We start from the raw sequence: 55,152 nt of genomic DNA on the forward strand, positions 1-55,152 counted from the left end.
GTTGAGCGGCATGTCGACGATGGTGGTGATGCCACCAGCCGCGGCAGCCCGGGTGGCGCTGGCGAACCCTTCCCACTCGGTGCGCCCCGGCTCGTTGACGTGAACATGCGTGTCCACCAAACCCGGCAGCAACACCTCGTGCGAGCCGAGCTCGACCACGGTGCCGGCGAGCACCGCACCACCGGCATCATAGGAGTCGATCGCCACGATCCGGCCGTCCACCACCGAGACCGAAGCGGCGACCTCCCGTCCGCCGATCACCGCCCGCGAAGCGCGAACGACCAGATCGATCGAATCAGATTGCACTGGAGGCGCTCTGAAGCTCGGACGACTTCCATGCAACATCAGCCGCATCGAGAGCCTCGGCGTCGAGTTCACCGAACAATCTCAATCGGGACAGGCCGCCGTCGGGGTACACGTCCAGTCGCAGGTGCGTGTACGCATCGGCCTCGTTCAGCAGGAAGCGATGACGCGTGTCCGGCTGAACGGCGGTACGGGGCAGAATCTCGCTCCATGCGGTCGGGTCCGTGATGTGTCGGCGACGAGAATCGATGGCGCTGAGTCGAATCCACCCCGGCGCGTTTCCGACGTAGTAGCTGGTGTCGACCTCCACGTGTCGCGGAGCACCGGGTGAAGCGAGGGCGAAGACCGCGAAGTCGTTGCCGCCGTGACGTCGTCGCGAGTTTTCCCAACCCTCGCCCATGTTGCGAGCCCGCCCGGGCAGGATGATGTTGGCCGGGGAGGAGTAGAACGCGTCGGAGCAGTCGATCAGCCGAGCTCCGTTATCGGCGGCCAGCAGATCGACGGTGCCGGCGAGGAACCGCGGATCCTGAACCACCTGGCCGTGCACACGGAACCGGGCAACGCCGCCGTCGGGGTAGATCGACAGACGCACATGCGTCCACCGGTGCCGATCGTCCACCGCATACATGTTCGCAGTGTCACCGGCTGCGGGAGACTTGTCGACGATGCTGTGCCATTCCGCATTCTGCACATCCTCGATGGACGGATAGCCCTCGATCGACGCCGCCTCGACGGAGACGAACGGCGGGTAGTTGCCAGTGAAGTGAGCCGTGTCGACCACGACGCCGTGCACGATGCCGGGGGCTCCAAGTCGCACGATCGCCCAGTCGTGGCCACCCTCGTCACGGCGACGCCGAGTCTCCCAGCCGTCGTACACCTTTCCCTTGTGTCCGAAGTCCGCGGGATCGAACAGCGGAGCGTCCGGCTTGATCAGGTTCTCGCGCTGGGCGAACAGCTCGTCGTTCGCTGCGGAGACGCTGCCGCCGAGCGCCCGAGAGGCAAGGTCGGTCAGCGTGGTGAAATCGGTTCCGGTCATGAAGTTCCTTCCAAAATGTGTGTGGTGGCCAACGTTCGACCTACCTCGTGCAACAACCGAGCCGCGTCACGCATGGAGATCTGCGGGTCCGGCTCCAGGTCGGTCAGCGAATAGGAGGCGGTGATTCCGTAGGGGCGCAATCGATCCAAGCCGACGATGCTGCGTCCCGCCACGGTGATCACCGGGACCCCCGCCGCGCGCGCTGCATGGGCGACTCCGATCGGTGCCTTGCCGTGCAGGCTCTGCTCGTCCAGCGAACCCTCACCGGTGACGACAAGGTCGGCCGACGCCAGAGCGCTGCCGAAGTCGATCAGCTCGAGCACGGTGTCGATCCCCGGCTTGGCCGCAGCACCGAGTACAGCCATGGCACCGAAGGCGGTTCCGCCGGCCGCCCCGGTGCCGGCGAGACCGCTCATGTCGCGGCCGATTGCGTTGCGTACCAGATGCGCCCACTGGCGCATCCCGTGTTCCAGATACAGCAACTCCTGCGGTCCTGCACCCTTCTGTGGGCCGTAGACAGCCGCGGCTCCGGTGACACCGAGCAACGGATTGTCGACGTCGCAGGCCAGCTCGAACACCGCATTCCGGGCCGACGGCAACAGGCCGCTCAGGTCGAGTTGGACTGCACCCCGCAGCGGACCGCCGCCGAGCGCGACGTCGTTGCCGTCGGCATCGAGGATGCGGGCACCCAGCGCGCTGAGCATTCCGGCGCCGCCGTCGGTGGATGCGCTGCCCCCGAGTCCGACGACGAGACGCCGCGCACCTGCCTCCAGAGCGTGCCCGATGACGGTACCGAGACCGAACGTGCTGGCTCCCAGCGCAGCCGGCTGTCCATTCGGCAGCAGCTCGAGCCCTACCGCCGAGGCCAACTCGACGACCGCCGTATCACCACGACGGGCATACGACGTATCGACCGGCTCACCGGTCGGTCCTGTGCAGGTCACTGCCACTCGATCCCACCCGGCGGTGACGGCAGCATCGACGGTGCCGTCACCGCCGTCGGCGACGGGTAGGCACACCGTTTCGAGCGACGAGTCGACCGAGAGCATCCCCTCGGCCACCGCCTGCGCGACCTCCGCCGCCGACAGCGAACCCTTGAACTTGTCGGGAGCGAGCAGAATCCGCGTCATCTCTAGTCCAGCAGGAGCAGCGCAGTGGGGGCATCGGCCGATGTGTTGGCCAGCTCCTCGAACTCGCCGACGTTGTCGATTTCGGTGCCCATCGAGATGTTCGTGACCCGCTCGAGAATGATCTCCACCACAACGGGAACCTTGTGCTCGGACGCCAACGTCCTGGCCCGCACCAACGTCTCGCCGATGAGGTCGGGCTCGGTGACTCGAAGCGCTTTGCAGCCCAGCCCTTCTGCCACTTGAACGTGGTCGACGCCGTAGCCCTTGGGGATACCGGGCTGAGCGTCCAAGGTCTCCTGATGGTTGATGTTGTCGAATCCCAGCTGCACGCAGAAGTCCATGTCGAAGGCGCGCTGCGCCTGCCGAATCAGCCCGAGGTACGAGTTGTTCACCACCACGTGCACGTACGGCAGGTTGAACTGCGCACCGACGGCCAACTCCTCGATCATGAACTGGAAGTCGTAATCACCGGACAGTGCAACGACATTCGCCGTCGGATCGGCAGCCACCGCTCCCAGTGCCGCGGGAATGGTCCAGCCCAGCGGGCCGGCCTGACCGCAGTTGATCCAGTTGCGGGGAGAGTAGACGTGCAGGAACTGCCCGCCCGCGATCTGCGAAAGTCCGATGGTGCTGATGTAGCGGGTGTCGCGGTCGAAGACCTTGTTCATCTCCTCGTACACGCGCTGCGGCTTGATCGGCACGTTGTCGAAGTGCGTGCGCCGATGCATCGTGCGCTTGCGCGTCGCGCAGTCCTCCACCCAGCCCGACAGATCACGCAGCGTGCCTGCCGCCCGGCGCTCCTCGGCGACGGCGACGAACTGCTCGAGGGCCGCCTTGGCGTCGGAGATGATGCCGTAGTCGGGTGCGAAGACACGTCCGATCTGGGTCGGCTCGATGTCGACGTGGACGAACTTGCGTCCCTTGCGGTAGGTCTCCAGACCGCCGGTATGCCGGTTGGCCCAACGGTTTCCGATGCCGAGTACGAAGTCCGAGGCCAACATCGTCGCGTTGCCGTAGCGGTGCGCGGTCTGCAAGCCGACCATGCCAGCGGCGAGACGGTGATCGTCGGGGATGGTGCCCCAGCCCATCAGGGTCGGGATGACCGGCACGTCGAGAATCTCGGCGAGCTGAACGAGCAAGTCGGAGGCGTCGGCGTTGATGATTCCGCCGCCGGCCACGATCAACGGGCGCTCCGCAGCCAGGAGCATGTCGATGGCCTTCTCGGCCTGAGCGCGCGAGGCGACGGGCTTGTGCACCGGAAGAGACTGGTAGGTGTCGGGATCGAAGTCGATCTCGGCCAGCTGCACGTCGATGGGCAGGTCGATCAGCACCGGGCCTGGCCGTCCTGAGCGCATCAGGTGGAATGCCTGCGCGAACGCACCGGGAACCTGGGCCGGTTCGAGCACGGTCATCGCCATCTTGGTCACCGGTGCGGCGATCGACGCGATGTCGACAGCCTGGAAGTCTTCCTTGTGCAGCCGCGCGACCGGGGCCTGGCCGGTGATGGCGAGGATCGGAATCGAGTCCGCCATGGCCGAATACAGCCCGGTGATCATGTCGGTTCCGGCCGGGCCGGAGGTTCCGATACAGATGCCGATGTTGCCCGGAGCAGCCCGGGTGAAACCCTCGGCCATGTGCGAGGCACCCTCGACGTGACGGGCCAGCACGTGGCGGATGCCCCCGTGGTTGCGCATCGCCGCGTAGAACGGATTGATCGCGGCACCGGGCAGACCGAATGCCGTTGTTGCACCTTCGAGTTCGAGGATCTTCACTGCGGCGTCGGCCGCGCGCATCTTGGCCATGTCAGTTGCCCTTGCTCGAGATCGGGGAGCCCGAGAGCCGAGCGACACCGCGGTACAGCGCCGAATGATCCAGGCCGCCATCGCCGTTGGCGCGGGCGGAGGCCATCAGCTGCGCCAGCACGGCGCCCATGGGGATCACGACGCCCGCTTCACGTGCAGCGGAGGTGACGATGCCCAGGTCCTTGTGGTGCAGATCGATGCGGAAGCCGGGCTCGAACGAGCGGTCCAGCATCTTCTGCGCCTTCTGGTTGAGCACGGCCGAACCGGCGAGGCCTCCGCCGAGAACCTCGACCGACGCTGCCAGATCGACGCCGTAGGCCTCGAGGAACGCGATCGCCTCGGCCAGCACCTGAATGTTACCGGCCACGATCAGCTGGTTGGCTGCCTTGACCGTCTGCCCGGAGCCACTGGGGCCCACGTGCGCGACGGTCTTGCCCACGACGTCGAGAATCGGCTTGGCCGTTGCGAAGTCGTCTGCGCTGCCACCGACCATGATCGACAGCGTCGCGTTCTCGGCACCGGCCTGGCCACCGGAGACCGGGGCATCGAGGATACGGAAGCCGCGTGAGATCGCGTCAGCAGCCAACGTGGCAGTGACGTCGGGACGGATGCTGGAGAAGTCGATGATCAGCGCGTCGCGTCGAGCATTGTCGAACACCCCGCCCTCACCGGCGAGAACCTCCTGCACATCCGGAGAATCGGGGACCATGATCGCGATGACGTCTGCGTCATGAACGGCCTTGGCGATGGAATCGGCTGCGGTGCCGCCTGCCTCGACCAAAGGACCGGTGCGATCGGGGGTCAGGTTGTAGCCGACCACCTGATGGCCCGCCTTGGCGAGATGAACGGACATGGGACTGCCCATGATTCCGAGGCCGATGAATGCAATGGTGCTCATGAGAAATCCCTACTTGGTAGTGGTGGCCAGTTCGAGCCACGCGAACGGGTCCGGCTGGGTGGCTTTGTATTCGAGTCCGACGTAGCCGTCGTAACCCCGTGCGGCAAGGCCGGCGAGTTGTCCGCCTAGGTCGAGTGAGCCGGTACCCGGTTCTCCGCGGCCCGGTGAGTCGGCGATCTGAACGTGCCCGATCAGATCGTGGTGGGCATCGAGCGCTGCGGGCACGTCGTCTCCGTTGACGGCGAGGTGGTACAGGTCGGCAAGCAGACGCAGGTTGTGTACGTCCTGTTCACGCGCGACGCGTCGGATGGTGGCGACGGCACCGGCAGCGGACTTGATCGGGTAGGCGGGCGCGCCGCTGACGGGTTCCACCAGCACGACGGCGCCGATGCTGGCTGCGGCCTTCCCGGCGGCGGCCAAGTTCTCGATCGCGACCTCGTCCTGGTCGAGCGGATCGACGCCGTCGATGCGGTTTCCGTACAGGGCGTTGAACGCTGTGGTGCCGAGTTGTTCGCCGATGCCGACGGTGGCGGCGATGTTGTCTCGGAAGGCCTGCACCTGCGCTGGATCGGACAGAATCCCACGATCGCCTGCAGGCATGTCGCCGGCCGCGAAGTTCAGCCCGGTCAGCTGTACCCCGGCATCGCGAATGGCGGACACGAATGCGGTGACATCGGCGTCCGAGGGCACCGGGCCCCCGAACGGCCACCAGAATTCGACGGCGTCGAATCCGGCATCTCGCGCGCGCTGCGGTCGATCGAGCAGAGGCACGTCGGTGAAGAGGATGGAACAGTTGACGGTGTATCGGAGTCGAGAATCAGCAAAGATATTCATGCACAGTGCCTTTCAGTTCTGAGGTTGCGGCAGTCCGCGGTATCTACGCCAGCTGCCTGCGTAGGTGATGTCGGTCAGCTCGTCCGGTTGCGCATCGAGCACCCCGGGGCGCAGGCCGACGCCAAGGACCGAGCGCCCATCCTCGAGCGCCACCACGGTGAGCTCGAGCTCCGGCGGTTCGTCCGGCAGGAACGCCGTCCGGATGTCGTCGAGCGGAATGTCGTACAGCTCGCCTTCGATGGCCGCGCCGGCAGTGTGGTCGAGCAACAGTGCCGGGAACTCGTCACGCACCGAGAAGAAGCGGTAGTTCGGGGTGGTGCGCACTGTCCCCACGAACGGGTGGGACGAGACGTTGTGGTGCAGGCTGCCGCCACGCATCGCACCACCGTTGCAGAAGAGCTCCGTCATGAAGTCGTTCCTCTCGGGCTCGAAGGGTCGGACTCAAAGTCCGTATTGTGGAATATGTATTCCGTTTGATGAACCGAGTGTGGCGTGCGCCACGTGGATCTGTCAAGACCCGAGTGCACGGACCGCGCGACCGAAGTGCCCAATAGCGCAGTGCAGCAACGCCGAACGGATCGACGTGGATGCCTCGAGATCGACCCTTGACACTGCATGTGATCGGTGTCACGCTCACTTGGTGGAATCAACATTTCGTATTGCGGAATCGGATACAGTCGTCGACTTGAACACGGCCTCCGAGGCCGACGCGGCACGCACACTCTCGCTGTGCCTCGACGTACCTCGCTGGGTTCGGGAAGTTCTGAGCGCCCGGCCGTTCACCGACGTGCAGGCCCTGCGCCACGCCATCCATCGCGCTGCGGCACCACTGACAGCCGAGGAAGTGCACCGTGCACTCGCCGTGCACCCGCGCATCGGCGAGAGACCCGACGGAGACGATGCCAGCGCTCGGCACGCGAGTACCGAGCAATCCGGCGTCGACATCTCCGACGCCAGCGTCGAACAACGCCTGAGAGCGGGAAACGTGGCCTACGAGAGGCGGTTCGGGCAGGTGTTTCTGATCAGGGCCGCCGGCCGGGATGCTCACGCAGTTCTCGATGCTCTGCACAGCAGGCTCGGCAACGACCCCGAGACCGAGGCCGCCGTCGTCGAACACGAGCTGCGGGAGATCGCCGAGTTTCGTGCGACAGGAAGTCTCGGCAATGCCTGACGCGAAAAGTCAGGTGACCGCTCACGTGCTCGATGCGGCAAGAGGCGTTCCCGCACAGGGTGTCTCGATCGTGCTTGCCGATCACCACGGCACCCCGGTCGCCGACGCAATCACCGATGAGCAGGGCCGGGTCTCGTCGCTCGGTCCCACCGAACTCGAACCGGGCATCTACCGCCTCACCTTCGCAACCGGTGCGTACTTCGCGTCCCAACACACCGAATGCTTCCACCCGGAGGTCGTCGTCGCCTTCGAGATCACTGCACCAGACCAGCACTACCACATCCCACTTCTGTTGAGCCCGTTCGCTTTCACCACCTATCGAGGGAGCTAGAACCCATGACCATCGTGCTCGGAACAAACCAGTACGGCAAAGCCGAATGCAGACTCGTCCGCATCGACCGCGAGACTCCTCGCCACCGCATCACCGACGTCAGCGTCACCTCGCAGCTGCGCGGGGACCTCGAGGCCGTCCACACCGAGGGTGACAACGCCCACGTCGTCGCGACCGACACCCAGAAGAACACCGTGTACGCCTTCGCGCGGGACGGCATCGGCGCGATCGAGAACTTCGCGCTCCGGCTCGGAAAGCACTTCACCGGCAACTTCGACTGGATCACCGGTGGCCGCTGGGAAATCGAGCAGTACTCCTGGTCGCGGATCCCGAACGGAAGTGCAGGAGTGGAGCCTGCGGAACGACCCGGCCAGGAAGGCTACGACCACTCGTTCGTCAAGGCCGGCGACGAGAAGCGGAACACGATCGTCACGATCGACGGAGAAGACATCTCCATCGTCTCGGGCATCAGCGACCTCGTGGTGCTCAATTCGACGGCGTCGGAATTCTGGGGCTACCCGAAGGACCGGTACACCACACTGAAGGAGACCACGGACCGCATCCTGGCCACGTCGGTCAGCGCCCGCTGGCGGTACCTCACCACCGAGCTGGACTTCGACAAGACCTTCGACGACGTCCGTTCCATCATGCTCGACGCCTTCGCGTCCACTCACTCTCTTGCGTTGCAGCAGAGCCTGTTCCAGATGGGTAAGCAGGTTCTCGAAGCCCACCCGGAGATCGGTGAGATCAAGTTCTCCATGCCCAACATCCATCACTTCCTCGTCGATCTCGAGCCGTTCGGACTCGACAACCCCGGTGAGGTCTTCTACGTCGCGGATCGTCCCTACGGCCTGATCGAGGCCACGGTGGAACGCGACGATGCCCCGGACGCGGGCCGCGCCTGGGATACCGTGCCCGGATTCTGCTAGGAGCGAGGCAACATGAAGCTGACGAAGCGCAAGCCGAACAACAACCGTGCGCCGCATGACCCCGCCCGTCCCGAGGACGAGCGATTGTCGATCGGCAGGTCGTACGTCTATGGATTGCAGCACATCCTGACGATGTACGGCGGAGTCATCGCACCGCCCCTGATCGTGGGCGGCGCAGCGGGACTGACCGGTACCGAGATCGCGCTGCTGGTCTCGGCCGCGTTGTTCGTCAGCGGAGCGGCCACCTTGCTGCAAACCCTGGGAGTGCCTTATTTCGGGGCGAAGTTGCCGCTGGTGCAGGGTATTTCGTTCGCATCGGTGTCGACGATGGTGGCCATCGCGAGCGGGCCGGGTGGCTTGAACTCGGTGTTCGGTGCCATCATCGCGGCCGGTGCCATCGGGATCCTGATCACCCCGTTCTTCAGCAAGATCGTGCGATTCTTCCCACCGGTGGTGACCGGCACGATCATCACCGTCATCGGTATATCGCTACTGCCCGTTGCGGTTCGGTGGGCGATGGGCGGTGATCAGCAGGCCGCCGACTGGGGCTCGATGTCCAACATCGGGCTCGCGGCCTTCAGCCTCGTGGTGGTGCTGCTGGTGAGCAGGCTGGTGCAGGGCACGCTCTCGCGCCTGTCGATCCTCATCGGCATCATCGTCGGCACGGTGTTCGCAGTCCTCGTCGGCAAGGCCGACTTCTCCGGTGTGGGCGACGGTGCCATCTTCAGCCTCCCCGAGCCGTTCGCGTTCGGAGCCCCGACCTTCCAGATCGCGGCGATCCTGTCGATGGTGGTGGTCATCCTCGTCATCATGACCGAGACCACCGCGGACATCCTGGCCGTCGGCGAGATCGTCGGCACCGATGTCGATGCTCGACGCGTCGGCGACGGACTGCGAGCGGACATGGTCGCCACCACCATCGCGCCCGTGTTCGGCACCTTCCCGGCCAGTGCGTTCGCCCAGAACGTCGGTCTGGTGGCGGTCACCGGAATCAAGAGTCGCTACGTCGTCGCGGCCGGCGGCTCGGTACTGCTGTTCCTCGGGCTCTTCCCCGTCCTCGGATTGGTGGTCGCCTCGGTGCCGCTGCCGGTACTCGGCGGTGCGGGCATCGTGCTGTTCGGCTCGGTGGCGGCCAGCGGCATCCGGACGCTGTCCAAGGTGGAGTTCGACGGCAACCTGAACCTCGTCATCGTGGCGGTGGCCATCGGCTTCGGCCTCATCCCCATCGCGGTGCCGGGCTTCTACGCGGCGTTCCCGGACTGGGTCCACGTGGTGCTCGACTCCGGCATCAGCGCCGCGAGCATCGTCGCCGTCGTACTGAACATCGCCTTCAACGTCGTCACGATCGGCCAGAAACCCTCGCCCTCGGTGGTCACCGCTGCACCGCCGGTGGCGACGCGGCATCACCAGTAGTGTTCTATCGAGATCGGTAGAAGCTACGAACATGCGAGGTGGGACTGTGGCGGCAGGTGGCGGGGTGCAGTCCGTGGAGCGTGCGTTCGAACTGCTCGACATCATGGCTGCCTCGGGCGGATCCATCGGGATCAGCGAACTGGCCGAGGGTACCGATCTGCCGATGCCGACGGTGCACCGTCTGATCGGAACCCTCGTCTCGCTCGGCTACGTCCGCCGGCTGCCGTCCCGCCGATACGCACTGGGCACCAAGCTCATTCGTCTGGGCGACAGCGCCTCGAAGTTGATCGGCGGATGGGCCAAGCCGTATCTGGCGGAACTGGTCCGGATCACGCACGAGACGTCGAACATGGCGTTTCTCGAGGACGGCATGGCGGTGTACGTCGCGCAGGTCCCGTCCGAACACGCGATGCGGATGTTCAACGAGGTGGGTCAGCGCGTGTTGCCGCATTCCACCGGCGTCGGCAAGGCGCTGCTCTCGCAGTTGGACGACGATGCCGTCCGCGCGATCGTCGGCCGCCTCGGCATGGCTCCCCGCACCGTCAACACCATCACCACGCTCGACGCGTTGCTCGAGGACCTCGCAGTGATCCGCGAACGCGGCTATGCCATCGACGACGGTGAGCAGGAAGTGGGCGTCCGCTGCTTCGCCGTACCGGTACTCGGTGCCCCGACCCTCACGGCGATGTCGATCGCCGGGCCCACAGCGCGCGTCACCCTCGAATCGGCCGAGCAGTTCGTGCCCCTGCTGATCTCGGCCGCCGAGCGACTGGCGAAAGACCTTGCCGGGAATGCCCCAGCACCCTAGTCCCGCAACACCTTCGCATCACGTGCGAAAGTTGTGACCTCCTCCGTCAACCACACGTGCGCCGGAACAGCGCCACCGAGAAGCTCCCGAGCCAGCGACGGCGAATCCCCGATCGGCACATCGCTGCCGGCGATGATGATGTTGCCGTAGCGCCTGCCCTTGAGCATCGCCGGATCGGCGACGATCGCGAGGTGCGGAAAGACACTGCGAAGAGTCGCCGCCTCCTGCTTCGCGAGCGAGAGATCCCGGCGGTCACCGCAATTGACGACGTACATGCCGCCGGGGGAGAGGACGCGTCGAACATGGGCGGTGAACTCGGCCGTGAGCAGCGGGGCAGGAGTGACCGCTCCCGCGAACACATCTCGCACGATGAGGTCGCGACTGTTCTCGCTGAGCGTCTCGGTGACCGCCCGAGCTTCGCCGACGCGGATGCGCAGCAGCGGTGCCCGCGGTAGGTCGAACCATTCGCGTACCAATTCCGAGAGCTTGCCGTCGAGCTCCACCACCACCTGACGCGCCCCGGGATATTCCGCGGTGAACGAGCGCGCCAGGGTGCACGCCCCGCCCCCGAGGTGCAGCGCCCGCAGCGGAAAGCTCGAATCCCACTGCGACCGAACCAGGCCCGAGATCCAGCGCATGTACTCGAACTCGAGCACCGTGGGGTCGTTCATGTCGATGTGCGAACTCGGGACGTCGTTGACGTTGACGACCCACCCGTCGTCGGAGAACGCGTCACGAACCAATTTACAGGTGCCCGAATCGATTTCGAACACTCCGGGCTGGAGGGAGCCGACCGGTGCCGACGCCCGTTTCCTACCCACGTTGGCCTTCGAGCCGGAAGTCCTCGAAATCGAAACCGGGGGTGACGGTGCAGCTGACCAGACTCGGTTCGTTACCCATCGGACGCGCCCGCTGCCACACCGACGGCGGCACGATCTGCTGCGGCGAATCGGGCCCGACCAGTAGCGAGGTCACCGCCCCAGGCTCGTCCCCTGCGCCACCGAGATCGAGTTGCACCGGACTACCCCGGTGGTACAGCCACATCTCGGTGCCGCGGACGGTGTGCCACGCCGACTGCTGACCGGGCATGAGCAGGAACAGGATTGCCGTGCCCGCCGCTCGCGGGCCGGGGTAACCGTCGGGCAGGAGCTCCTGCGGGATGGTGACCTCGCTGCGCCAGGTCTCGCGGAACCAACCACCCTCGGGGTGGGGTGCGAGGTCGAGGGCCTGAGCCCAGTCGGGCAACGATGTCATGCACGCAACCCTAGTCAGTCCATGGAGACAGTCAGTCCGTGGCGACCTGAACCCGGAACCTGTCGCGTTCGGTGTGCAGGCTCCACAGCTGCTCGGCGAGTGCCTCGGGGCTCTTCCTCGGATCGCTACCGTCGATGGCACCACCGATGATCAACTGCGACAACTGGATTCCCTCGGCGGCCAACTCCTCGTTGAGCAGCTGCGCGTATGCGGCCTGGCCTGCGAACGCGATGGAGGTGCCGGTGACCGTACGCCCGGGCTTGACCGCAGAGCCGCCGTTGACGAACAGAATCGTGCCCTTGTTCTCGCCGAGGAACCGCATGCCCGGCAACACCTGGTGTACGGCGGCGATCGGTCCGTAGATGGAGAACTCGACCGGCCCGACCATGTCGGCCGGGGTGGTCTCGAGCACGGGCCGCATGAAGTCCTTCTGCGGAAGCGGGCTGTATTGCAGCACCTCGATGGGTCCGAGTGTCTCGGTGACCTGTTCCAACGCCGACGCTATCGAGGCCGGATCGCGCACGTCGGCGACGAAGCCCTTGGCGGAGATACCGTCGGCAGCGAGCTGATCGGCGAGAGCGTCGACACGGGCCTGATTGCGGGAGATGAGGCCGACCGAGAAGCCCTGCGCGCCGAACTTGCGCGCGACTGCTGCTCCGAGACCTGCACCTGCTCCGACTATTGCTATCGATGTCATGTCGAATGCAAGGACCGAGACTCGAAGACTATTCCGACGACCGTCCCGAGCAGGGCCTCCGCAGTCCGATGCAACGCGGTGACATCCCCGGTCCAGCCGAGTACTCGCAGAGCGGCCTCGGCGATTCCGGCCGCGTCCGCCGTCGCGTCCTGGCGGCCGTTCTCCCGATCGGCCCGCGCGTTCACCACGGTCTCCACCAGCCGAAACGGCAGGTCCTCGGTACCCGGCCTGCGCTCGGAATCGAGCTGGACCAACGTGTCCGACGCAATGGCCGCATACAGGCTCATCAGCGTGTACCGATGGTCGCGGAAGGTCTCGAAGCGCTCGCTGCGCAGTTCGGGCAGTAGATAGAGCGCGCCGAGATTCCAGGTGGACGCGCCGAGCTGTCCGGCGTCGAAGTAGGCCAGTGCGTACATCTGGGTCGCCGCGTCGGCCGACGAGTCCCGGATGCGCAGCGCGACGGCCAGCGGCGCATCGACCGTGCCGCTGAGCAACGCGTCGAGTATGTCGTCCTTGGTGGCGAAGTGGTGATAGAGCGAGGCCTGACGTAGACCGACGGCGTCGGCTATGACGCGGGTGGAGGTATTGGTGAATCCGCGAGTGGTGAAGAGCTCGGCCGAGGCGTCGAGAATTTCCTCGCGAGCGGTGTCGCCCGGCCGCTTCTTGGTGCTCAGCCTTGGCCTGCCTGCTCCGGTCATGACTGCATCTTGTCAGGTCTCCGTGACGGTGAGATTTCTGTCATCTGATCGAAATAGACGAAACGACATTGTTTCACGACGGACACCGCCAGGGAACGGCGGTGCCGAAAACTATCAACTGACAGAAACCCGCCTCGGCGATGCAGCGGGCGATCACTCACCACCCACCTCGCCCGTAGGAGACTTCCATGAGCTCGACAACACTGCCGGCCCCGGGCTCGGGTTCGGAACCCTCGCCCACCACCGACCATTCCGATCTGGCTTCCCTCGGCTACGACCAGCAGCTGCACCGCAGCCTCGGCAAGTACGCGTCCTTCGCCGCCGGCTTCTCGTTCGTCTCGATTCTCACCACCATCTTCCAGCTCTTCGGACTCGGCTTCAGCTTCGGCGGCCCGGCCTTCTTCCTCACCTGGCCGCTCGTGTTTCTCGGGCAGTTCATGGTGGCCCTGAACTTTGCCGAACTCGCTGCCCGCTATCCCATCTCGGGCGCGATCTACCACTGGTCCAGGCGGATGGGCGGTGAGCTGGTCGGATGGTTCGCCGGGTGGTTCATGATCATCGCGCAGATCGTCACCGCCTCCGCAGCCGCGATCGCACTGCAGGTCGTTCTCCCCAGCATCTGGGGCGGATTCCAGCTGATCGGCGAGGACACCGCGCTCACCTCGCCGAGCGGAGCCGCGAATGCCGTTGTGCTGGGCTCGATTCTGCTGGTGCTCACCACCACGATCAACTGCATCGGCGTGAACTGGATGTCGCGCATCAACAGCATCGGCGTCACCTGTGAGATCGTCGGCGTCATCGCGCTGGTGCTGGTGTTCTTCACCCACGCCGAGCGCGGACCACAGGTGGTGTTCGATACCGGAAGTGCCGGAGCCGATCCCGGATACATCGGTGCCTGGATCGTCTCGGGCCTGATGGCGGCCTACGTCATGGTCGGCTTCGGCTCGGCAGGCGAACTCGCCGAGGAAACCCGCAATCCCCGACGCGTCGCGCCGCGCACCATCCGGCTCGCACTGTCGGCATCGGCACTGGGCGGTGGCCTGATGATCGTCGGCGCACTGATGGCCGCACCGAGCCTCACCGACGGCCAGCTCGCGACGCAGGGGCTTCCGTACGTCATCGACTCGATCCTCACCTCGCCGTGGGGCAAGGTCCTGCTGGTCGACGTCGCCATCGCGGTGTTCATCTGCACCCTCGCCATCCAGACCGCGGCATCACGGCTGATGTTCTCCATGGCCCGCGACGGACGACTGCCCGCCTCGACAGCTCTCGCGAAGGTCAACTCGCGCACCGGAACCCCCATCGCACCCTCGGTCCTGATCGGTCTGGCCTGCGTGGCGATCCTGGCCGTCAACGTCGGCAACTCCGCGATCTTCACCACGCTCTCCAGCGTCTGCATCGTGCTGATCTACCTCGCGTACATGATGGTCACCGTCCCGCTGCTGATCCAGCGACTCAAGGGCTGGCCGCACGGCGGCGTGCAGCACGACTCCGACGGCCAGAAGCTCTTCACCCTCGGCCGTCTCGGCCTGCCGGTCAACATCGCCGCCGTTCTCTACGGCGGCCTGATGGTGGTCAACCTGTCGTGGCCGCGAGCCGAGATCTTCGACCCCACCGGCGAATTCCCACTGCTGCGCTGGGCCGCACCCCTGACCGTCCTGGCCGTGATCGTCGTAGGTATCGCCTGCCTACCCCGCGGCAAAGCCCACCCCAAGCCCGTCACGATCGGAGCCTGAACCAGCATGAGCACGGCAACTGCAACCACCCACTCCGCCAAGGAACACGCACGCTCCCAGGCGACGGTCGCACCGGCACCCACTGCACCGGAGGGCATCTCGGAGCTCACCTGGGCAGAATCGGTCCCCGGCGGCAGCTACACCACCAAGGTCCTCGCTCGCGGAACCCGGCTACGCCTCGTCGACGTCGACGGTGATGCCTGCGCCAACCTGCTGCTCTACCGCGCCGACGCCCCGTGGGAGCGACTCAACACCGCCGACACCGTCAAGGTGCCGTGGCAGGCGTATCTGAGTGCCGGCCATCCTCTGCTCTCGGATCAGGGGCGCGTTCTGGCGACCATCGTCGACGACACCTCCGGCCACCACGACGCCCTGTGCGGCACCACCTCCGCTGCTACCAACACCGCGAAATACGGAGTCAGCGGACCACATTCGTCGGCTCCCGCAGGCCGCGAACTGTTCACTCTGGCCGCAGCAAAGCACGGACTGGAACCACGCGACGTCGCACCGTCCCTGTCCTTCTTTCACGGCGTGAGAGTCGACGCCGACGGGGCTCTGGTCGGCACCGGCTCGGCGGGAGCGGGGAAGTCGGTGGATCTGCTGATCCACCTGCCGGTGATCGTGTTGCTGGCCAACACCGCTCACCCGCTCGACCCGAGGTCCGAGTACCCCACAACGGCCCTCGACGTGCTGGCGTGGCGAGCACCCGAAGAGCTGCTCGCTCTCGGCAACACCGAACCCGAGTACCAGCGCGCAGTGCAGAACACCGAGGACGCATGGAAGGCAGCACAATGACCACAGGAACACTCGAGACCACGATCGTTCGTGACGAGATCGCCCCCGCATTCGGCCCGTGGTCCGCCGTCGTCGAAGCCGGTGACGTACTGACGATCGTCGATCTGTACGGCAATCAAGCCGTCGACACCCTGATGTACGGCGCGCACGATCACTCGATCCGTTACTCCGCCCCCGCCACCGTCACCGCACAGCAGAACTTGTTCCTGACCACCGGAACCGTTCTGCGCAGCGATGATTCGACTCCGATCATGACGATCGTCGACGACGAGGTCGGCAACCACGACACCGTCGGCGGTGCGTGCTCCAAGGAATCGAACACCCTGCGCTACGGCCACCACACCCAGCATCAGCACGCGTGCGTCGAGAACTTCCTCATCGAGGGATCCAAGTGGGGACTCGGCAAACGGGACCTGGTGCCCAACATCAACTTCTTCATGAACGTCCCCGTCGACGCCGACGGCACGCTCGGCATCGTCGACGGTCTGTCGGCTCCCGGAAAGAAGCTTTCCTTGCGTGCCGAGATCGACACGCTGGTCCTGGTGTCCAACTGCCCGCAGATCAACAACCCCTGCAACGGATTCGACCCCACCGCGGTGCGGATGATCGTGACGCGAGAGCCGGGCGGTCGAGCATGAACGCTGTGAACAGTACGGCCGCCAAGATGACCGTCCAGCGACCCGGCATGATCACCACCGTGCAGGACTGGCCGGGTCGCATCGGGTACTGGAAGGTGGGCGTACCGCCGTCGGGGCCGATGGACGACCTGTCGTTCCGGCTCGGCAACGTCGCGCTCGGCAACGCCGAGGGTGCCCCGGGCCTCGAATCCACCATGGCCGGGCCGGCATTGACGTTCGACGCCGACACCTACGTCTGCGTCACCGGCGCAGCGGTACCGGTGCGCATCGACGGCCGATCGGCCGCGCAGTGGAAGCCGGTGCTGGTTCCCGCCGGCGCCACCCTCGATGTCGGCACCACCACCGGGCACGGGCTACGGGTCTACGTTCTGATCCAGGGCAGCCTCGACGTCGACGACTATCTCGGCAGCGCAGCAACGTTCACTCTCGGTAAGTTCGGCGGACATCGTGGCGGCACCCTCGGTGAGGGCGACGTCATCGGCCTGGCCGGACGCTCGGACAACTCCGAGATCCTCGGTCCGATTCCGATGGAACACCTGCCGGTGCTGACATCGAGCTGGGACATCGCCGTCACCGAGGGCCCCCACGGCGCGCCGGAGTTCTTCACCCGCGAGGACATCGACACCCTCTACGCCACCCGCTACGAGGTGCACTTCAACTCCGATCGCACCGGGGTCCGGCTCATCGGGCCGAAGCCGCAGTGGGCCAGGACCGACGGCGGCGAAGCCGGACTGCACCCGTCCAACATTCACGACAACGCCTACAGCGTCGGCGCACTGGACTTCACCGGCGACACCCCGATTCTGCTAGGACCGGACGGCCCGAGTCTGGGCGGATTCGTCTGCCCCGTCACCGTTGTCGCCGCCGAGCGGTGGAAGCTCGGCCAGCTCCGCCCCGGGGACACCATCCGCTTCGTTCCGGTGCGAGCCGCGGCCACCGCCCCACTGGGATCACTCGGTCTTGCCCGGCGCGCATCTCTGCCTGCAGTGTTCTCCGCAGGCGGCGACGGGGACGACGGCGTTATTGCTCGACGCGACGCCGACACGTGCGTCACCTACCGGCGTTCGGGAGACGACAACGTCCTCGTCGAGTACGGCGACATGAAACTCGACCTGGCCCTGCGTGCGCGAGTCCACGCCCTGCACCAGCGCGTCGAGGCACTCGCCCCGCGCGGGTTGGTGGACCTGACCCCGGGCATCCGCTCGTTGCAGGTGAAGGTGAATCCCGATGTGCTGTCGATCGATTCGTTGATGGGTCTGCTGTCCGAGGTCGAGGACGATCTTCCCGCGGCCTCGGAGCTCGTGGTGCCCAGCCGCCGGGTTCGGCTCCCGCTCTCGTGGGACGACCCCTCGACCCGCGAGGCGATCCAGCGGTACATGCACGGTGTGCGCGCCGACGCGCCGTGGTGCCCCTGGAACATCGAGTTCATCCGACGCATGAACGGACTCGACTCGGTGGCAGACGTGTTCGACACCGTCTTCGCCGCCGACTACATGGTGCTCGGACTCGGTGACGTGTATCTGGGCGCTCCGGTGGCGACACCACTCGACCCCCGACACCGCCTGGTGACAACCAAGTACAACCCGGCGCGAACCTGGACGCCGGAGAACGCCGTCGGCATCGGTGGGGCATATCTATGCATTTACGGCATGGAGGGTCCCGGCGGATACCAGTTCGTGGGTCGAACCACGCAGGTGTGGAACCACAGCGCCGCCTACAGTGACGGCCCCTTCGAGGAGGGCACCCCGTGGTTGCTCCGGTTCTTCGACCGAATCTCCTGGTACTCGGTCGAACCCGAGGAACTGATGGATCTGCGCGCAGATCTGGCAGCAGGCCGCGGCGGCGGAGTGGACATCACCGACGGTGAATTCTCGCTGGCCGAGCACGAGAACTTCCTCGAGACCAACGCGGACTCCATCGCCGAGTTCCGCGCGACGCAAGCCGTTGCCTTCGGTGCCGAGCGCGACGCGTGGTCGGCAGCAGGCGAATTCGATACGACGAAGGGCAAGACCGATGCAGCCTGAGGTACGAGAGCGAGTTCTGCAGGCCTACAAGCGGATCGCCGAGGTGGATCGGCCCGAGGTCTGGATCACCCTGCGCGACGAGAACGACGTGCTGGCCGAGGCAGTCGCCCTCGAGGAGGCACTCGCGGCCGGTGCCGATCTACCGCTCGCGGGCACACTGGTCGCGGTCAAGGACAACATCGACGTGGCCGGGCTGCCCACCACCGCGGCCTGCCCCGAGTTCGCCTACACCCCTTCGGCATCTGCCGTCGCCATCGAGCGACTGACCAGCCAGGGCGCACTGATACTGGGCAAGACCAACCTCGACCAGTTCGCCACCGGATTGGTCGGCACTCGCAGCCCCTACGGCGCGGTGCGGTGCGCCTGGGATCCCACGCTGGTCTCGGGAGGCTCGAGTTCCGGGTCCGCCGTCACGGTGGCACTGGGCATCGCGGACATCGGAATCGGCACCGACACAGCAGGATCGGGTCGAGTACCCGCAGCCTTCCACGGAATCGTGGGCATCAAGACCTCACTGGGTATCGTGCCGAACACCGGTGTCGTTCCCGCCTGCGCCGACTACGACTGCGTCACCGTTCTCGCCCGTGATCTCGACAGTGCCACTGCGGCCATGAAAGTCATGACCGGCCCGACCGCCACCGATCCACGCAGCCGGGCCTGGCCCGCCGACGTCCGACTGGCCGCATCCCCGCAGCCCCGTGTCGCCGTCCCACGAGGTGAGGATCTGACGTCGCTCAGCCCGGCGTACCGTCGGGCATTCGAGGAGACGGTCGCCGGCCTGGCCGACAAGGGCATGTCCCACGCCGAGGTCGACATCTCGGCGCTGCTCGACGCTGCAACACTTCTGTACGACGGAGCGATTGTGGCGCAGCGCTATTCGGCCGTCGGAGAGTTCCTCGACACCGCGCCTGCCGGTGCCGATCCCACGGTGGCCGCGATCGTTCGATCGGCTGCAGGGCCGTCCGCGCATCGATACGTGGACGATCTCGACACCCTTGCGCGAGCGAAGACAGCAGCCCGCACACTCCTCAGCGAGTTCGACGGCCTGCTGTTACCCACCACCACCGAGCATCCCACTATTGCTGCGGTGCAGTCGGATCCGATGAGCATCAACCGGCGGCTGGGTACGTTCACCAACTTCTGCAACCTGCTCGACATGGCCGCGGTGGCCGTTCCCGGAGCCCCGACGCCGGATGGCACTCCGTTCGGGGTCATGGTCGTCGTACCTGCGTTCGAGGATCAGATCGCAATCGACCTGGCGGCACAGTTGAGCGGAATCGAGTCACCGTCGTTGATCGACGACGGCATCGAGGTACTGGCCGTCGGCGCACATCTGCGCGGTTTTCCGGTGCATCACCAGTTGACCGATCGCGGTGCGCGATTCAGCGGCGAGGTGACGACCACGGCGGACTACCGGCTGGTGGATCTGCACACCACCCCGCCCAAGCCCGGCCTGATACGGCGGGCTGGCGACGGCGCACCCATCTCCGGAGAGCTCTATCGCATGTCCGCTGCCGCGCTCGGAACCTTCCTCGCCGGGCTCCCGTCACCGATGGGTCTGGGTCCGGTCGAATTGTCCGACGGCCGCTGGGTCACCGGATTCTGCTGTGCGCACGACGCCGCCGAGTCGGGAACCGACATCACCGAATTCGGCGGCTGGCGCGCGTACAGAGCTCACGCCGGGACCGGTTTGCCCCCATCGGTCGCCACTCGCACCGCGAGGAGCCCGAGCACCGTGCCCATGACGTAGCGCTGCACCCGCAGCCACGTCGGGCGAACGGCGAGGAACTGCGCGATCGATCCGGCGAGCACCACGATCGCCAGGTTGACCGCTACGGCCACGGCGACCTGCACCCCGCCGAGCGTGAATCCCTGCAGCAGAATGTGTCCCGCCGCAGGGTCGACGAACTGCGGGATGACCGAAATGTACATGATCGCGATCTTCGGGTTCAGCAGGTTGGTCGCCAAGCCCATCGTGAACAGCCGGCGGTTCGAATCCTGTTGCAGCTCGGTCGGTTCGAATGCCGACACCGTCCCGCGCACGGCCTGCACCGCCAACCAGGCGAGGTAGGCCGCGCCGGCGAGCTTGACCGCCGTGTACAGCGCGGGCACGGCCGTGAACACCGCGGCCAGGCCGAGATTGGTGGCCGTCAGATAGATCAGGAATCCGATCGCGACGCCGCCCAGCGACACCAGTCCCGCCCGTCTGCCCTGCGAAATACTGCGCGAGACAAGGTAGATCATGTTCGGCCCCGGTGTCAGAACCAACGCGAGAGCCACTGCGAACACACCGAGAACTGCGGAATACGAGACCATGCGATCAAGACTTCACGTCGACCGGCCCGCAGGAGAAGAGCCAGTTACGGTGTCGTGGTTCCCTTATCCGGCACGCACTGCCGAGGCCACCGCGGCACCGATCGCCGCCATTCCCGCCGCCGTCGGATGCAGGGGTGCCGCAGGATTCTGCGGGACGACCCCCTCGAAGTACCGCTGATCGGCAGCCACGCACACGTCGTGGCCGACACTCAGCGCCTCGGTGTCGACGAACTCTGCACCGTGCTCGTCCGCCTGCTGCTTCAGTGCCTCGTTCATGGCGGTGATGCTGCCCTGGATGTAGTCGGCGTCCTCCGGCAGCATCGGTTGCGTGGGGAAACAGCCACCGTCGGGCAGATAGGTGCCGTAACCGACGACCAGAATCCGCGCGTCGGGCGCACGTTCGGCCACCGCGTCGAGCATCGCTCCCCAGCTCGGTGCAGCGTCCTCGATGGCCGCGGCCACGGAGTCGACGCCCCCTGCGGTGAGCCGGTCCCTGCAGACGTTGGTGGCCGAGGTGTCCGCGAACGTCAGGCACTGCACTGCCGTCGAGACCAGCCCGATGTCGTTGCCGCCGATCGTGACGGTCACCAGATCGGTCTCGGGGGTCAGCGCATCGAGTTGCACGGGCACCTCGCCGCTGGATGTTCCCTGCGCAGTGGAGACGATGTTCTCGGTGACCGCACCCGAGCAGGTGACGTCGACGAACGAGCCGACTGCCAAGTCCTCGGCGAGTACGTGTGGGTAGTTGGAATCGGACTGCTGGCATCCCGGTGCGCCGACCTGATCGGGGATCCGCGGGCCCGATGCGGCCGAGTCACCCAGCGCGACGTAATTCAGCGGAACGGACGCGTCCTCCGACGACCCAGCAGGCGCTTCCGACACCGAAGACTCCGACGAACAGCCCGCCAGTACGCAGGCGGACACAGCAAGACCGACGAGAATTCCCTGGCTCCTCACAGCTTCGACGCTACAGATGCCGGTAATCTCGACCGGGTTGTCCAGGACAGACGTCCATCGCATCGAACAGAGGAATTTTCATGATCACCGCGTTCATCAACCAGATCCTCAGCGGCTTCGGCTCCATTTCCGCTGGCAGCAGTGGCTTCGAGCTGGCACCGGGAACGCTGCCCTTCGGGCTGTAGAGACCACCGCATACTCACCCGCGCGGTGGCCGACGATTGCTTCTTCCGCCGCGCGGGTAGTCCGGCATCATGACTACCCACGACAACGACTCGAAGACCCCCGACGCCGAGAAGGACGTGACGTCCGATCCGGCCGCGGCTGCAGAAGACAACGATTGGTCGAGCGAAGGCGGAGCGATCGAAACCGGTCCCGCGACCGACGACGAGCGAACCGACAGCAACTAACCGATCAGACGGCGGGGCGCGGCCCGCAACGTGCGGACGTCGCCGTCGGCGACGATGTGCTCCACCGTCTCACCTCGGGTGCGCGTCGAATCGCCGACGGTGAACCTCACGCGAGCGTCACCGAGCCAGTCGACTCCGACGACGATTCCCACGGTGCCCTTCGGTATCCCGCTGCGCCACCGCAGGTGCCCCAGATTGCGTACCGTGATCACGGTCTCGCCGATCTCGAAATGCCCCATACGCCCCCCCGGCTCGATTCTTACCGACCAGTAGACCTCGAGTGAACGCCCTGTTCAAGCGGTACATCCGCGCTTACTTCGCCCGCTGACAGCCTCGGTGCCAGTCGGCACGATCACAATTCGGCAATTGGCCCATTTGCGGCCATCAACCCCGACCTGGGGTATCTTTCGCTTCTACCATTTGCTGTCCTGGCAAGAATTATTGCCAACTTTCGGACCGTGTCGGACACTCTTCCCATGACTACAGACACCGATCGACACACTCCGGTCGACGCGATCATCGTCGGCGGCGGAGTCGCCGGACTCAGCGCCGCCGTGGCCCTCGGCCGTTCCCGACGATCCGTCGCGATCATCGACGCGGGCGATCCCCGCAACGCTCCGGCAGCGCATTCACACAACTACCTCACCCGCGACGGGGAATCGCCTCTCGAGCTGGTTCGCCTCGGCCGAGACGAGGCGCGACACTACGGCGCACGCATCGTCGAGGGTGTCGCGACGTCCGCGAGTCGAACCGAAGCCGGGTTCGAGGTGACTCTCGCCGACGGTTCCGTCGTCCGCGGCCGCCGCCTCCTGGTCACCACCGGCCTCACCGATGTACTGCCCGACATCCCCGGCCTCGCCGATCGGTGGGGGCGCGACGTACTGCACTGCCCGTACTGCCACGGCTGGGAGGTACGCGATCGCAGGATCGGCATCATCGGCAGCGCCATGGTCGGGCATCAGGCACAGATGTGGCGTCAGCTCACCGAGCAAGTCACGGTGTTCGCGCACACGGCACCGAATTCGGCCGAAGAGGACCTCGAACGACTCGCCGCACGTGGCATCGAGGTCGTCGACGGGGAGATCGCTCGGGTCGATGTCGACGGCGACGCAATCGTCGGAGTGACACTCGCGAGCGGCACGCAGATCCCGCTCGACGCGTTGGTCGTCGGACCCAACTTCACCTCCCGCGCAGACGTCCTGTTGTCGCTGGGGCTCGCCACGACCGAGATGGTCATGAACGACCACGTCCTCGGCACGTACGTCGAGGCCGATCCCGTCGGCGCCACCTCCGTTCCCGGCGTGTGGGTTGCAGGCAACGTGTCCGCACCGATGGACACCGTCGTGGCGGCGTCCGCGGCCGGAGTGAAGGCAGGCGCGGCTATCAACGGTGACCTGATCGAGGAGGAGGTTCGCATCGCCGTCGAACGGGCAAAGGCCATCGCTTCGTAGATGCCCGGAGACCGACACCCGTGAGCTGTCACAACATCTGTTGAGCTTTTCCCACCTACAGGCCGGCTTCGGCTCCGTATGCGCTGCGCAAAGACGTATATTCACCCATGGAGGCGTCGCGAACAGCCATGCGAACGCTACGAGCGAGAAGGAAGTAGGTCCTTCGATGAGTACGAAGGTCGCTGCGCCCTTCGCCATGCACACCGTACGAACCGTCGGTCTGGGTGCCGTGGTCGTCGTCGCGAGCACCGTCTTCGTTCTCGGCGACGCCGGAATACGGGCCGGCGTGCTCGCCACCGTCGCAGTCGGATCGGTGCTGGCCATCAGCGCCGCTATCCGTCGATACCGTCCCGACGACTCTCGGTGCTGGTGGGCACTGTTCGGTGCCTCGGTGCTGTTCATGTTCGGGGTCTCGCTCCGCAGCGATCCCACCGCACTGAACCATTCGTTCCCGCTGCTGCCGGATCTGTTCACCCTGACCGGGTACGCCCTCGTAGGGTACGCACTGTCGCGGTGGATCCGAGATCGACAGTCGATCGACGACATCACTCCGCTCGTCGATGCAGGCCTGATCTTCCTCGGCACCCTGTTCCTGTCGTGGTTGCTGTTCATCTCCCCGGCCCTCGAATCTCCCCGGTCGTCGGCATCGACCGTGGTCAACGGGCTGTATCCGGCGATCGACGCAGCACTGATCACCCTGACCACCTACCTGCTGTTCTCGTCCAAACCCCGCACCCCCGCGCTGCAGTGGGCTCTGCTCGCGCTCGTCGCGACACTCGTCGGCGACATCTCGTACGCGTTCGCGGCCACCACCGACGACGCGCCGTCCTCGGGATTGCTCGACGGCATCTACCTGTTCGCGTATCTCGCCCTGGCGATGGCCGCCCTGGATCCGTCGATGCGTACCGTCTCCCAGCGGCAGACTCCTGCACCGGCGCACAGCAACCGCCGCGTCGTGTTCGTGGTGACGCTGCTGGTCGTCTGCGCTACGGTCCCGCTGCTGGGCTCGGCCGTGTCCACCGGAGATCTGATCGTCCGATCCCTGTTGCTCGCCTCGATTCTGGTGGGGGCCTTCCTGCGCGGCGAACGCGCGCTGGCCCGCGTGCAGGTCGGTGAGGAGCACGCGAAATACCTGGCCGCTCACGATCTGTTGACCGGCCTACCGAACCGCACGATGCTCGACGAGGAATTCACCCGGCTCGAGCGCACCCAGACTCCGGGGCGCACGTGCGTCCTGTTCGTCGACCTCGACAACTTCAAGATGGTCAACGACTCGTACGGTCACCGCGTCGGTGACGAACTCATCGTGGCCGCAGCGCGACGCATCCGCGCCGCCGTCGGTGCCGCCGACACCGTGGTCAGGTACGCCGGTGACGAGTTCGTCGTGTTGACCCGCCGCGATCGCGGCGGAGCAGAAGCATTGGCCCGCCGCATCATCGATCGAACGAACGAGCCGTTCCCTCTGAGCGCCGCAACGGCATACGTCACGGCCTCGGTGGGAATCGCGGACGCGGACCGACTGCACGACGCCATCCGCGAGGCCGACACCGCGATGTATCACGCGAAATCTCTCGGCGCGGCGCGCTACGCGTTCTTCGACGAGTCCCTGCGTGCGCGAGCCACATCCGCGATCGAGACCGCCACCGCGCTGCGCGGTGCAATCAGACGCGGCGAGCTCGAGGTGTACTACCAGCCGATCATCGAGACCACCTCGCGCACCACCGTCGTCTACGAGGCACTCCTGCGCTGGAACTGGCAGGGGCGAGTGCGTACCCCCAACGAGTTCATCCCGATCGCCGAATCCACCAACCTCATCAAGGAAATCGGCGAATGGGTGCTGCGCACCGCGATGTCGGATCTGGTGACACTGCGTTCCGACGGGCAGGACGTCACCATGTCGGTGAACGTGTCCCCGATGCAGTTGCGTGACGATTCGTTGCCGGTGATCGTCGGGAGACTGCTCGACACGTACGGCCTCCACGGAGCGGATCTGGCCCTCGAGATCACCGAGAGCGTGCTGATCGACGACATGGGTACGGCGAAAAGCGTTCTCGACCGACTCGCTGCGATGGGTGTGCTCATCGTTCTCGACGACTTCGGTATCGGCTACTCCTCGTTGAGCAGGCTGCGCGCGATGCCGATCGCACTGCTCAAGATCGACAAGTCGTTCGTCCACCAGATCGGCACTTCGGAATCCGACACGCAGCTGATTCGCGCGATCGTCGCCATGGCGTCGGCGCTGCCGGTGGCCACGGTGGCCGAGGGCGTCGAGACCGAGGAGCAGGCCGCGATCATCGAGGCTCTCGAATGCCGCTTCGCGCAGGGCTTTCTGTTCGGTAGACCGGCACCCGTCGCACATTGGCTTCTCGAATCTGCCGAGACCCGTGCCGGCAGGTGAGCCGGGTGTTAGCGTCGGGCGGTGTCTGTAATCGGAGTGCACCGCTCGACTGTCCTTGCGTGTGCCCTTCTGCTGGTGCCGCTCGCCGCGTGCAGTAGCAGCGAGAGCACCGATCCCGACCCCGCGTCCGAGAACAGCTGTGTTCTCGGTGCCAGCGGCGGCACCCCGGTAGAGGGGACGCCGAGTGCGAGTTCGGGTGACATCTCCACCAATCCCGAAGTGGCGACCGGGTATCGATCCGACATGGCTCCGGTGGAGACGGCCTCGTACTCCGTCTCGACGGCCAACCCGGTTTCCACCGAGGCCGCGTGCGCGGTCCTGCGTGACGGTGGCACCGCGGCCGACGCGCTGATCGTGGCGCAGACGGTGCTCGGCCTCGTCGAGCCGCAGTCCTCCGGCATCGGCGGCGGGGCCTTCCTGATGTACTACGACGCGGCCACCGGTGAAGTACAGAGCTACGACGGCCGCGAGACCGCCCCGATGAGTGCGACCGGCGACTACCTGCGGTACATCGACGACGTCGATCGCACTCTGCCGCAACCCGATGCCCGTTCGAGCGGTCGATCGATCGGCGTCCCCGGGGTGCTGCGGATGCTCGAGCAAGCCCACGACGATCACGGCACCAAGCAGTGGGGGGAGCTGTTCGAACCCGCAATCGGTCTCGCCGACAACGGAATCGAGATCAGCCCGCGCATGGCATCGTCCATTGCCGACTCGGCACCGAAGCTCGCCCTCGACCCCGCGTCCAAGGATTACTTCCTGCAGCCGGACGGCACCGGCAAGCCGGCCGGGACGGTGCTGAACAACCCGGCGATGTCGAAGACGCTGTCCGCCATCGCAACCGACGGGGCAGACGCCTTCTACACCGGTGACATCGCGCAAGCCATCGTCGACGCCACCGCGGACACCACCGCCGGCCGTACCCCCGGACAGATCACGCTGGAGGATCTCGCCGCATACGAACCCAAGACCCGCACGGCCGTCTGCACCGAGTATCGCGACCACGACATCTGCGGTATGCCCGGCCCGTCCTCGGGCGGTATCGCGGTGGCGTCGGCGATGGGGATTCTGTCGAATTTCGATCTCGCGCAATACGCCCCGACGGGAATGGACGCCAACGGCGGAACCCCGACGGCCGAAGGCGTGCACCTGATCGCCGAGGCCGAGCGCCTGGCCTACGCCGACCGCGACAAGTACGTCGCCGATCCGGACTTCGTACCACTGCCCGGTGGATCCCCCGATGCACTGCTCGATCCCGAATATCTCAGTGAGCGAGCGGGACTGATCGACGAGGGCAGATCCATGGGCACAGCACAGCCCGGCGACTTCGGCCCGGTGCAGTTCGCGTCGTCCACCGATCCCGAGTTCGGCACCAGCCACATCTCCGTCGTAGACAGCCAGGGCAATGCCGCCTCGATGACGACGACCGTCGAGTCGGCTTTCGGCTCGTTCCACATGGTCGACGGCTTCCTGCTCAACAATCAGCTCACCGACTTCTCGGCATCGCCGGTGGCCGAGGACGGTACGCCGGTGGCCAATCGCGTCGAGCCGGGGAAGCGTCCACGCAGCTCGATGGCACCGACCCTGGTCTTCGACCGAAACGAAGACGGCACGCGCGGAGATCTGGCGCTCGTCGCCGGCTCTCCCGGCGGTTCGGTGATCATCCAGTTCGTCGTCAAAACACTGGTGGGACTGCTCGATTGGGGCATGGATCCGCAGCAGGCGGTGTCGATGGTCGACTTCGGTGCGGCCAACACCCCGTCGACCAACTACGGCGGCGAACACCCGAACGTGATGGGCGAGAACGATCCTGTGGTCGCGGCGCTCCGCGAGATGGGCCACCAGGTCTCGGTCGCCGACCAGTCCAGCGGCCTGAGTGCACTGCAACGAACCGACGGCGGTTGGATCGGGGGAGCGGACCCACGCCGCGAGGGTGAGGTACTCGGTGGATAGGTGCGAGCGCGGTCAACTCACAAACCGGTAGCCCATACCGGTTTCGGTGATCAGATGCACCGGGGAGGCCGGATCTCGTTCGAGCTTCTGTCGCAGTTGGCCGAGATAGATTCGCAGATAATGTGTTTCGCGCTCATGCCCGGGTCCCCAGACTGTGCGCAGTATGTCCTTCTGCGACACCAGCTTGCCCTCGTTGCGCACCAGTAGTTCGAGAACCCCCCATTCGGTACGGGTCAGGTGCACGCTCACACCATCTCGCACAACGGTTTTCGTGGCGAGGTCGACGGTGAAGTCCTCGGTGACGACAACGGGGTCGGCGACGGAGTGCGGTCCACGGCGCAGGGCGGCGCGCAATCGGGCCAGCAACTCGTCCATGCCGAAGGGCTTGGTGACGAAGTCGTCGGCACCGGCGTCGAGTGCCTCGACGGTATCGGCCGAATCGGTGCGAGCCGAGAGCACCAGGATCGGTACGTCGGTCCAGCCGCGCAGACCGGCGATGACGTCGATTCCGTCGATGTCGGGCAGCCCGAGGTCGAGAATCACGATGTCCGGGTGGAAGTTCGCGGCCACCCGCAGCGCCTCTCCGCCGCTCGCCGCGCTGACCACCTCGAACCCACGCACGTTGAGGTTGATTCGCAGCGCCCGCACGATCTGCGGCTCGTCGTCGACGACGAGCACCCGCACCTTCACCTACTCGCCGCCTTCAACTCGACCGTCATCGTCAGCCCGCCGCCCACGGTGTTCGATGCCGTGACGGTACCGCCCATCGCCCGGACGAATCCTCGCACCACCGACAACCCGAGCCCGACGCCCACCGAGTTGTCGCGATCCCCGAGGCGTTGGAACGCGTCGAACATCGTCTCCTCGGCTCCCTCGGAGATGCCGGGTCCGTGGTCGGCGACGGAGATACTCGCCCACTCGCCGTGCACCGCCGCACTGACGATGATGTCCCCGGTGGGGGCGTAGCGGGCACTGTTGTGCACCAGGTTCGCCAGTACCCGCTCGAGCAGTCCCGGGTCCGCCAGCACTTCTACATCGCCCACGTCCACACGAACCCGATCGTCGGCTCCGATCAATGCGCCGCCCAACACGTCGTCGACGAAAACGGGTCGCAGACTGGGCTGAACCACGCCGGCCTGCAGCCGCGAGGAGTCGAGCAAGTTACTCACCAACGCGGTCAGCTGATCGGCCGATTCGTCGATGGTGGCGAGCAATTCGTCGGTGTCCTCGGGCGAGAACTGAACGTCGGTGCTGCGCAGCGACGAGGACGCCGCCTTGACCGCCGACAGTGGCGTCCGCAGATCGTGGCTCACGGCCGAGAGCAATGCTCGACGCAACGCGTCGGCCTCGGCGAGCGCGTTGGCTCGGCTGGCTTCCTCGGCGAGACGCGCCTGACGGACCATGCCGGCCGCTTGGTTGGCCACCGCCGCGAGTACCCGCCGATCGTGCGCGCGGGTACGTTCGCCGACGAGCAGCAACGTGAAGTCGCCCGCGTCGACCTCGGTGTCGGCTGCGGCACGATCGACAGGAGCCTGCGCGCCGGCGCTGCCCACGATGGATCCGGACTGGTTGTCCCACAGCGCAACGCCCGTCTGCCGATAGGTCTCACGGGCGCGTTCGAGGAGTGCGGTCAGATCCGCTCCGCGGAGTACCGATCCGGCGAACAGCGTCAACAGCTCGGCTTCCTGGGTGGCCCGGCGTGCCTGACGCGTCCGCCGGGCGGCGGCGTCGACGAGGGCGGCGACGGCAACGGCGACGAGGAGCAGCACGACGGTGACGACGAAGTTGTCGGGCTCGGCGATCGTCAGGCTGTACCGGGGTGTGGTGAAGAAGTAGTTGAGCAGGAAGCCCGCGATCAATGCCGAGAGTGCTGCCGGCGCAACCCCTCCCAGCAGCGCGACGCACAGCACCACCATGAAGAACAGGGCGCTCTCACCGCTGGAGTCGAAGTCCGGTCCGACCGTGCTCAGTACGGCGGCGGCCAGGCACGGCACCAGGACGGCGGCGACCCACGCGATGATCCGTCGACGACCCGAATCGACCTGCATGCCCCTGCGGGTGGCCTGCTCGGCGTGGGTGACCATGTGTACGTCGATCTTTCCGGAGTTCTGCACCACCGCCGCGCCGATGCCCTCGTCGAGGATGCGGGCGGCACGTGACCGTCTTGAGGTGCCGATCACCAGCTGCGTCGCATTCACCCCGCGGGCGAAGTCGAGCAGCGTCGTCGGCACGTCGTCGCCGACGACACTGTGCACGCTGGCACCCAGCCCGGCGGCCAGCTTGCGCACCGAACCCATCTGCGGTGCCGAGACACCCATGAGCCCGTCGCCGCGGACGATGTGCAGCACCATCAGCTCGGCACTGGACTTCGAGGCGATGCGACTGGCGCGGCGCAGCAACGTTTCCGATTCCGGGCCACCGGTCACCGCCACCACCACGCGCTCGCGGGCCTCCCACGTGTCGGTGATGCGATTGTCCTTGCGGTACTTCACCAGTGCCGCGTCGACCTGATCGGCGATCCACAGCAGCGCCAGCTCGCGCAAGGCAGTGAGGTTGCCGCCGCGGAAGTAGTTGCTCAGTGCGGCGTCGACCTTCTCGGCGGCGTAGACGTTGCCGTGCCGCAATCTGCTGCGCAGCGCCTCGGGGGTGATGTCGACCAACTCGACCTCGTCAGCGGCTCGAACGACGCTGTCGGGCACAGTCTCTCGCTGCGGCACTCCGGTGATCTGCTGCACCACGTCGTTGAGCGATTCGAGATGCTGGACGTTGAGGGTGGAGATGACGTCGATGCCTGCGTCGAGCAGCACTTCGACGTCCTGCCACCGCTTGCCGCGCACGCTGCCCGGGGTGTTGGTGTGCGCCAGTTCGTCGACGAGCACCACCTGCGGCTTTCGGGCCAGGACGGCGTCGAGATCGAGTTCCTGCGCCGAGGACCCGCGGTACTCGACGGTCGCCATCGGCAGCACTTCGATGCCGTCGAGCGCGTCGATCGTTCGCGCTCGGCCGTGTGTCTCGACCACGGCCGCCACGACGTCGCAGCCCCGGCTGCGCAGTCGATGCGCCTCGCCGAGCATGGCGAAGGTCTTGCCGACGCCGGGTGCTGCGCCGAGGTAGATCCGCAGCTCACCCCTGTCCGCCACAGCCTGTCTCCTCACCCGGCCGGTATGTGTCCCGTAGTGCCAGGTTCAACTCCGGAACGTTCACCGCTTCGGCACCGAGTACACCGTACTGCGGCCCGTGCGTGTACTCGGCGACCAGAGCCTCGACGTCGCTCACCGAGGCTCCGTTCACCTGAGCGACTCGCGCGATCTGGATGGCCGCGTAGGCGGGGCTGATGTCGGGATCGATCCCCGAACCGGACCCGGTGACGGCATCGGCCGGTACCGCAGCCGGATCGACGTTCTCCCGGGCCGCGATGGCAGCGCGGCGCTGCTCGACGAACGACGCCAGCACCTCGCTCGACGGCCCCTGGTTGGTCGGCAGGGCCGCGGCCGGATCCCCCGGAGCGAACGCGTCGTCGTCGGACACCGACCCGGTGACGCGGGTGTGGAAGAACGGATCCGGCTCTCCCGGAGCCACCTGCGGGTCGACGCCGATCAACGCGCTTCCGACGACGCAGCCCCGGGCGTCGCGCAGCGGCGAACCCTCGGCGGAGTCGGTCCCGATACGGCTGATGCCCCAGACCACGGCCGGGTAGACGATGCCGAGCACGACCGTCAATGCCAGCAGCACTGCGAAGCCGGCAACAACCTGGCGAAGAAATCCCTGTACGAAGCGCATGATCAGCCAATCCCTGGAATGTGTCGAACGAGGAGGTCGATGAGCCAGATGCCGACGAACGGGCTGATGACGCCGTACACCAGCAGGTTCCGGCGCAGCAACGCTGCCGCCGATGCCGGGGTATAGCGAACACCTTTGAGCGCCAACGGGATCAGCGCGACGATCACCAGTGCATTGAAGATCACCGCAGACAGGATCGCCGATTCCGGCGTCGCCAGACGCATGATGTTCAGCCCACCGAGCTGCGGATAGACGGTGGAGAACATCGCCGGCAGAATCGCGAAGTACTTCGCCAGATCGTTGGCCAGCGAGAACGTCGTCAGCGCGCCGCGGGTGATGAGGAGCTGCTTGCCGATCTCGACGATCTCGATCAACTTGGTCGGGTCGGAATCGAGGTCGACCATGTTGCCGGCTTCCTTGGCGGCAGACGTGCCGGTGTTCATCGCGACACCGACGTCGGCCTGGGCAAGAGCCGGGGCGTCGTTGGTCCCGTCGCCGGTCATCGCGACCAGCCTGCCGCCCTCCTGTTCCTGCCGGATCAGCGTGAGCTTGTCCTCGGGCGTCGCCTCCGCGAGGTAATCGTCGACCCCGGCCTCGGCGGCGATGGCCTTGGCGGTGAGCGGGTTGTCGCCGGTCACCATGACCGTTCGAATTCCCATGGCGCGCAGCTGTGCGAACCGCTCGGCGATGCCCGGCTTGACCACGTCGGAGAGCTCCACAACACCGAGAGCACGAGCAGCAGCACCGGTTTCGCGTACCGCCACCACCAGCGGCGTACCGCCGTTCTGGGCGATGTCGTGCACGGTGGCGTCGAGATCCGCCGTGCCGCCGCCCTCACGGATCCAACTGTAGACCGAATCCGCTGCACCCTTACGGATCTCCATGCCCGGAAGGTCCAGCCCGCTCATCCGAGTCTGCGCCGTGAAGGCCACGAACTCGCCGCGCTCGGATTCGCCTTCTGCCATCGAAGATTCGAAGTCACGCTCGACCAGTTCGACGATGCTGCGGCCCTCGGGGGTGCCGTCGGCGAGTGAGGACAGTCGAGCTGCCCGAGCCAGTTCGACGGCGTCGACACCTGTGGCCGGGTGCAGTCCGGTCGCGCGTCGATTTCCGAAGGTGATGGTGCCGGTCTTGTCCATCAGCAACGTGTCGATGTCGCCTGCCGCTTCCACTGCGCGTCCGGACATCGCCAGCACGTTGCGCTGCACCAGGCGGTCCATGCCCGCGATGCCGATCGCCGAGAGCAGCGCGCCGATCGTGGTGGGGATGAGGCAGACCAACAGTGCGATCAGCTGGATCGGATCCTGTTGCTGCCCCGCGTAGTTCGACATCGGACCGATGGCGACGACGGCGAAGAGGAACACGATCGTCAGGGACGCAAGAAGAATGTTGAGCGCGATCTCGTTCGGTGTCTTCTGCCGAGCCGCGCCCTCGACGAGTGCGATCATCCGGTCGACGAACGTCTCACCCTGCGCTGCAGTGATTTTCACGACGATCTCGTCCGAGAGCACGATGGTGCCGCCGGTGACCGCCGATCGGTCGCCGCCGGACTCGCGCACCACGGGAGCCGATTCTCCGGTGATCGCCGACTCGTCGACGGTGGCGATGCCCTCGATGACGTCGCCGTCACCGGGTATGACCTCACCTGCCGAGACGATCACCTCGTCGCCGACGAGCAATTCGGCACCGGCGACCTCTTCCACTCCGGATGCTGTGCGCCGTCGGGCAACAGTGTCCTGCTTGACCTTTCGCAGGCTGGAGGCCTGGGCCTTGCCGCGGCCCTCGGCCACGGATTCGGCGAGGTTGGCGAACAGCACCGTGAACCAGAGCCATCCGGTGACGAACCAGGCGAACACCGACGGCTGTGCGATCGAGAGGATGGTGGTGACGATGGAGCCGAGGAAGACGACGAACATGACCGGGTTGCGGGCCAGGTGCCTCGGGTCGAGTTTGCGGAACGCGCCGGGGACGGCCGTTCTCAGTGACAGGTTCATTGCATGGCCTCTGCTATGGGTCCGAGAGCAAGTGCGGGGAAGAACGTGAGGGCGGCGACGAGAATCGCGGTGCCGATCAGCAATGTGCCGAACAGCGGCCCGTCGGTGGGGAGGGTGCCTGCGTTGGGTGCGCTGCGTTTGGTCGTCGCCAGTGATCCGGCCAGTGCCAGCACGCAGACGATCGGCAGGAAGCGGCCGAGCAGCATCGCGACACCGAGGGAGATCTGGAACCAGTCGCTGGTCACCGTCAGTCCACCGAAGGCGCTGCCGTTGTTGTTGGAGGCCGACGCGTAGGCGTAGAGCACCTCGGTGAAGCCGTGGATACCGGGATTGCCCTGATAGCTGGTCGTCGATTCGAGAATCACGGTGATGGACGTGCCGACGAGCACGAGGATCGGCATCACCAGTACCGACAGTGCGGCCATCGTGATGGCGCGTCGACCCAGCTTCTTGCCGAGGAACTCGGGAGTGCGGCCGACGAGCAGGCCGCCGACGAACACGGCGATGACCGCGAGCACGAGCAATCCGTACAGGCCGGTGCCGACGCCGCCGGGTGCGATCTCGCCGAACAGCATGTTCAGCAGTACTGTTCCGCCGCCGAGTGCAGACATACTGTCGTGCGCGGAATTGACTGCACCGGTCGATGTTCCGGTGGTGGACATGGCGAACAGCGCCGACGCCGGAATGCCGAAGCGGACTTCCCTGCCTTCCATCATCGCGCCCGCAGCGGTGGCTGCGACGCCCCGGGTTCCGGACTCGGCGAACAGCGTGACCGTCAGCAGCGTGGCCCAGAGCGTCGCCATGACCGCCAGCAGCGTCAGGCCCTGCTTGCGGTTGCCGATCATGGTGCCGAACGTGCGGGTGAGCGCGACCGGGATCAACAGCAGCGAGATGATCTGCACGATGTTGGTCAGCGGGGTCGGGTTCTCGAACGGATGCGCCGAGTTGGCTGCGAGGATGCCGCCGCCGTTGGTGCCGATTTCCTTGATCGCCTCCTGAGAGGCAACGGGCGCAAGCGCATTGGTGACCGTCTGCCCATCCAGTCCGGTGGAGGTGAATCCGGTCGAGAACGACATGATGGTGCCCTGAGTCAGCATGATCACGGCCACCAGCAGCGCCAGCGGCAACAGAATGCGCAGTGTTCCGCGAGTGAGGTCGACCCAGAAGTTGCCGAGCTCACCGCCGGTGGAGACACGCACGAAGCCACGGATGACGGCGATCGCAACCGCGAGACCGACTGCGGCAGAGACGAAGTTCTGCACCGCGAGACCCAGCGGCTGCGTCAGGTTGGACAGCGTGGTCTCGGGGACGTACGACTGCCAGTTGGTGTTGGTGACGAACGACGCGGCGGTGTTGAACGCCATCGCCGGGCTGACCCCGGACAGGCCCCCGTTCAGCGGCAGCACACCCTGAATTCGCTGCAGTACGAACAGGAACACGACGCCGGCGAACGAGAACCCCAGCAGACTGGTGGAGTAACCCACCCACGTCTGTTCGGAGGCGGAGTTCACCCGAGCCACCCGATAGAGCAGACGTTCGACGCGCGTGTCGTGGGACGAGTCGAACACTCGGGCCATGTAGTCGCCGAGCGGTACGTACGCCGCAGCCAGCACGACGATTACCACCGCGATCTGCAGGCCCGCGACAAGAGCAGGATTCATGGCGGCGTCAGAACCTCTCCGGATCGAGGAGAGCGACGAACAGGTACACCGCAACACATGCGGCAACCACGAGACAGAGCAATTCGGTCATTGCTCGATCCTGAATCCCGCGACCGAGCCGAACCGCGTTCCTTACGCTTTCTTACGCCGTCGACCAGCGGTCATGACGCAGTTTTTACGTCAGCGCCAGCGCTCCACCGACCATGGCGATCCGCTAGCGCTCCTCGATGTCGTCGACGCGGATCTCCACGACATCGCGTTCGAGGGTGGTGCCCAGCAGATCCGACACGGTGTCGATCGCGATGGTCGCGAGCTCTTCTCCCGCGGCCTGCAGGTCGTCGCCGTACACCCCGATCACCGCGACGAACAGGCCGATACAGGCATGGTCGTCGAGGTCGAGGTCGATCTCGGTCGGCTGCGCGCCGCGTACACCTGCGAGTGCACGCCGGAGCGTCGTCTTGACGATGTGATCGCTGATCCGCAGCGAGTCCGCCGGTCCCGCCGTGGAGCCGAGCGGATACGCGCTGTCGATAGGCCACGTACGCCTGGTGGTGTTACGTACCTTCGTGAGGATGGACGCGCTGATGTCCACCCAATTCGGTTCCTGCGGTGCGTCCCGAAGTTCGGTGGCAGCACGCGCGAGAACCGAATCCGGCTCTACTGGGTTCGCCATGTTGCCAACCTTTCGCTCAATGTTGCTCGTGCTCTGGTCAACTGACCACGTACTGCGCCTGCGGACAACGTCATGATCGCGCCGATCTCGGGATGCGTCAGGCCCTCGACCTCGCGAAGCAACCAACAGGCCCGCTGGCGGTACGGCAGCTCCGACAGCGCGACGCCCAGCTCGGTCATGAAGCTGTCGGCCTCGACATCGGCCTCGGGATTGCTGCCCGCGCCGGTGCTCTTGCGCTCGAACAACCAATCCTCGGCGGGTGGAACGCTGCGCTTGCGGCGATGGTCGATCACCTTGTGCGAGACCAACGAGAACAACCATGTTCGCAGAGCCGAGTCCCCACGGAAATTGTCGAGGCCCTTCCACGCTGCCACAAAAGCGTCCTGCACCACCTCCTCGGCGGCACCTTGATCGGACAGCATGTTGCGCGCATAGCGGAACATCTCCGGGCCGTAGCGCCGGACGATCTCCTCGAACGCATCGGTCTCGCCCAGCGCCGCGGCGCCGACGAGAACGCGGTCCGACGCGTCAACCCACTCCATCGGGCCCCCAGTTCGCTTCATCGTGGTCATCGATCACGCAAGTCTTTCGATACCGGTTTACCAGTGGACGTAATCTATGACGTAGGTCACTTTATTTGGACGTGCGTTTCACCGATCGAGCTACGACCAACTCCTGTCACACACTCTGCACCGAAGACACACAACGAAGAGAGGCATTCATGAGCTCCACGACGGACACCAAGGCAACCGTATCCGCAGCAGGCGAAGGAAAGACCGACATCACCACCAAGTCGGACTCCGTGCTCGTCAGCTCGCAGGGCCGCACCACCATTGCCGATACCGTCGTCTCCAAGATCGCCGGCATCGCCACCCGTGAGGTCCAGGGAGTGCACGCCGTCGGCGGCGGAGCCAGCCGCGCAATCGGCGCTCTCCGCGAGCGCATCCCCGGTGCCCGCGTCAACCAGTCGCAGGGCGTGTCGGTCGAGGTCGGCGAGCGTCAGGCAGCGGTCGACATCGACATCGTCGCCGACTACGGCGTTTCCATCGCAGACCTCGCAGCGGGCATCCGTCGCAACGTCATCAACGCCGTCGAGCGCATGACCGGCCTCGAGGTCACCGAGGTCAACATCGTCGTTCACGACATCTACCTCGACGACGGCTCGGACGACGAAGACACCACCAGCGAGCCCGCCACCACCCGAGTGCAGTGACCGACCCGCACATGACGGAACGTGACAGGTCCGAGGACATCGCCGACGCCGTACTGGCGATCGACGGTGTCGTCGGGCTGCACGGCGGCATGTTCGGTGAGGCCGCTACGTATCTGCCCGGGCGTCGTATCGCCGGCATCCGAATCGGTGAGGACGGGACCGAGGTCCACGTATCGCTGGAGTTCGGAGTCGCAGTCCGCGAGACGGCCGATGCAGTACGACGCACAGTGGCGACGATGGTCGACGGGCCCGTGCACGTCACCGTCGAGGACATTGTGCGAGTCTGACCAGGTGAACCAGCACGCAGCGCACGACCGAGCCGCCGAGTACAAGGCGGCTCGGCGCGCTGTGGCACGCGAGCACCACCCCGACATCGGCGGCGACCCGGCCCGGTACATGGCCGCACTCGCAGATGTCGACCGAAGATTCGCGGTGCTGCCCTCGGCCCCTGTCAACGCAGCGAGCACACCGACGGCATTCCGTGCGTCCTCGATTCCGTCCCCGCTACGCACACTTCCCAAGCGGATCGCTCGTATCCGCAAACGCGTCACCAGGCGCAACTACTTCGAACTCTGAGTGGAGATCAAGACCATGACCACTGCAACCATCGGTTTGTTCGTGGGACTTCTGCTGGCCATCGCCGCAGCGGCAGGCGGCTTCACCGGCTTCCTCATCGCCATCGTTCTCGGCGGCCTCGGATTCTTCGTCGGCCGCTACATCGACGGCGAACTGGACCTGAACTCGATCATGCGTGGTCGCGGTCGTGACTGAGACAGCTGCGACCGACACCCCCGAGGACGCCGGCGAACGCGGATCACTGGAGATCAAGCACAAGGCCGTCGAGCGCCTGGCAGTACTCGCTGCCCGCAGCACCGACGCCGTTGCCGATCCTCAGCCGGGCCTGCGCGTCCTCGGTGGGCGTGACCTACCCAAGGCCGACGTGACGATCAACGGCTCCCGCGTTCGCGCCCAGGTCGCGGTGGCGGTCACCTGGCCATCGCCGCTGGCGAAGGTGGCCGCTGACGTTCGTGCCGCCGTGGCCCGGGATCTGTCCGAGCTGGGCATCTACACCGTCGATCGAGTCGACGTCACCGTCCAATGCGTACCCGCCGAAGCCACCGTCGAAGAAGGGAGAGTGCAATGACCGCGAAAGCGACGAAGAAGCCGGTAGCCAACCCCGCCGCCGCCGTACCCGCAATCCTGTTCGCACTCGTCCTCATCGGAGCCGGTGTGGTCCTCGGCCGAGAAGCGTTGCTGAACCTGGGTGCCATCGACGGCCCCGAGTGGGTCGGCCCCGCTGCCACGAACCTGGACGGGCTCACCGCGCAGAGTTGGATGCTGCCGGCCGGGATTGCCGCCGTCGTCGTCGGATTCATCCTCGTTCTGCTCGCCGTCAAGCCACGCCGGCGGACTCACCGTGCCCTCACCGAGCAGGACGTCTGGCTCCGCAAGGGTGACGTCGCCGCTGTTGCTCGCACCGCCGCTCTCGACAACGCCGGAGTCGACTCCGCGACGGCCAAGGCAGGAAACAAGAAGGTCACCGTCGCCGCGTCGACCGTGACGGGCACCGACACCGCAGCGCTGAAATTGTCGATCGCCACCTCCGTCGACGACGCTCTCCGCCCACTCGCGCCGGCACCGAAAGTCCGCACGCGAGTGCGAACGACAGGACAACCATCGTGAAACGCGCAACTGCCTCGGTCGACCGAACCAGTACAGCGGTCGTCGGACTCGCACTGATCGCCCTCGGCGGCGGAGCAATCGCGTGGGAACGTGGCCAGTTCCCGGGCCGCGAGCGCATCGATGCCGCGTTCGTCGACACCACCGTCGACGCCGGCTGGTGGCCCTGGGCTCTCGGAGCAGCCGCGATCGTTCTCGTACTTCTCGGACTCTGGTGGCTGCTCGCGCACCTGCCCCGCCGTTCGGTCGGCACCGTCGCGTTCTCGTCCACTGCAGACTCGGATGTCGACGGCAGGCTCAGTGTCGATCTGACCACCGCCGCCAAGAGTGCTGCCAAGTCCCTGGCAGCCCACGAGGGCGTCGTGTCGGCACACGGCCGATCGGTGTCGGACCGCGGTCAGCGGGTCGTCGAGATCACCGCGACCATCGACCCGGCCGTGACGACACTCGACAAGGTCTCCGCGGTGGCGGCACAGACGCGCAACGACATCGTGACGTCACTGGACGGCACTCCCGCCGCAGTGCGAATCCTGTTGCAGTGCGGAAAGTCTCGAAAGCAGTCCGTTCGCGTGAGCTGAGTTCCGCTCGCACGCTCAGGAGAATTCGATCTCCCCGATCAGGCCGTGATGGTCCGATCCGGGGAGATCGATTCTTTCCAGCGACCGCGCATGACCGGAGTTGGTGAGGATGTGGTCGATCCCGACGACAGCGGGCGTGCCTTTGTCCGTGGGATAGGTCGGGATCAGGCCCTTGCCCAATTGTGCTGCGGCGTCCGAGTATCCGACGTCGAGCAGGTTGCGGAACTTCTTGTGCGAGTACGTGGTGTTGAAGTCCCCGCTGACGATCACCCGGCCGGTGCCTGCCACCGCCTCCAAATCGTTTCGGAGCGTGTCCAATTCAGCGGTCCAGATGTCCGCCGGGGTGATGTAGGCGGGACCGGGATGCACGGCCAGCAGCGTGACCGACTCGGAACCGGGGACCTCGACCTCGGTGGCGAGATTGACCGGGCCGTATCCGTCGAGCTGCCGGTTGCCCGAGATCGGGAATCGGCTGTAGATTCCGGCCCCGCCGCCGCCGGTCACGTGCGGCTCGAGGTAGCTGTAGGGAAAGAGTTCGTCCATACCGGCGTCACGGAGACCGACCACCGACGCGTCGGTCAGTTCCTGGATCGTGACGACATCGACGGCACTGTCGCGGGCCTGACCGACCACGGCAATGGGATCGGCCAGCCCGATCATCAGATTCGCCTGCATGACGCGCAACCGCACGCCCTCGCTGCCCGTCGCGTCCTCGGGTGCCGCGTCCGCCACGTAGAGCGGTGCGTAGGCGACTGCGCCTGCAGCGAGAACCAGGGCGGAGACTCCCGCCAGAACCCAGCGCCGACCGATCAACGCCACCAGGGCTCCGACCACCACGGCGACGAACATCAGCGGAACGAACGACGCGAGCGCGATCAGAACGTTGACCCGGGTGTCGGTGTAGTAGACGCCCAGTGCCACGAGCCCGGTGGCGATGCCCAGAATGGCGATCGAGCCGGTGAGTATTCGTATCCAGGTTCGCTGCATCCGCCCTAGAGTAGCTACGCTCGCACGCCGCCGACCAACGCTCGGATGGTCGTCCAGGTCATCGACAACAAACCGCGAACCGCCGCGAACGAGAACGCAATGGACCACACCGTTCGTGTCGACGGTTCTTCGACCGGCACTCCGGCGAATCGATCGGACAACCAGTCCAAGGTCAGCGGCGCACCGATCGGGTGCAGCGACAGGTGTTCGCTCAGCCGATCCCGCAGATAGGTCACGTGGGCTCCGGCCTCGATGTACCGACCCACCTGTCCGTCGACGTCGTCGACGGCGATGATCTGATCGTGCACCGATTGAATGACCAGCAGCGGTGCCGTCGGCGCGGTGCGCCCGGGCTGAATATCCAGGAACACCTGCACGATCTCGGGCAGTGCCAAGAGATCGGCCAGCGGAACGTCGATGTAGTGGTCCAGGTCGTGCCTGGCCAGTTTGGTCACGGCGCGCACTGTCGTCATCGACTCCACGGAATCGAGAATGCGCATTCCGTCCTCGTTGACGTGCTGACGGATCACCCGATCGAGCTCGGGGTAGGTCCGCCGCAGGCCGGCCACCACCAGTGTCGGCAATGCTGCGTGCAGCGTCGCATTGAGCCGGGTGAACGCCGACCCCGGATCTCCGACGGGGGAGCCGAGCGCGGCACCGACCAGCTCGATCTCCGGTGCGTATTCCGGTGCCATCTCCGCTGCCCAGGATGTTGCGAGCCCGCCGCCCGAGTAGCCCCACAGCGCGACCGGCGTGCTCTCGTTCAATTCGAGCGGCTCGAACGACAACGCCGCGCGGATGGCGTCGAGCGTGCAGAAACCGGGTTCCTGCGGCGAACCCCAGTGGCCGTCGGGTCCCTCGTGATCCGGGATCGAGATGGTCCACCCTCGGCGCAGGGCGTGCAGTACCAGCAGGAACTCGAACTGTGGGACCGCGCCGAAAGCCCGCGAGCCACGCCGAAGCGCGTAGGACGGGAAGCACGAGGACGCGACGCCGTCGATCGCACACTGATAAGACAGAAGTACCGGCTCCGCGTCCCGCGGGCGCAGCACCGTCGTGACGCTGGCCTGGGGATACCCACCGAGATCAGCGGTGCGATAGAGCAGCTGCCACGCATCGACTCGCTGGCGCACACGACCGAACATCGCGACCTCGACCGGCCGCACCTTGAGAATCGTCCCCGGTGGAGCCGCTTCGTACCCATCGGGCGCGGCGTAGAAGGGGTCGTCCTCCGGCCTGGTCGCGTCGCTCCGGCTCGGTGCTCGTTCCACCGGCCAGGGCTGTTCGTCTTCTATCGATCTGTCGACGCTCATGTCCCACCGCTTCTTGTCCGAGTCTCGCCGTCACACTAACTTGCCCTCAACGACCCCATTTCATGCAGCCTGCTGCCAATTGGTGATCAGGACATCGGTCGCGTAGCTGAGGTCGAGGCCCTCCCCACCCCAGTTCGGGATTATGGCGTCGGGCGCGATGCCTTTGTGTCGCCGCCGGAGTTCGTCCGCGTCGCCGGACATCGTCGGTGCGTGAATCATCTCGATTCCCGAAGGATGGTGAAACGAGAAGCGTTGATCGTCGAGGGCTTCGATGAAGAAGTACCCGTCGTGCAGCGCTCGATGGTGTTCGCCGCACAGCAGGACCAGGTTGTCGAGCGTGGTCTTGCCTCCCCGTGAGCGGTAGGTGACGTGATGGGCATGCAGAAATCGAGTGCGCCCACATCCGGGCACCGTGCAGCATCGATCTCGAATGATCAACTGCCGCAATTGGGTTCGGCTCGGCGCTTTCGCAGTCGAACTCCACCGCACAGTCTTGCCGAGGCGGCCGTGGCCGACCGTCCGCATGACCGCAGAACACAGCACCTGAGCCAACGTTTCGTCGTCCAGACCCGGGCCGTCGTCGAAATGGGCATGATCGTGACCCGCCTCGTCGATGCCGCCGAGGTGGACCAACACTTCCGCCGCCGGTGAGACAACCGGTGAATCCATTCCGGCACAGACCATCTCGGCCATGGCAATCATCGCCGGCACCGGGTTGGACGGTGCCGGAGCCGCCCGGTCACCCTCGGATTCGCCCTCGGTTCGGGTGCGCTCGTACTCCGCCCTGGTCAATGCAGCCAGAAACCGCTTGCCATCCTCGGGCCGAAAACGCGCCGTCAGCACGAGCGAGCCGTCGTCCTCGTCCCAGCGCCACCGCCCCACGGACGGATCGGCATCGACTCCGTTTCCCCTGGTCGGACGCATCGCTTTCTTCAGGCCACGGCAAAGACGCTCGATGTGGGCGGCGGGTGCATCGAGCGCCTTCTGCAGCAGCGACGCCTCGTTGTCGACCGTGGCCACCCTCGTCATCGCCCGAACCTTGGAGTACGAGACCGTGCCGCTCAGGTACGCCGAGGTGATCAGCGGCAACTCCCGCATCGCCTTGGCCACCCGCACCTGCTCACGAGCCGTGTGCAGGTCGACTCCCGCACGCCACGACAACCAGTGCGCACAGGATCGCACTTCCCATCCCGCCCATCCGCGTCGAGCATCGAACTCACCCACCAGAATCAGATACTGCGCCGACGCGGCAGCGATCTGACCGGCCAGAGCGCAGATCTCGGTCTCGATTTCTCTCGTCTCGATCCGTCCCGCCTCGGATCCTGCTTCTTGCATGTCGCTCATGAACGCCCCCATTCATCGAATGCATGTTCGACGAAGCGTACGACGCGGTACCGACAAGAACTTCTCGACGAGGTCCGACGCGTCCCCGCGGGGACGTTCAGAGCTTGCTTTCTCGCTGTCCGGCCCGATACTGACACCGGATGCTGGTTCCGAGCGGAGGGCGGTAGGCGCACGTGAGCGACGACCCGCCGGTACCCGAGCAGGCCACGAGGCATCCGGCATCGACTGGGCAGCGAATGCCCTACATGGCCGACGTCCGCAATCCTCTCGCGCGCTTTCGCAGTCCGCTGCGCAGCACGTGGCTGACGTCGCTGTTCGGTGCGGTACTGCTCGTCGCGCTGCCGATCATCACGGTGACGGGGCTGCTTTCGTACAGCGCCTACGGACCGCAGTTCGGCCAGGCCAGACCCGCAGCCGTCGGGTGGCTGCGGTTGCCGTACTTCGACTGGCCCACCAACCCTGCCTGGCTGTACCAACTCACCCAGGGCCTGCACGTCGGGCTCGGGCTGATCATCGTGCCGCTCGTCATCGCCAAACTGTGGTCGGTGATGCCCAAGCTGGTCGAACTACCACCGGTCCGATCGCCGGCACATGCGCTCGAACGACTGTCGCTGTTGGCACTGGTCGGTGGCCTGCTGTTCGAGATCGTCACCGGCGTTCTCAACATCCAGTACGACTACGTGTTCGGTTTCGACTTCTACGCCGCTCACTACTTCGGTGCCTGGGTGTTCATCTCCGGATTTCTCGTGCACCTCGGTCTCAAGGTTCCGCTGATGTGGCGCACCCTGAGGTCCGAGTCTCTGATGGACGTGTTGCGGGCTCGCAACGACGCTCCGGACCAGCAGAGCGACGACAGCCCCCCGTCGACCATGAGTCGACGCGGGGCCATCGGATTGGTCGCTGCCGGAATGGGTTTCGTCGCGGTGTTGACCGTCGGCCAGACGCTCGGAGGCGTGCTGCGCAAGGCTGCGATTCTGCTGCCTCGCGGTCGCTCGTACGGTGACGGCCCCAACGACTTTCAGATCAACCGAACCGCCGAAGCTGCGGGGATCACCGAGGCGCAGACCGGGCCCGACTGGCAACTGACGATCAGCAGCGCAGCCGACGACGCCGTCCCGGTGGTGCTGTCTCGGGGCAGGCTGCTGTCGATGCCGCAGCGCACTGCCGAACTTCCGATCGCGTGCGTCGAAGGATGGTCGACCACGCAGACGTGGACCGGTGTCCCGTTGGCCGAACTCGCCGCGCTGGCAGGCGTACCCGCACCGCGATCGGCCGAGGTCACTTCGCTCGAGCAGAACGGTGCATTCACGCGCGCGGTACTACAGGGCAATCAAGCAAGCCATCCGGATTCGTTGCTCGCGTTGCAAGTCAACGGCGTGGATCTCTCGCTCGATCACGGATTTCCCGCGCGCGTGATCGTGCCTGCGCTGCCGGGCGTACACAACACCAAATGGGTTGCCACCATTGTGTTCCGTTCGTGACTTCCGGCTGTGCGCTTTTCAAACCTCCGTGAATGGTAAAGAATCTTTCTTCGGTGGCCCGTGGGGCTGCCGACGAGGGTGTGTTCTCTCGCCTCGATGAGTTCCGAAGGTCATGCCACGATGCTTGCTTTCTCCAGAGGCCTCCTCGCCGCAGGTGCAGCGCTCACGCTGCTGTTCGCCGCAGGATGCTCGTCGTCCGAATCGGGCAATGCCGTTGCCGCAGACACCACCACCTCGTCCGCCACGTCCGCCGCGGGCAGCACCACCGATGACGTCTCCGGCCAGGAAGGCATCGACGCCGGCGGCTCCACCGACATCGATGTCGAGATCGGTCAATGCGTCCAACTCGGCGGAACGATGACGGCCGCCACCATCGAGAACGCCGAATGCGGCAGCATGGAATCGAACTACAAGGTCATCGCCAAGGCCGAGCAGAACGAGCAGTGCCCCACCGACGTGAATCAGACCTACTACGAGACACTCGACGGTGTGGAGCAGGGGGCACTGTGCCTCGATGTCGACTGGGTCGTCGACGGCTGCATGAGCGTGCCCACCGTCGGTATGGATGAGCCCTCACGAGTCGACTGCAACGACCCCACCGCGACCGACGTCGAACAGGTCACCGAGATCAAGACCGGTACCGCCGATCCCAACGAATGCCCCGAGGGTGGATTCGCCTACGATTCAAGGCAATTCGTCGTCTGCACCACGACGATCTCCTAGTCGCGCTGCGCCGTCACCATCTGTGTGACGTAGTGGTAGTCGACGTGGCCGTAGCGGGTGATGGCCGCATGCACTGCGCCCAGGACCTCGCCGCGGCGCACGTCGTCCAGGGCTAGATGGCTCGAGTACGTGGCGGCCAGGGCGCAGAAATCGTCTGCGGAGTAGCGCTGGACCCACTCGTACGTCGAGGTCGTCCACGGACCGAAGCCGGCAGCGCGGGGCACGTTCGACTCCGGTTGCGCACCGAGAGAGAGCGCCAACAGTGGTGCCGCTTCCGGCTCGGTTGCGTCGTAGGCCGCCCGGACGGCTTCCCATGCCGGGCCCTCGAGGTCGCCCGGCATGTTCCACCACAACCGAAGGGCACCGCCGGGGACCAACGCGCGGGCCGCCACTGCAGCTCCTTGCCCGTGGTTCACCCAATGCCAGGATTGGGCGGCCACCACTACATCGAACGCCGCTGCCGGGGCTGCACAATCCTCGAACCGCGACACCTGCACTTCGACGGCGAGGTTCTCGGTGCGCCGCCGAACCAGCTCTGCCATAGCCGGATCCGGTTCCACCGCAACAACGGACGCGCCGAGTTCAGCCAAGGCAACGGTGGCTTTACCGGTACCTGCTCCCGCCTCGAGCACTCGCAGCCCGTCCCCGGTCACGATGTCCGCGTACAACTCGGCGGGGTAGCCGGGACGGGCCCGGTCGTAATTCTCGGCAACCTTGCCGAAGCTCAGTGCACGCGATGACTGCTGTCCGTCGGTCACCGTATCGACGGTACCGAGCGCTGACTTGCCAGGAACCGTACGTTTCGTAAAGAGTGAGACAGGTCACTGAGCAACCCCCGGCGCACGAGGAGAATCGATGACCGAGACCACTGCACCTCCGAAATGGAAGGTGGTCGGCCCCGGACTCGTGGTCGCCGCAACCGGCATCGGGGCTGCCGACCTCGTCGCGACTCTGGTGGCCGGCTCGCGCTACGGCTACGCATTGCTCTGGGTCATCATCGTCGGCGTCGTCATGAAAGTCGTTCTGGTGGAGGGTGCCGGCCGCTACACGTTGGCGTCGGGCAACACGATCTTTCAGGGCTGGCGTTCGCTGGGTAAGTGGACGACGGTCTATTTCGCGCCGTACATCGTGATCTGGGGATTCGTCTACGGTGCTGCGGCGATGTCGTCGAGCGCGTTGCCGATCGTCGCGCTGTTCCCGGCCCTGGATCTGAAGGTTGTCGCCATCGCGTCCGGGCTCCTCGGGTTCGCGTTGATCTGGCTCGGTAGCTACGGGTTCTTCGAGAAGATCATCACCGTCTTCGTGGGCATCATGTTCGTGACCGTGATCGGCGCTGCGGTAGTGGCGGTTCCGAACGTTCCCGCCATCGTCAAAGGCATCGTCCCCACCATTCCCGACGGCTCCATCGTGTACGTCCTCGGTCTCGCAGGTGGCGTCGGCGGCACCATCACGCTCGCCGCATACGGCTACTGGCTGCGCGAGAAGGGCTGGATCACACCGAAATTCATGCGCGTCATGCGCATCGACAATTCGATGGCCTACGTCATCTCCGGCATCTTCGTCCTCGCCATGCTCATCGTCGGTGCCGAACTGCTGTACTCGTCGCAGATCGCGATCTCCACCGGCGATCAGGGCCTGATTCAACTCTCCGACGTGCTCGCCGAGCGCTACGGCACGGTGTTCGGGTACGTGTTCCTCATCGGATTCTGGTCGGCGTCGTTCTCGTCGCTGATCGGGGTGTGGAACGGTGTGAGCCTGATGTTCGCGGACTTCGTCGGCAATCTGAAGGGGCTCGAACAGGGCCACCCCGAAACACGCGTGGGCGGTAAGTACTTCCGCTGGTACGTCGCATGGTTGACGTTCCCGCCGATGGCGCTGCTGTGGCTGGACCAACCGATCGGGCTCGTGCTCGCGTACGGCGTCCTCGGGGCGGTGTTCATGCCGTTCCTGGCGGTGACACTGTTGATTCTGCTCAACAGCGATCGGGTGCCACAGCAATGGCGCAACGGCTGGTTCACCAACCTCACGCTGGGTATCTGCGCATTCCTGTTCGCGTGGCTCGCCGTCGACCAGGTCTTGGACGCACTCGACAAGTACGTGTACTAGTCGGCCGCCTCCAGGCGGGCGCGTAGCGTCGACTCCGTGTGCTTGATCGCCTGACCCACAACGGGTTCGACCACAGCGCCGAGCACCTTGCCTGCAATTCCGCCGGGAAGGCTGTAGCGGAACACCACATCCAGACGGGTACCGCCGTCTGCCGTGTCGGAGAACGACCACGTGGACGAGTTGGACAGGCCCTCGACCGATTCGAGCGTGAGCCTCTCGTTGTGGACCCATTCGGTCACGTGCACAACGGAGGTGAGAGCCTTCGGACCGATCTGCATCGTCGCGTCGTACGTGGCTCCGAGACCGGACAGGATGTCGCTCCTCGGCTCGAACCGGGTGATGCCGAACATCCACTGCGGGACGTTTCTGAAGTCGTCCATGTAGGCGAATGCCGCATCACGACTGGTCGATGCCACGGCCGAACGATTGATTTCACGCACTCGTGCACCTTAGTACATGCTACGGCGTGTTACGCATACTTTGGCGGTCCGTTTCAGCGGCGCACGTACCCCGCCTGCATATCCACCACGTTGACCAATTCCGAACCGCGGACGTACCGCTGCAGGTTGTCCTCGAACAGCGCCCACAGACGCTCCGCGAAATCGTCGGAGTCGCCCGCCAGATGCGCGGTCAGGATGACGTTGTCCATGTCCCACAGCGGGCTCGTGTCCGGCAACGGTTCGACCTCGAACACGTCCAACACGGCCCACCCGATCTCTCCGGATCCCAGGACATCGCACAGGGCCCGCTCGTCGACGACGGGACCGCGGGCGATGTTGACCAGGCCTGCATCGGAACGCATGGCCCCCAGCACCGCCGCGTCGACGAGTCCGCGCGAGGCATCGGTCAGCGGTGTCGCCAGCACGATCACGTCGTATTCGCCTGCATACGAGGGCAATTCTCGAAAGTTTCGGATCCGCGAGAACTCCGAATCGCCCGGTCGCTCGGACGTTGCCGCGGCCTCGACGCGCATACCGAGCGCGCCGAGTACCCGGCCGATCTCGCGTCCGATCGAACCGGGACCGACGACGAGGGCGGCGCGACCGTGAATTCCGCCGGCAACTCTGTGTTCCCACACCCGCTCGCGCTGCCGAGCAAGCGCCCGGGGCAACTTCTTGACTGACGCCAGGATGCCGGCTGCGACGTACTCGGCGATGGCCCGGTCGAGGATGCCACCGGAATTGGTCAGCGTCCACGGACTCTCGCGCAGAACCGGGTCCAGCAGTCTGTCGACTCCGGCACTCGACGCGTGGATCCAGCGAAGATTCTCGGCATCGGGCCACACGCCCCGCAGATCGGCAGTCTCGAAGGTCCGAAACAGCAGCACCTCGGCCCACGACACCGCGTCGGCGAGTTCGTCCATCAGGCAGCTTCGGAACTCGACTCCATCGATCCCGGGGAAGGACATCCGGTCCGAACCGCTCTCGACCACAAGCACGTTCACCACAGAACTCGCCACCTCCGTACCATGGCACCGTGCTCACCGTGGAACCCGCAACTGCCGCCGACGCGGCAACGATACTCGGCCTCAGGCACGCAGCCGAGGACTGGCTCTCGGATCGAGGGATCGATCAGTGGACGCCACGCGAGGTGCCCCTCGGCACTGTCGCAGCGCAGATCGAGGCAGGAGAGTTCTACGTCGCCCGACGCGATCCCGGCGGCCCGATAGTCGGAGCACTGCGCTTGATCGGATCCGACCCGATCATCTGGTCCGAGCACGACGAACTGGCCTGCTACGTACACGGATTGGTGATCGACAGAAGCGAGGCCGGTACCGGCCTCGGCGCGTCGCTGCTCGAGTGGGCGTCGGAGCAGACTCGCCGGGAAGGACGCTCGCTGCTGCGTCTGGACTGCGCCGAGACCAACGGCGCGTTGCGCAGCTACTACCTCGATCAGGGTTTCCGCTACGTCGGCCGCCGCGAGTTCGCCGAGGGCAGTGCATGGTTCAGCGTTGCCCTGTTCGAGAAGTCGACCGATCGGTAGTGTCTCGCCCATGGGCGAGAACCGAGATCGTATGTTGCGTGGAGAGCTGTACCGAGACAGCGATCCCGAATTGGTGGCGTCTCGGATCGCGTGCGGCACGCTCCTGAGCCGATTCAACGCAACCGACGCAGACCGGAACGAAGAGCGTCGGGAGATTCTCGGCGAATTGCTCGGATCCTTCGGAGACGATTTGTGGATCATGCCCAGGTTCCAATGCGATTACGGCACAAACATTTCCATCGGATCGAACAGCTTCCTCAACTACGACGCGATCCTGTTGGACTGCGCGCCCATCACCATCGGCGACGATGTGTCGATCGGACCACGGGCACAACTGCTGACGCCGCTGCACCCCATGGAAGATCACGAGGCGCGCCGAACACGCTGGGAGAGTGCTCTTCCCATCGTCATCGGGAACAACGTCTGGCTGGGCGGCGGAGTCATCGTGTGCCCGGGCGTCACGATCGGCGACAACTCGGTGATCGGTGCAGGCAGCGTTGTCACCCGGGACGTGCCGTCGCACACCTTCGCTGCCGGAAACCCGTGTCGGACCATTCGCGCCCTACCGTGAGATCACCTCGTGCAAGATCTTGTCGGAGTCACCGACGAGCGTGTCGACGGCCATCCGGGCGCCCCACCAGATGCCCAGCCATCCGATAGCCGCGGCCACGGGAACGGACAGGTACGCGAACGCACCGGGCAGGAGCAGTGCCAGCAGCAGACCGGGCACCACCGACACTCCGAGTACGACCATCGACAGCAAGATCAATGCGAACGAACCTCCGTTGAACGACCCTCGGGTGTTCAGCGAAAAGGCCTTGGTGGGTTCGGGGACCGGGTAGGCGGCACGGACCGAGATCACGACGATGAGCCCGGCACTGACGCCGAGCATCGACAGCGTCACCGAGATGGGGACCGCCAACCGGTCGAGTCCGAGGTCGCCGAACACTCGGACCACCGTCGTCGACACGATCGCGAACGGTGCCGCAACCATCAGCCACGCGATCTGCCGACCACGGACGTCGTCGCGCAGAGCCTGCGGAATCATCACCAGATGCCACATCGAACCGCCGTCGAGGCCGTACAGATTCGACCCCGCGCCCATCGCCAAGTAGATCACCATCCACGCACCCCACGCTGCGCTGAACGGAATCGAGTCGGTCAGCAACGGGCCGACGCCTCCGAGCACCGTGAAGATCAGCACCGACAGCAACTGGCTTCGACGACGCACGTCGCCGCCCCACAGGGACAACTCCCGCATCACCACCGCGCCGACACGGGTAGCGCGCCAGCCGGTGTCGCTGTTGCGGCCGTTCGTTGCCGTCTGCTTCCGCGACGCGCCGTACGAGGCGGACACCCGCCCCTCGAAGAGCCGCAGCACAAGTCGCTGCCACGCCCACACCACTGCGACGTCGAGCAGCAGCAGGCCGGCCACTGCGCCGATCGCGAGAGGCCAGTTGCCGTCGAGCGCAGCGTCGACTCCGGTGATTCCCCAGCTGAACGGAATCGAATGTGCCAGCGTCAGAGGCCATGTCACTTCGCCCGACAGAACCCGAGAGAAGTTCTGGGTGATGGGGAACTGCAGGAAGTACAGGCCGCCGAACACCGCACCGAACGCCAGCAGAGCGAGCTCTCGACTACGCCGACTCTTCAGTAGCTGAGACATCGCCACGGTGACCACCCTGGACAGCGTCACGAAGAGTACGACGGTCGCAGGCCAGGCCACCAGGGCAAGCGGAAGTGCTGCGAGAGAACGGGACACGGCGTAGATCGGGATCGACGCGGTCGCGATGGCCGTCAACGGCACCAGCATCCCGTACGCCGAGGTGGCCAACAGGGCATGCGCCAGGCGTGAAGGTTTCACCGACAGCATCTGGAAGTGGCGGGGCTGGATGTTGTCGTCGGAGATCCCCGAGAGCACCGGGAACAGCACCCAGCTCAGACCGATCAGTGTCAGCCCGAGGCTCACGGTGCCGCCGACCAACACCTGCGAGGCCCCACTGCGCGCAGACAACACACAAGCCAATACCGCGAAGACCAGCCCCAGCAACCCGAACACGCTTTTCACCACTGCTTGGCCGCCCCCTGAATTGCCTGCGGTAGAGCGTGATTCGCATCTGCAGGACGGTTCGACCGAGAGACGTCACGAGCGCATCCAGGACAGGCCGTCGGGGTTCTGTTCGCGAGTACCGACCAGGCGAACGAAGGCATCGTCCAGACTTCCGCCGTTGCGGACCTCGTCCACCGTTCCCGCAGCCACGACTCGGCCACCGGTGATGACGCCGACGTGGGTGCAGAGCTGCTCGACGAGCGCCATCACGTGACTCGACAGGATCACCGACCCGCCGGAGCGAACGAACTGGACCAGAATGGTGCGAATGGTGGTGGAGGAGATGGGGTCGACCGCCTCGAAGGGCTCGTCCAGCACCAACAGCCGGGGGCCGTGCAGCAGCGCCGAGGCCAGTCCGATCTTCTTGGTCATACCCGCCGAGTAATCGGCGATGACGGTTCCCCCGGCGTCGGCAAGATCCAACGCGTCCAACAGCTCGTCCCGACGCTGCGCAATCACGTCCTCGGGCATCGCGCGCAGTCGTCCGAAGTAGGTCAGAAGCTCGTGGCCGGTGAACTGGGATGGCAGAGCGAGCCCGTCGGGCAGTACTCCGAGTAGCTCCTTCGCGGCGATGGGGTCGGCCCAGACGTCTCGTCCGAACACCAGACTTCGGCCGTACTGTGGCCTGAGCAGACCGACCGCCATGGACAGACACGTCGTCTTGCCTGCGCCGTTGGGGCCGACGAGTCCGAACATCGAACCGGGTGGAACCATCAGCGACAGGTCGTCGACTGCAACTTTTGGGCCGAAAGCCATACAGAGGTGCTCGATCAGCAGGGCAGCAGAATTCGTTTGCACGGGTAACAGACTAACCGGTATGGGACGGTTCGTCATCCGGTATCGATCAGCCGTCCCGGTACCATCTGGGCATGAATCGCACGGCAGTGGTCACCGGAGCTTCGTCGGGTATCGGACGCGCGGTTGCGCAGGCGCTCCTCGCCCGGGGGTATCGAGTGATCGGCACCTCCCGCAATCCGGACTCGATGACCGACGCGCAACGGGCCACCGGCGTCGAGTATCGCGCTCTCGACCTCACCGATGCCGAGTCGATCCGGAACTTCGTCGCCGATCTCGGTGTCGTCGACGTATTGGTCAACAACGCCGGTGAGAGTCAGTCCGGGCCGTTCGAGGAGCTGCCGACCGATGCCATCGAGCGGTTGTTCCAGTTGAACGTCTTCGGTGCAGTGACGCTGTCCCAGGGCGTCATTCCCGGTATGCGCGAGCGTGGATACGGCCGCATCGTGATGATCGGATCGATGCTGGCCAGCTTCCCGCTCGCCTACCGCTCGTCCTACGCGTCGACGAAGGCCGCCATCAAGGGCTTCTCCGATGCCGCGCGCCTGGAACTTTCACCCTTCGGGGTGTGGATGACCACCGTCGAGCCGGGCTCGATCAACACCGGAATCAGTGAGCGACGAACCAAGTACATCGCACCGGATTCGGTCCACCGAGACGACTTCCACACCGCGATCTCGTCCCTGGACCGCAAGGAGGGAACCGGCATCTCCGCCGAGGACGTCGCGGAGGTGGTGTTGAAGGCCACCGAGGCCGACAAGCCGAAACCGTTGTACGCCAGAGGAAGCAACGCACCGATCGTGTTCATGGCGCGGCGGTTGCTCCCGGCGACCTTCATGGAGAAGACAATCGCGAAGATGTTCGGCCTGAAGCGGTAGCCGACGTCACCCGGCGATCGCCGCGTGCATTTCCCAGACGATCACTTCGGCTCCGGTTGCGGTGCTCAGTTTCTGCCCGCCGCCTCCGGAAATCCGCACGGCGTCGCCCTCGGCGAGTACGCCGGCACCTTCGAGCATCGCTTCGCCCTCGGCTACGAAGATGTGCACGAACGGCGCGTCGGGAACGTCGACCGGGGCTTGCCCTGGGTGCAGACGTGCAGCGTGCATCGCGGCGTACTTGTTCTTGATTCGGATCGCCGCGTGATCGGCGTGGCGCGCCATCCCTGACGCCACCGGAACCAAACCGCCACTGAGCAATTCGCCGTCGATCTCGAGCTGTTCGTAGCCCGGGGTGATGCCCTGTTCGTCGGGCACAACCCACATCTGGACGAATCGAACGGGATCGCCGTGCTTGCCCGAGTACGAGCCGGCGGTCTCACCGAGTCGCCACGAGTCGTTCTTCTCGGAGTGCAGGATTCCTGTGCCCGCACTCATGCGCTGCGCGAGACCGGGATAGATGACGCCGGAGTGGCCCATCGAATCCTGGTGCACCAGCGATCCTTGCAGTACCCAGGTCACGATCTCCATGTCACGGTGCGGGTGGGTGTCGAATCCCTGCCCGGGGGTGACGATATCGTCGTTGTTGACCATCAAGACGCCGTGGTGGGTGTTGCCACGATCGAAGTGGTGGCCGAAGGAGAAGGAGTGCTTGGAGTCTAGCCAGCCGATCTTGGTCTTGAATCGCTCGTCGGCCCGCCGGACGTCGAGTGTGGTTGCTGCAGAGGTCATGTCATTGCCTCGAATCTCGAAGTATGGGGTCAGAGGACGTGCGACCCGTACATCTCGCCGAGTGGATCGGCGATCAGTTCGAGACGCGCACCGTCGGGGTCGCGGAAGTACAGCGAGACCTCGCTGTGCTCGATCAGTTCCACTCCGGCGTCGATCAGCTTGGTACGCAGGTGTTCCCACCTGGTGGGCTCGACGCTGATCGCCACGTGGTGGAGGCCGCCGAGCACCTCTGCATACGGTCCGACGTCGAGTCCGGGAAAGTCGAAGAACGCCAGCAGGTTGCTGTTGCCGATATCGAAGAAGAAGTGCGAGGAGCCTGGGTAGTCACGGTTCTCGATCAGTTCGGTGAGCGGGAACTCGAGAAGATCCTGGTAGAAGCGAACCGTGGCTTCGACGTCGCTGCTGACCAACGCGGTGTGATGCAGTCCCCGGGCCGACGACGCGGGCCGCTCGCCTGCAGGCTTCATGTGCTGGGCACGAATGCGGTCACGCTCGATGGTGTGCTGATCTGTCTCGGTCATCGCTCTACCCTTCGGTCAAGTAGTTGCTTCGTCAACTACTACGAACAGTACACCGAGTAGTTGCGTTGTCAACTAATATGGACCCATGGAATCTCCACGGTGGCTCAGCCAGGACGAACAGTCGGCCTGGCGCGCATACCTCGACGCGACTCGGCTGCTGCTTCGCGATCTCGACAACCAGCTCACTCGCGACTCCGGTATCTCGTTCACCGACTTCGAGCTGCTGGTGGTGCTCTCCGAAGCGCCCGATCGCCGACGCCGCATGAGCGAACTCGCCGACGCCGTCACCACTACTCGAAGCGGCGTGACGAGGGCCATCAGCCGGTTGGTCGAGTGCGGTTGGGTTCGACGCGTCAAATGCGACGACGACAAGCGGGGCATGTCCGCCGAACTCACCGAGTCCGGCCTCAGCACCCTCGCCGAGGCCAGTCCAGGGCACGCCGCAGCGGTGCGGGAGAACATGTTCGACCTGGTGAACCCAGAGGATCTCGCGGCCCTCACCCGCACTTTCTCGGCAATGCGGAACCACGCGTCGTGATCAGTATCCGCCGGTAGCCTCGG

At 65.5% G+C, this 55,152-nt stretch carries 61 protein-coding genes (2 of these 61 only partly in view); 28 read left to right on the forward strand and 33 right to left on the reverse strand.

Annotation, left to right across the window (positions count from 1 at the left end; translation table 11 throughout):
• The 7 genes in view from allB to CH291_RS08915 are tightly spaced (at most 12 nt apart) and all read right to left on the reverse strand, a layout consistent with a single transcriptional unit that may run on beyond the window.
• A protein-coding gene (gene allB, locus CH291_RS08885) for an allantoinase AllB (RefSeq protein ID WP_094687312.1) crosses the window boundary here: on the reverse strand, positions 1–345 show its beginning. 1,029 nt of this gene lie to the left of the window's left edge; 345 of the gene's 1,374 nt are visible here — the first part of the coding sequence; it begins with the start codon at positions 343–345; its stop codon lies beyond the left edge, outside the window.
• Complete coding sequence (gene alc, locus CH291_RS08890) at positions 296–1,339, reverse strand: allantoicase (RefSeq protein WP_094687239.1); 1,044 nt, start codon at positions 1,337–1,339, stop codon at positions 296–298. The genes allB and alc overlap by 50 nt, the downstream gene beginning before the upstream one ends.
• Complete coding sequence (locus CH291_RS08895) at positions 1,336–2,469, reverse strand: glycerate kinase (RefSeq protein ID WP_094687240.1); 1,134 nt, start codon at positions 2,467–2,469, stop codon at positions 1,336–1,338. The genes alc and CH291_RS08895 overlap by 4 nt, the downstream gene beginning before the upstream one ends.
• Positions 2,470–2,471: 2 nt before the next feature.
• The gene (gcl, locus tag CH291_RS08900; RefSeq protein WP_094687241.1) at positions 2,472–4,271 is read right to left on the reverse strand and encodes a glyoxylate carboligase; all 1,800 of its coding nucleotides are present in this window, start codon (positions 4,269–4,271) and stop codon (positions 2,472–2,474) included.
• A gap of 1 nt (position 4,272) precedes the next feature.
• Complete coding sequence (locus CH291_RS08905; protein ID WP_094687242.1) at positions 4,273–5,169, reverse strand: 2-hydroxy-3-oxopropionate reductase; 897 nt, start codon at positions 5,167–5,169, stop codon at positions 4,273–4,275.
• Positions 5,170–5,178: 9 nt separating this feature from the next.
• Positions 5,179–6,003 carry a hydroxypyruvate isomerase family protein gene (locus CH291_RS08910; RefSeq protein ID WP_094687243.1) on the reverse strand — a complete coding sequence of 275 codons (825 nt, stop codon included), beginning with the start codon at positions 6,001–6,003 and terminating at the stop codon, positions 5,179–5,181.
• Positions 6,004–6,015: 12 nt separating this feature from the next.
• The gene (locus tag CH291_RS08915) at positions 6,016–6,411 is read right to left on the reverse strand and encodes an allophanate hydrolase-related protein (RefSeq protein ID WP_032385160.1); all 396 of its coding nucleotides are present in this window, start codon (positions 6,409–6,411) and stop codon (positions 6,016–6,018) included.
• 277 nt (positions 6,412–6,688) lie between these two features.
• Here CH291_RS08915 and uraD point away from each other — a divergent pair, with 277 nt between their 5' ends.
• From uraD to CH291_RS08940, 5 genes are read left to right on the forward strand one after another with little or no spacing between them, the layout of a single operon-like run.
• Positions 6,689–7,174 carry a 2-oxo-4-hydroxy-4-carboxy-5-ureidoimidazoline decarboxylase gene (uraD, locus tag CH291_RS27140; RefSeq protein WP_255183206.1) on the forward strand — a complete coding sequence of 162 codons (486 nt, stop codon included), beginning with the start codon at positions 6,689–6,691 and terminating at the stop codon, positions 7,172–7,174.
• The gene (gene uraH, locus CH291_RS08925; protein WP_068049484.1) at positions 7,167–7,505 is read left to right on the forward strand and encodes a hydroxyisourate hydrolase; all 339 of its coding nucleotides are present in this window, start codon (positions 7,167–7,169) and stop codon (positions 7,503–7,505) included. The genes uraD and uraH overlap by 8 nt, the downstream gene beginning before the upstream one ends.
• Positions 7,506–7,510: 5 nt before the next feature.
• Complete coding sequence (pucL, locus tag CH291_RS08930; RefSeq protein ID WP_094668593.1) at positions 7,511–8,434, forward strand: factor-independent urate hydroxylase; 924 nt, start codon at positions 7,511–7,513, stop codon at positions 8,432–8,434.
• Between the two features lie 12 nt (positions 8,435–8,446).
• Complete coding sequence (locus tag CH291_RS08935) at positions 8,447–9,847, forward strand: nucleobase:cation symporter-2 family protein (RefSeq protein WP_094687245.1); 1,401 nt, start codon at positions 8,447–8,449, stop codon at positions 9,845–9,847.
• Between the two features lie 31 nt (positions 9,848–9,878).
• Positions 9,879–10,655: an IclR family transcriptional regulator gene (locus CH291_RS08940; RefSeq protein WP_179276490.1), complete on the forward strand. Its 777-nt coding sequence runs from the start codon at positions 9,879–9,881 to the stop codon at positions 10,653–10,655.
• Here the strand turns inward: CH291_RS08940 and CH291_RS08945 are convergent.
• From CH291_RS08945 to CH291_RS08960, 4 genes are read right to left on the reverse strand one after another with little or no spacing between them, the layout of a single operon-like run.
• Positions 10,652–11,476 (reverse strand): spermidine synthase, encoded by an 825-nt coding sequence (locus CH291_RS08945; protein WP_094687247.1) that lies wholly within the window; start codon positions 11,474–11,476, stop codon positions 10,652–10,654. The two genes, CH291_RS08940 and CH291_RS08945, sit on opposite strands and share 4 nt — an antisense overlap.
• The gene (locus CH291_RS08950) at positions 11,469–11,909 is read right to left on the reverse strand and encodes a cupin domain-containing protein (protein WP_094687248.1); all 441 of its coding nucleotides are present in this window, start codon (positions 11,907–11,909) and stop codon (positions 11,469–11,471) included. Before CH291_RS08950 ends, CH291_RS08945 begins: the two co-directional genes overlap by 8 nt.
• A 31-nt stretch (positions 11,910–11,940) precedes the next feature.
• Entirely contained in the window at positions 11,941–12,606 is a 666-nt protein-coding gene (locus CH291_RS08955) for an SDR family NAD(P)-dependent oxidoreductase (protein ID WP_094687249.1), read from the reverse strand.
• Positions 12,603–13,304: a TetR/AcrR family transcriptional regulator gene (locus tag CH291_RS08960; RefSeq protein ID WP_094638297.1), complete on the reverse strand. Its 702-nt coding sequence runs from the start codon at positions 13,302–13,304 to the stop codon at positions 12,603–12,605. The genes CH291_RS08955 and CH291_RS08960 overlap by 4 nt, the downstream gene beginning before the upstream one ends.
• Before the next feature lie 188 nt (positions 13,305–13,492).
• Here CH291_RS08960 and CH291_RS08965 point away from each other — a divergent pair, with 188 nt between their 5' ends.
• Genes CH291_RS08965 through atzF form a run of 5 tightly spaced genes read left to right on the forward strand, consistent with a single transcriptional unit; the run spans position 13,493 to position 20,247 of the window.
• Positions 13,493–15,040, forward strand: coding sequence for an amino acid permease (locus tag CH291_RS08965; RefSeq protein WP_068049473.1), 1,548 nt, complete (start codon positions 13,493–13,495; stop codon positions 15,038–15,040).
• Between the two features lie 6 nt (positions 15,041–15,046).
• A complete protein-coding gene (locus tag CH291_RS08970; protein ID WP_094687250.1) occupies positions 15,047–15,835 on the forward strand; it encodes an urea amidolyase associated protein UAAP1 in 789 nt (262 codons plus the stop codon).
• A complete protein-coding gene (locus tag CH291_RS08975) occupies positions 15,832–16,473 on the forward strand; it encodes an urea amidolyase associated protein UAAP2 (RefSeq protein WP_068049469.1) in 642 nt (213 codons plus the stop codon). The genes CH291_RS08970 and CH291_RS08975 overlap by 4 nt, the downstream gene beginning before the upstream one ends.
• On the forward strand, positions 16,470–18,497 hold the full coding sequence (locus CH291_RS08980) for a 5-oxoprolinase/urea amidolyase family protein (protein WP_094687251.1): 2,028 nt from the start codon (positions 16,470–16,472) through the stop codon (positions 18,495–18,497). Before CH291_RS08975 ends, CH291_RS08980 begins: the two co-directional genes overlap by 4 nt.
• Positions 18,487–20,247: an allophanate hydrolase gene (atzF, locus tag CH291_RS08985; RefSeq protein ID WP_094687252.1), complete on the forward strand. Its 1,761-nt coding sequence runs from the start codon at positions 18,487–18,489 to the stop codon at positions 20,245–20,247. The genes CH291_RS08980 and atzF overlap by 11 nt, the downstream gene beginning before the upstream one ends.
• On the opposite strand, the gene CH291_RS08990 is transcribed toward atzF, so the two are convergent.
• Both CH291_RS08990 and CH291_RS08995 read right to left on the reverse strand, forming a co-directional pair.
• Positions 20,172–20,813 (reverse strand): LysE family translocator, encoded by a 642-nt coding sequence (locus CH291_RS08990; RefSeq protein WP_094687253.1) that lies wholly within the window; start codon positions 20,811–20,813, stop codon positions 20,172–20,174. The two genes, atzF and CH291_RS08990, sit on opposite strands and share 76 nt — an antisense overlap.
• 63 nt (positions 20,814–20,876) lie before the next feature.
• The gene (locus CH291_RS08995; protein WP_256980779.1) at positions 20,877–21,770 is read right to left on the reverse strand and encodes an SGNH/GDSL hydrolase family protein; all 894 of its coding nucleotides are present in this window, start codon (positions 21,768–21,770) and stop codon (positions 20,877–20,879) included.
• A gap of 254 nt (positions 21,771–22,024) precedes the next feature.
• Here CH291_RS08995 and CH291_RS26750 point away from each other — a divergent pair, with 254 nt between their 5' ends.
• Positions 22,025–22,180 (forward strand): hypothetical protein, encoded by a 156-nt coding sequence (locus tag CH291_RS26750; protein WP_176460451.1) that lies wholly within the window; start codon positions 22,025–22,027, stop codon positions 22,178–22,180.
• On the opposite strand, the gene CH291_RS09000 is transcribed toward CH291_RS26750, so the two are convergent.
• On the reverse strand, positions 22,177–22,419 hold the full coding sequence (locus CH291_RS09000) for a hypothetical protein (protein WP_231893749.1): 243 nt from the start codon (positions 22,417–22,419) through the stop codon (positions 22,177–22,179). The genes CH291_RS26750 and CH291_RS09000 overlap by 4 nt on opposite strands.
• 237 nt (positions 22,420–22,656) lie before the next feature.
• On the opposite strand from CH291_RS09000, the gene CH291_RS09005 reads away from it, so the two are divergent.
• From CH291_RS09005 to ggt, 3 genes are all read left to right on the forward strand, one after another.
• The gene (locus tag CH291_RS09005; RefSeq protein WP_094687255.1) at positions 22,657–23,631 is read left to right on the forward strand and encodes an NAD(P)/FAD-dependent oxidoreductase; all 975 of its coding nucleotides are present in this window, start codon (positions 22,657–22,659) and stop codon (positions 23,629–23,631) included.
• A 166-nt stretch (positions 23,632–23,797) separates the two neighbouring features.
• Positions 23,798–26,029 carry a putative bifunctional diguanylate cyclase/phosphodiesterase gene (locus CH291_RS09010; RefSeq protein ID WP_094687256.1) on the forward strand — a complete coding sequence of 744 codons (2,232 nt, stop codon included), beginning with the start codon at positions 23,798–23,800 and terminating at the stop codon, positions 26,027–26,029.
• A gap of 21 nt (positions 26,030–26,050) precedes the next feature.
• The gene (ggt, locus tag CH291_RS09015) at positions 26,051–27,982 is read left to right on the forward strand and encodes a gamma-glutamyltransferase (protein ID WP_094687257.1); all 1,932 of its coding nucleotides are present in this window, start codon (positions 26,051–26,053) and stop codon (positions 27,980–27,982) included.
• Between the two features lie 12 nt (positions 27,983–27,994).
• Here ggt and CH291_RS09020 read toward each other — a convergent pair whose 3' ends face one another.
• The 8 genes from CH291_RS09020 to CH291_RS09055 form a co-directional block, all read right to left on the reverse strand.
• Positions 27,995–28,672, reverse strand: coding sequence for a response regulator (locus CH291_RS09020; RefSeq protein WP_094638309.1), 678 nt, complete (start codon positions 28,670–28,672; stop codon positions 27,995–27,997).
• Positions 28,669–31,122, reverse strand: coding sequence for a sensor histidine kinase (locus tag CH291_RS09025; protein WP_094687258.1), 2,454 nt, complete (start codon positions 31,120–31,122; stop codon positions 28,669–28,671). Before CH291_RS09025 ends, CH291_RS09020 begins: the two co-directional genes overlap by 4 nt.
• A complete protein-coding gene (locus tag CH291_RS09030; protein WP_068049450.1) occupies positions 31,106–31,762 on the reverse strand; it encodes a potassium-transporting ATPase subunit C in 657 nt (218 codons plus the stop codon). The genes CH291_RS09025 and CH291_RS09030 overlap by 17 nt, the downstream gene beginning before the upstream one ends.
• A gap of 2 nt (positions 31,763–31,764) precedes the next feature.
• Positions 31,765–33,756, reverse strand: a complete 1,992-nt coding sequence (gene kdpB, locus CH291_RS09035; protein WP_094687259.1) for a potassium-transporting ATPase subunit KdpB — start codon at positions 33,754–33,756, stop codon at positions 31,765–31,767.
• A complete protein-coding gene (kdpA, locus tag CH291_RS09040; RefSeq protein WP_094687260.1) occupies positions 33,753–35,417 on the reverse strand; it encodes a potassium-transporting ATPase subunit KdpA in 1,665 nt (554 codons plus the stop codon). Before kdpA ends, kdpB begins: the two co-directional genes overlap by 4 nt.
• Before the next feature lie 7 nt (positions 35,418–35,424).
• On the reverse strand, positions 35,425–35,508 hold the full coding sequence (locus tag CH291_RS27390) for a potassium-transporting ATPase subunit F (RefSeq protein WP_082898670.1): 84 nt from the start codon (positions 35,506–35,508) through the stop codon (positions 35,425–35,427).
• A 123-nt stretch (positions 35,509–35,631) separates the two neighbouring features.
• Positions 35,632–36,090, reverse strand: coding sequence for a hypothetical protein (locus tag CH291_RS09050; RefSeq protein WP_068049445.1), 459 nt, complete (start codon positions 36,088–36,090; stop codon positions 35,632–35,634).
• Positions 36,075–36,662 (reverse strand): RNA polymerase sigma factor, encoded by a 588-nt coding sequence (locus CH291_RS09055; protein WP_082898669.1) that lies wholly within the window; start codon positions 36,660–36,662, stop codon positions 36,075–36,077. The genes CH291_RS09050 and CH291_RS09055 overlap by 16 nt, the downstream gene beginning before the upstream one ends.
• A gap of 149 nt (positions 36,663–36,811) precedes the next feature.
• On the opposite strand from CH291_RS09055, the gene CH291_RS09060 reads away from it, so the two are divergent.
• The 7 genes from CH291_RS09060 to CH291_RS09090 are packed head-to-tail and all read left to right on the forward strand — an operon-like array spanning position 36,812 to position 39,561.
• Positions 36,812–37,303 (forward strand): Asp23/Gls24 family envelope stress response protein, encoded by a 492-nt coding sequence (locus tag CH291_RS09060; RefSeq protein ID WP_068049443.1) that lies wholly within the window; start codon positions 36,812–36,814, stop codon positions 37,301–37,303.
• 11 nt (positions 37,304–37,314) lie between these two features.
• Positions 37,315–37,590, forward strand: coding sequence for an Asp23/Gls24 family envelope stress response protein (locus CH291_RS09065; RefSeq protein WP_068049455.1), 276 nt, complete (start codon positions 37,315–37,317; stop codon positions 37,588–37,590).
• A gap of 4 nt (positions 37,591–37,594) precedes the next feature.
• Positions 37,595–37,879, forward strand: a complete 285-nt coding sequence (locus CH291_RS09070; RefSeq protein WP_068049442.1) for a hypothetical protein — start codon at positions 37,595–37,597, stop codon at positions 37,877–37,879.
• A gap of 15 nt (positions 37,880–37,894) precedes the next feature.
• Entirely contained in the window at positions 37,895–38,074 is a 180-nt protein-coding gene (locus tag CH291_RS09075; protein ID WP_027495126.1) for a hypothetical protein, read from the forward strand.
• A complete protein-coding gene (locus CH291_RS09080; protein WP_068049453.1) occupies positions 38,067–38,447 on the forward strand; it encodes an Asp23/Gls24 family envelope stress response protein in 381 nt (126 codons plus the stop codon). The genes CH291_RS09075 and CH291_RS09080 overlap by 8 nt, the downstream gene beginning before the upstream one ends.
• Positions 38,444–38,986 (forward strand): DUF6286 domain-containing protein, encoded by a 543-nt coding sequence (locus tag CH291_RS09085; RefSeq protein ID WP_094687261.1) that lies wholly within the window; start codon positions 38,444–38,446, stop codon positions 38,984–38,986. The genes CH291_RS09080 and CH291_RS09085 overlap by 4 nt, the downstream gene beginning before the upstream one ends.
• A complete protein-coding gene (locus CH291_RS09090) occupies positions 38,983–39,561 on the forward strand; it encodes a hypothetical protein (RefSeq protein ID WP_094638315.1) in 579 nt (192 codons plus the stop codon). The genes CH291_RS09085 and CH291_RS09090 overlap by 4 nt, the downstream gene beginning before the upstream one ends.
• Before the next feature lie 15 nt (positions 39,562–39,576).
• On the opposite strand, the gene CH291_RS09095 is transcribed toward CH291_RS09090, so the two are convergent.
• Genes CH291_RS09095 through CH291_RS09105 form a run of 3 tightly spaced genes read right to left on the reverse strand, consistent with a single transcriptional unit; the run spans position 39,577 to position 43,205 of the window.
• Entirely contained in the window at positions 39,577–40,548 is a 972-nt protein-coding gene (locus CH291_RS09095) for an endonuclease/exonuclease/phosphatase family protein (protein ID WP_094687262.1), read from the reverse strand.
• Positions 40,549–40,562: 14 nt separating this feature from the next.
• On the reverse strand, positions 40,563–41,861 hold the full coding sequence (locus CH291_RS09100; protein ID WP_094687263.1) for a lipase family protein: 1,299 nt from the start codon (positions 41,859–41,861) through the stop codon (positions 40,563–40,565).
• Between the two features lie 60 nt (positions 41,862–41,921).
• Positions 41,922–43,205, reverse strand: coding sequence for an HNH endonuclease (locus tag CH291_RS09105; protein ID WP_179276491.1), 1,284 nt, complete (start codon positions 43,203–43,205; stop codon positions 41,922–41,924).
• A gap of 236 nt (positions 43,206–43,441) precedes the next feature.
• On the opposite strand from CH291_RS09105, the gene CH291_RS09110 reads away from it, so the two are divergent.
• Complete coding sequence (locus CH291_RS09110) at positions 43,442–44,686, forward strand: molybdopterin-dependent oxidoreductase (RefSeq protein WP_094687265.1); 1,245 nt, start codon at positions 43,442–43,444, stop codon at positions 44,684–44,686.
• A gap of 96 nt (positions 44,687–44,782) precedes the next feature.
• Positions 44,783–45,409 (forward strand): LppU family putative lipoprotein, encoded by a 627-nt coding sequence (gene lppU, locus CH291_RS09115; RefSeq protein WP_179272220.1) that lies wholly within the window; start codon positions 44,783–44,785, stop codon positions 45,407–45,409.
• On the opposite strand, the gene CH291_RS09120 is transcribed toward lppU, so the two are convergent.
• Entirely contained in the window at positions 45,406–46,167 is a 762-nt protein-coding gene (locus tag CH291_RS09120; protein WP_094687266.1) for a class I SAM-dependent methyltransferase, read from the reverse strand. The genes lppU and CH291_RS09120 overlap by 4 nt on opposite strands.
• A 97-nt stretch (positions 46,168–46,264) precedes the next feature.
• Here CH291_RS09120 and CH291_RS09125 point away from each other — a divergent pair, with 97 nt between their 5' ends.
• Positions 46,265–47,515, forward strand: coding sequence for an Nramp family divalent metal transporter (locus CH291_RS09125; protein WP_068049426.1), 1,251 nt, complete (start codon positions 46,265–46,267; stop codon positions 47,513–47,515).
• Here CH291_RS09125 and CH291_RS09130 read toward each other — a convergent pair.
• Both CH291_RS09130 and CH291_RS09135 read right to left on the reverse strand, forming a co-directional pair.
• Positions 47,512–47,955: an SRPBCC family protein gene (locus CH291_RS09130; RefSeq protein ID WP_082898666.1), complete on the reverse strand. Its 444-nt coding sequence runs from the start codon at positions 47,953–47,955 to the stop codon at positions 47,512–47,514. The two genes, CH291_RS09125 and CH291_RS09130, sit on opposite strands and share 4 nt — an antisense overlap.
• Before the next feature lie 53 nt (positions 47,956–48,008).
• Entirely contained in the window at positions 48,009–48,959 is a 951-nt protein-coding gene (locus CH291_RS09135; RefSeq protein ID WP_143545904.1) for a D-2-hydroxyacid dehydrogenase, read from the reverse strand.
• Between the two features lie 32 nt (positions 48,960–48,991).
• Between CH291_RS09135 and CH291_RS09140 the strand changes: the two genes are divergently transcribed.
• Both CH291_RS09140 and CH291_RS09145 read left to right on the forward strand, forming a co-directional pair.
• Positions 48,992–49,498: a GNAT family N-acetyltransferase gene (locus CH291_RS09140; protein WP_094638325.1), complete on the forward strand. Its 507-nt coding sequence runs from the start codon at positions 48,992–48,994 to the stop codon at positions 49,496–49,498.
• Between the two features lie 10 nt (positions 49,499–49,508).
• Positions 49,509–50,069 (forward strand): sugar O-acetyltransferase, encoded by a 561-nt coding sequence (locus tag CH291_RS09145; RefSeq protein WP_094687267.1) that lies wholly within the window; start codon positions 49,509–49,511, stop codon positions 50,067–50,069.
• On the opposite strand, the gene CH291_RS09150 is transcribed toward CH291_RS09145, so the two are convergent.
• Entirely contained in the window at positions 50,061–51,557 is a 1,497-nt protein-coding gene (locus tag CH291_RS09150) for an ABC transporter permease (protein WP_256980780.1), read from the reverse strand. The genes CH291_RS09145 and CH291_RS09150 overlap by 9 nt on opposite strands.
• An 84-nt stretch (positions 51,558–51,641) precedes the next feature.
• Positions 51,642–52,442: an ABC transporter ATP-binding protein gene (locus tag CH291_RS09155; RefSeq protein WP_094669511.1), complete on the reverse strand. Its 801-nt coding sequence runs from the start codon at positions 52,440–52,442 to the stop codon at positions 51,642–51,644.
• 35 nt (positions 52,443–52,477) lie between these two features.
• Between CH291_RS09155 and CH291_RS09160 the strand changes: the two genes are divergently transcribed.
• Positions 52,478–53,281 (forward strand): SDR family oxidoreductase, encoded by an 804-nt coding sequence (locus CH291_RS09160; protein WP_094687268.1) that lies wholly within the window; start codon positions 52,478–52,480, stop codon positions 53,279–53,281.
• 6 nt (positions 53,282–53,287) lie between these two features.
• Here the strand turns inward: CH291_RS09160 and CH291_RS09165 are convergent, their stop codons facing one another.
• Entirely contained in the window at positions 53,288–54,070 is a 783-nt protein-coding gene (locus CH291_RS09165) for a pirin family protein (protein WP_094687269.1), read from the reverse strand.
• Positions 54,071–54,099: 29 nt separating this feature from the next.
• Entirely contained in the window at positions 54,100–54,591 is a 492-nt protein-coding gene (locus CH291_RS09170) for a VOC family protein (RefSeq protein ID WP_068049417.1), read from the reverse strand.
• Positions 54,592–54,676: 85 nt separating this feature from the next.
• On the opposite strand from CH291_RS09170, the gene CH291_RS09175 reads away from it, so the two are divergent.
• Complete coding sequence (locus CH291_RS09175; RefSeq protein ID WP_094669507.1) at positions 54,677–55,129, forward strand: MarR family winged helix-turn-helix transcriptional regulator; 453 nt, start codon at positions 54,677–54,679, stop codon at positions 55,127–55,129.
• Here the strand turns inward: CH291_RS09175 and deoC are convergent, their stop codons facing one another.
• On the reverse strand, positions 55,130–55,152 hold the final stretch of the coding sequence (gene deoC / locus CH291_RS09180; RefSeq protein ID WP_094687270.1) for a deoxyribose-phosphate aldolase. 670 nt of this gene lie beyond the right edge of the window; only the last 23 of its 693 coding nucleotides appear in the window; the start codon falls outside the window, past its right edge — the gene reads right to left on this strand; its stop codon occupies positions 55,130–55,132.

This window comes from Rhodococcus sp. 14-1411-2a (genome assembly GCF_002259485.1).
Classification (GTDB): domain Bacteria; phylum Actinomycetota; class Actinomycetes; order Mycobacteriales; family Mycobacteriaceae; genus Rhodococcoides.

What these genes read in the sequence shown, in the direction of transcription:
- alc (WP_094687239.1), bottom strand. Translation starts at nt 1,339, where the DNA reads ATGACCGGAACCGATTTCACCACGCTGACCGACCTTGCCTCTCGGGCG.
- CH291_RS08895 (WP_094687240.1), bottom strand. Translation starts at nt 2,469, where the DNA reads ATGACGCGGATTCTGCTCGCTCCCGACAAGTTCAAGGGTTCGCTGTCG.
- gcl (WP_094687241.1), bottom strand. Translation starts at nt 4,271, where the DNA reads ATGGCCAAGATGCGCGCGGCCGACGCCGCAGTGAAGATCCTCGAACTC.
- CH291_RS08905 (WP_094687242.1), bottom strand. Translation starts at nt 5,169, where the DNA reads ATGAGCACCATTGCATTCATCGGCCTCGGAATCATGGGCAGTCCCATG.
- CH291_RS08910 (WP_094687243.1), bottom strand. Translation starts at nt 6,003, where the DNA reads ATGAATATCTTTGCTGATTCTCGACTCCGATACACCGTCAACTGTTCC.
- CH291_RS08915 (WP_032385160.1), bottom strand. Translation starts at nt 6,411, where the DNA reads ATGACGGAGCTCTTCTGCAACGGTGGTGCGATGCGTGGCGGCAGCCTG.
- uraH (WP_068049484.1), top strand. Translation starts at nt 7,167, where the DNA reads ATGCCTGACGCGAAAAGTCAGGTGACCGCTCACGTGCTCGATGCGGCA.
- pucL (WP_094668593.1), top strand. Translation starts at nt 7,511, where the DNA reads ATGACCATCGTGCTCGGAACAAACCAGTACGGCAAAGCCGAATGCAGA.
- CH291_RS08935 (WP_094687245.1), top strand. Translation starts at nt 8,447, where the DNA reads ATGAAGCTGACGAAGCGCAAGCCGAACAACAACCGTGCGCCGCATGAC.
- CH291_RS08940 (WP_179276490.1), top strand. Translation starts at nt 9,879, where the DNA reads ATGCGAGGTGGGACTGTGGCGGCAGGTGGCGGGGTGCAGTCCGTGGAG.
- CH291_RS08950 (WP_094687248.1), bottom strand. Translation starts at nt 11,909, where the DNA reads ATGACATCGTTGCCCGACTGGGCTCAGGCCCTCGACCTCGCACCCCAC.
- CH291_RS08955 (WP_094687249.1), bottom strand. Translation starts at nt 12,606, where the DNA reads ATGACATCGATAGCAATAGTCGGAGCAGGTGCAGGTCTCGGAGCAGCA.
- CH291_RS08960 (WP_094638297.1), bottom strand. Translation starts at nt 13,304, where the DNA reads ATGACCGGAGCAGGCAGGCCAAGGCTGAGCACCAAGAAGCGGCCGGGC.
- CH291_RS08965 (WP_068049473.1), top strand. Translation starts at nt 13,493, where the DNA reads ATGAGCTCGACAACACTGCCGGCCCCGGGCTCGGGTTCGGAACCCTCG.
- CH291_RS08970 (WP_094687250.1), top strand. Translation starts at nt 15,047, where the DNA reads ATGAGCACGGCAACTGCAACCACCCACTCCGCCAAGGAACACGCACGC.
- CH291_RS08975 (WP_068049469.1), top strand. Translation starts at nt 15,832, where the DNA reads ATGACCACAGGAACACTCGAGACCACGATCGTTCGTGACGAGATCGCC.
- CH291_RS08980 (WP_094687251.1), top strand. Translation starts at nt 16,470, where the DNA reads ATGAACGCTGTGAACAGTACGGCCGCCAAGATGACCGTCCAGCGACCC.
- atzF (WP_094687252.1), top strand. Translation starts at nt 18,487, where the DNA reads ATGCAGCCTGAGGTACGAGAGCGAGTTCTGCAGGCCTACAAGCGGATC.
- CH291_RS08990 (WP_094687253.1), bottom strand. Translation starts at nt 20,813, where the DNA reads ATGGTCTCGTATTCCGCAGTTCTCGGTGTGTTCGCAGTGGCTCTCGCG.
- CH291_RS26750 (WP_176460451.1), top strand. Translation starts at nt 22,025, where the DNA reads ATGACTACCCACGACAACGACTCGAAGACCCCCGACGCCGAGAAGGAC.
- CH291_RS09000 (WP_231893749.1), bottom strand. Translation starts at nt 22,419, where the DNA reads ATGGGGCATTTCGAGATCGGCGAGACCGTGATCACGGTACGCAATCTG.
- CH291_RS09005 (WP_094687255.1), top strand. Translation starts at nt 22,657, where the DNA reads ATGACTACAGACACCGATCGACACACTCCGGTCGACGCGATCATCGTC.
- CH291_RS09010 (WP_094687256.1), top strand. Translation starts at nt 23,798, where the DNA reads ATGAGTACGAAGGTCGCTGCGCCCTTCGCCATGCACACCGTACGAACC.
- CH291_RS09030 (WP_068049450.1), bottom strand. Translation starts at nt 31,762, where the DNA reads ATGCGCTTCGTACAGGGATTTCTTCGCCAGGTTGTTGCCGGCTTCGCA.
- kdpB (WP_094687259.1), bottom strand. Translation starts at nt 33,756, where the DNA reads ATGAACCTGTCACTGAGAACGGCCGTCCCCGGCGCGTTCCGCAAACTC.
- kdpA (WP_094687260.1), bottom strand. Translation starts at nt 35,417, where the DNA reads ATGAATCCTGCTCTTGTCGCGGGCCTGCAGATCGCGGTGGTAATCGTC.
- CH291_RS27390 (WP_082898670.1), bottom strand. Translation starts at nt 35,508, where the DNA reads ATGACCGAATTGCTCTGTCTCGTGGTTGCCGCATGTGTTGCGGTGTAC.
- CH291_RS09050 (WP_068049445.1), bottom strand. Translation starts at nt 36,090, where the DNA reads ATGGCGAACCCAGTAGAGCCGGATTCGGTTCTCGCGCGTGCTGCCACC.
- CH291_RS09055 (WP_082898669.1), bottom strand. Translation starts at nt 36,662, where the DNA reads ATGACCACGATGAAGCGAACTGGGGGCCCGATGGAGTGGGTTGACGCG.
- CH291_RS09060 (WP_068049443.1), top strand. Translation starts at nt 36,812, where the DNA reads ATGAGCTCCACGACGGACACCAAGGCAACCGTATCCGCAGCAGGCGAA.
- CH291_RS09065 (WP_068049455.1), top strand. Translation starts at nt 37,315, where the DNA reads ATGACGGAACGTGACAGGTCCGAGGACATCGCCGACGCCGTACTGGCG.
- CH291_RS09075 (WP_027495126.1), top strand. Translation starts at nt 37,895, where the DNA reads ATGACCACTGCAACCATCGGTTTGTTCGTGGGACTTCTGCTGGCCATC.
- CH291_RS09085 (WP_094687261.1), top strand. Translation starts at nt 38,444, where the DNA reads ATGACCGCGAAAGCGACGAAGAAGCCGGTAGCCAACCCCGCCGCCGCC.
- CH291_RS09095 (WP_094687262.1), bottom strand. Translation starts at nt 40,548, where the DNA reads ATGCAGCGAACCTGGATACGAATACTCACCGGCTCGATCGCCATTCTG.
- CH291_RS09100 (WP_094687263.1), bottom strand. Translation starts at nt 41,861, where the DNA reads ATGAGCGTCGACAGATCGATAGAAGACGAACAGCCCTGGCCGGTGGAA.
- CH291_RS09105 (WP_179276491.1), bottom strand. Translation starts at nt 43,205, where the DNA reads ATGAGCGACATGCAAGAAGCAGGATCCGAGGCGGGACGGATCGAGACG.
- CH291_RS09110 (WP_094687265.1), top strand. Translation starts at nt 43,442, where the DNA reads ATGCCCTACATGGCCGACGTCCGCAATCCTCTCGCGCGCTTTCGCAGT.
- lppU (WP_179272220.1), top strand. Translation starts at nt 44,783, where the DNA reads ATGAGTTCCGAAGGTCATGCCACGATGCTTGCTTTCTCCAGAGGCCTC.
- CH291_RS09125 (WP_068049426.1), top strand. Translation starts at nt 46,265, where the DNA reads ATGACCGAGACCACTGCACCTCCGAAATGGAAGGTGGTCGGCCCCGGA.
- CH291_RS09145 (WP_094687267.1), top strand. Translation starts at nt 49,509, where the DNA reads ATGGGCGAGAACCGAGATCGTATGTTGCGTGGAGAGCTGTACCGAGAC.
- CH291_RS09155 (WP_094669511.1), bottom strand. Translation starts at nt 52,442, where the DNA reads ATGACGAACCGTCCCATACCGGTTAGTCTGTTACCCGTGCAAACGAAT.
- CH291_RS09160 (WP_094687268.1), top strand. Translation starts at nt 52,478, where the DNA reads ATGAATCGCACGGCAGTGGTCACCGGAGCTTCGTCGGGTATCGGACGC.
- CH291_RS09165 (WP_094687269.1), bottom strand. Translation starts at nt 54,070, where the DNA reads ATGACCTCTGCAGCAACCACACTCGACGTCCGGCGGGCCGACGAGCGA.
- CH291_RS09170 (WP_068049417.1), bottom strand. Translation starts at nt 54,591, where the DNA reads ATGACCGAGACAGATCAGCACACCATCGAGCGTGACCGCATTCGTGCC.
- CH291_RS09175 (WP_094669507.1), top strand. Translation starts at nt 54,677, where the DNA reads ATGGAATCTCCACGGTGGCTCAGCCAGGACGAACAGTCGGCCTGGCGC.